The sequence below is a fragment of the Microbispora sp. H13382 genome, assembly GCF_014161445.1.
GTDB lineage: Bacteria > Actinomycetota > Actinomycetes > Streptosporangiales > Streptosporangiaceae > Microbispora.
The window spans coordinates 1-57,397 of record NZ_JABBXA010000002.1; the positions used below are offsets into that span (position 1 = coordinate 1).

At 71.7% G+C, this 57,397-nt stretch carries 47 protein-coding genes and 3 pseudogenes; 20 read left to right on the plus strand and 30 right to left on the minus strand.

From position 1 onward, the window contains the following. Positions 1–280: 280 nt before the first annotated feature. Positions 281–646 carry a VOC family protein gene (locus HHX41_RS03785; RefSeq protein WP_182904831.1) on the minus strand — a complete coding sequence of 122 codons (366 nt, stop codon included), beginning with the start codon at positions 644–646 and terminating at the stop codon, positions 281–283. A gap of 52 nt (positions 647–698) precedes the next feature. On the opposite strand from HHX41_RS03785, the gene HHX41_RS03790 reads away from it, so the two are divergent. The 4 genes from HHX41_RS03790 (at position 699) to HHX41_RS03805 (ending at position 2,969) form a co-directional block, all read left to right on the plus strand. Then, complete coding sequence (locus HHX41_RS03790) at positions 699–1,175, plus strand: MarR family winged helix-turn-helix transcriptional regulator (protein WP_169983749.1); 477 nt, start codon at positions 699–701, stop codon at positions 1,173–1,175. 225 nt (positions 1,176–1,400) lie between these two features. Next, positions 1,401–1,628: a hypothetical protein gene (locus HHX41_RS03795; protein ID WP_182904832.1), complete on the plus strand. Its 228-nt coding sequence runs from the start codon at positions 1,401–1,403 to the stop codon at positions 1,626–1,628. A gap of 318 nt (positions 1,629–1,946) precedes the next feature. Continuing rightward, positions 1,947–2,357, plus strand: coding sequence for a MerR family transcriptional regulator (locus tag HHX41_RS03800; RefSeq protein ID WP_182904833.1), 411 nt, complete (start codon positions 1,947–1,949; stop codon positions 2,355–2,357). A gap of 147 nt (positions 2,358–2,504) precedes the next feature. Then, positions 2,505–2,969, plus strand: coding sequence for an ATP-binding protein (locus HHX41_RS03805; protein WP_220503724.1), 465 nt, complete (start codon positions 2,505–2,507; stop codon positions 2,967–2,969). A gap of 15 nt (positions 2,970–2,984) precedes the next feature. Here the strand turns inward: HHX41_RS03805 and HHX41_RS03810 are convergent, their stop codons facing one another. The 3 genes from HHX41_RS03810 to HHX41_RS03820 all read right to left on the minus strand — a co-directional run bounded on the left by HHX41_RS03810 (position 2,985) and on the right by HHX41_RS03820 (position 7,539). Continuing rightward, positions 2,985–3,926, minus strand: a complete 942-nt coding sequence (locus HHX41_RS03810) for an AraC family transcriptional regulator (RefSeq protein ID WP_220503725.1) — start codon at positions 3,924–3,926, stop codon at positions 2,985–2,987. Positions 3,927–4,094: 168 nt separating this feature from the next. Beyond that, positions 4,095–5,120 (minus strand): LacI family DNA-binding transcriptional regulator, encoded by a 1,026-nt coding sequence (locus tag HHX41_RS03815; RefSeq protein ID WP_182904835.1) that lies wholly within the window; start codon positions 5,118–5,120, stop codon positions 4,095–4,097. Next, the gene (locus tag HHX41_RS03820) at positions 5,104–7,539 is read right to left on the minus strand and encodes a glycoside hydrolase family 3 N-terminal domain-containing protein (RefSeq protein ID WP_182904836.1); all 2,436 of its coding nucleotides are present in this window, start codon (positions 7,537–7,539) and stop codon (positions 5,104–5,106) included. The genes HHX41_RS03815 and HHX41_RS03820 overlap by 17 nt, the downstream gene beginning before the upstream one ends. Positions 7,540–7,882: 343 nt before the next feature. Between HHX41_RS03820 and HHX41_RS03825 the strand changes: the two genes are divergently transcribed. From HHX41_RS03825 to HHX41_RS03840, 4 genes are all read left to right on the plus strand, one after another. Continuing rightward, a complete protein-coding gene (locus HHX41_RS03825) occupies positions 7,883–9,247 on the plus strand; it encodes an extracellular solute-binding protein (RefSeq protein ID WP_310741759.1) in 1,365 nt (454 codons plus the stop codon). Positions 9,248–9,249: 2 nt separating this feature from the next. Further along, positions 9,250–10,164, plus strand: a complete 915-nt coding sequence (locus tag HHX41_RS03830; protein ID WP_169983743.1) for a carbohydrate ABC transporter permease — start codon at positions 9,250–9,252, stop codon at positions 10,162–10,164. A gap of 2 nt (positions 10,165–10,166) precedes the next feature. Further along, positions 10,167–11,069 (plus strand): carbohydrate ABC transporter permease, encoded by a 903-nt coding sequence (locus HHX41_RS03835; protein WP_182904837.1) that lies wholly within the window; start codon positions 10,167–10,169, stop codon positions 11,067–11,069. A 283-nt stretch (positions 11,070–11,352) separates the two neighbouring features. Further along, complete coding sequence (locus HHX41_RS03840) at positions 11,353–13,065, plus strand: fibronectin type III domain-containing protein (protein ID WP_182904838.1); 1,713 nt, start codon at positions 11,353–11,355, stop codon at positions 13,063–13,065. A gap of 59 nt (positions 13,066–13,124) precedes the next feature. Here HHX41_RS03840 and HHX41_RS03845 read toward each other — a convergent pair whose 3' ends face one another. Then, positions 13,125–13,343: a hypothetical protein gene (locus tag HHX41_RS03845; RefSeq protein ID WP_182904839.1), complete on the minus strand. Its 219-nt coding sequence runs from the start codon at positions 13,341–13,343 to the stop codon at positions 13,125–13,127. A 296-nt stretch (positions 13,344–13,639) separates the two neighbouring features. Here HHX41_RS03845 and HHX41_RS03850 point away from each other — a divergent pair, with 296 nt between their 5' ends. Then, a complete protein-coding gene (locus HHX41_RS03850; protein WP_182904840.1) occupies positions 13,640–15,196 on the plus strand; it encodes an SMI1/KNR4 family protein in 1,557 nt (518 codons plus the stop codon). A gap of 33 nt (positions 15,197–15,229) precedes the next feature. Here the strand turns inward: HHX41_RS03850 and HHX41_RS03855 are convergent, their stop codons facing one another. From HHX41_RS03855 to HHX41_RS03885, 7 genes are read right to left on the minus strand one after another with little or no spacing between them, the layout of a single operon-like run. Further along, positions 15,230–16,159 carry a formylglycine-generating enzyme family protein gene (locus tag HHX41_RS03855; protein ID WP_182904841.1) on the minus strand — a complete coding sequence of 310 codons (930 nt, stop codon included), beginning with the start codon at positions 16,157–16,159 and terminating at the stop codon, positions 15,230–15,232. Between the two features lie 2 nt (positions 16,160–16,161). After that, complete coding sequence (locus tag HHX41_RS03860) at positions 16,162–17,580, minus strand: sulfatase (RefSeq protein WP_182904842.1); 1,419 nt, start codon at positions 17,578–17,580, stop codon at positions 16,162–16,164. Next, a complete protein-coding gene (locus HHX41_RS03865; RefSeq protein WP_310741760.1) occupies positions 17,577–19,046 on the minus strand; it encodes a sulfatase-like hydrolase/transferase in 1,470 nt (489 codons plus the stop codon). The genes HHX41_RS03860 and HHX41_RS03865 overlap by 4 nt, the downstream gene beginning before the upstream one ends. Then, complete coding sequence (locus HHX41_RS03870; RefSeq protein WP_169983733.1) at positions 19,043–20,041, minus strand: aliphatic sulfonate ABC transporter substrate-binding protein; 999 nt, start codon at positions 20,039–20,041, stop codon at positions 19,043–19,045. The genes HHX41_RS03865 and HHX41_RS03870 overlap by 4 nt, the downstream gene beginning before the upstream one ends. Next, a complete protein-coding gene (locus HHX41_RS03875) occupies positions 20,038–20,823 on the minus strand; it encodes an ABC transporter ATP-binding protein (protein WP_220503726.1) in 786 nt (261 codons plus the stop codon). Before HHX41_RS03875 ends, HHX41_RS03870 begins: the two co-directional genes overlap by 4 nt. Further along, positions 20,820–21,620 carry an ABC transporter permease gene (locus tag HHX41_RS03880; RefSeq protein WP_169983731.1) on the minus strand — a complete coding sequence of 267 codons (801 nt, stop codon included), beginning with the start codon at positions 21,618–21,620 and terminating at the stop codon, positions 20,820–20,822. Before HHX41_RS03880 ends, HHX41_RS03875 begins: the two co-directional genes overlap by 4 nt. Beyond that, positions 21,620–22,795: an ROK family transcriptional regulator gene (locus HHX41_RS03885; protein ID WP_211592303.1), complete on the minus strand. Its 1,176-nt coding sequence runs from the start codon at positions 22,793–22,795 to the stop codon at positions 21,620–21,622. Before HHX41_RS03885 ends, HHX41_RS03880 begins: the two co-directional genes overlap by 1 nt. Before the next feature lie 219 nt (positions 22,796–23,014). Between HHX41_RS03885 and HHX41_RS03890 the strand changes: the two genes are divergently transcribed. The 4 genes from HHX41_RS03890 (at position 23,015) to HHX41_RS03905 (ending at position 27,176) form a co-directional block, all read left to right on the plus strand. Beyond that, positions 23,015–25,324, plus strand: a complete 2,310-nt coding sequence (locus tag HHX41_RS03890) for a family 43 glycosylhydrolase (protein ID WP_220503727.1) — start codon at positions 23,015–23,017, stop codon at positions 25,322–25,324. A 116-nt stretch (positions 25,325–25,440) separates the two neighbouring features. Further along, positions 25,441–25,824, plus strand: a complete 384-nt coding sequence (locus tag HHX41_RS03895) for a hypothetical protein (protein WP_182904845.1) — start codon at positions 25,441–25,443, stop codon at positions 25,822–25,824. 492 nt (positions 25,825–26,316) lie between these two features. Then, positions 26,317–26,715 (plus strand): hypothetical protein, encoded by a 399-nt coding sequence (locus HHX41_RS03900; RefSeq protein ID WP_182904846.1) that lies wholly within the window; start codon positions 26,317–26,319, stop codon positions 26,713–26,715. A 125-nt stretch (positions 26,716–26,840) separates the two neighbouring features. Further along, a complete protein-coding gene (locus HHX41_RS03905) occupies positions 26,841–27,176 on the plus strand; it encodes a hypothetical protein (RefSeq protein WP_169983727.1) in 336 nt (111 codons plus the stop codon). 3 nt (positions 27,177–27,179) lie between these two features. Here HHX41_RS03905 and HHX41_RS03910 read toward each other — a convergent pair whose 3' ends face one another. The 5 genes from HHX41_RS03910 to HHX41_RS03930 all read right to left on the minus strand — a co-directional run bounded on the left by HHX41_RS03910 (position 27,180) and on the right by HHX41_RS03930 (position 36,088). After that, positions 27,180–27,539, minus strand: coding sequence for an STAS domain-containing protein (locus tag HHX41_RS03910; protein WP_310741761.1), 360 nt, complete (start codon positions 27,537–27,539; stop codon positions 27,180–27,182). Next, positions 27,529–28,833, minus strand: a complete 1,305-nt coding sequence (locus tag HHX41_RS03915) for a PP2C family protein-serine/threonine phosphatase (RefSeq protein WP_182904847.1) — start codon at positions 28,831–28,833, stop codon at positions 27,529–27,531. Before HHX41_RS03915 ends, HHX41_RS03910 begins: the two co-directional genes overlap by 11 nt. 149 nt (positions 28,834–28,982) lie before the next feature. Continuing rightward, the gene (locus HHX41_RS03920; protein ID WP_182904848.1) at positions 28,983–32,540 is read right to left on the minus strand and encodes a hypothetical protein; all 3,558 of its coding nucleotides are present in this window, start codon (positions 32,538–32,540) and stop codon (positions 28,983–28,985) included. Between the two features lie 207 nt (positions 32,541–32,747). After that, complete coding sequence (locus HHX41_RS03925; protein WP_220503728.1) at positions 32,748–33,731, minus strand: small ribosomal subunit Rsm22 family protein; 984 nt, start codon at positions 33,729–33,731, stop codon at positions 32,748–32,750. A gap of 38 nt (positions 33,732–33,769) precedes the next feature. Then, the gene (locus HHX41_RS03930) at positions 33,770–36,088 is read right to left on the minus strand and encodes a polysaccharide lyase 8 family protein (protein WP_310741762.1); all 2,319 of its coding nucleotides are present in this window, start codon (positions 36,086–36,088) and stop codon (positions 33,770–33,772) included. 115 nt (positions 36,089–36,203) lie between these two features. Here HHX41_RS03930 and HHX41_RS03935 point away from each other — a divergent pair, with 115 nt between their 5' ends. Beyond that, on the plus strand, positions 36,204–36,998 hold the full coding sequence (locus HHX41_RS03935) for a hypothetical protein (protein WP_182904851.1): 795 nt from the start codon (positions 36,204–36,206) through the stop codon (positions 36,996–36,998). Positions 36,999–37,002: 4 nt separating this feature from the next. Here HHX41_RS03935 and HHX41_RS03940 read toward each other — a convergent pair whose 3' ends face one another. The 9 genes from HHX41_RS03940 to HHX41_RS03980 all read right to left on the minus strand — a co-directional run bounded on the left by HHX41_RS03940 (position 37,003) and on the right by HHX41_RS03980 (position 45,279). After that, positions 37,003–38,007, minus strand: a complete 1,005-nt coding sequence (locus tag HHX41_RS03940) for a glycosyltransferase family 2 protein (protein WP_169983722.1) — start codon at positions 38,005–38,007, stop codon at positions 37,003–37,005. Then, entirely contained in the window at positions 38,004–39,266 is a 1,263-nt protein-coding gene (locus tag HHX41_RS03945; RefSeq protein WP_182904852.1) for a glycosyltransferase family 4 protein, read from the minus strand. The genes HHX41_RS03940 and HHX41_RS03945 overlap by 4 nt, the downstream gene beginning before the upstream one ends. After that, positions 39,263–40,561, minus strand: coding sequence for an oligosaccharide flippase family protein (locus HHX41_RS40175; protein ID WP_182904853.1), 1,299 nt, complete (start codon positions 40,559–40,561; stop codon positions 39,263–39,265). The genes HHX41_RS03945 and HHX41_RS40175 overlap by 4 nt, the downstream gene beginning before the upstream one ends. Positions 40,562–40,565: 4 nt before the next feature. Further along, on the minus strand, positions 40,566–41,318 hold the full coding sequence (locus HHX41_RS03955) for an NTP transferase domain-containing protein (protein WP_310741763.1): 753 nt from the start codon (positions 41,316–41,318) through the stop codon (positions 40,566–40,568). Continuing rightward, entirely contained in the window at positions 41,308–41,970 is a 663-nt protein-coding gene (locus HHX41_RS03960; RefSeq protein ID WP_169983719.1) for an HAD family phosphatase, read from the minus strand. The genes HHX41_RS03955 and HHX41_RS03960 overlap by 11 nt, the downstream gene beginning before the upstream one ends. After that, a complete protein-coding gene (locus tag HHX41_RS03965) occupies positions 41,967–43,175 on the minus strand; it encodes a 2-phospho-L-lactate transferase CofD family protein (RefSeq protein WP_182904854.1) in 1,209 nt (402 codons plus the stop codon). Before HHX41_RS03965 ends, HHX41_RS03960 begins: the two co-directional genes overlap by 4 nt. After that, the gene (locus HHX41_RS03970; protein WP_182904855.1) at positions 43,172–43,975 is read right to left on the minus strand and encodes a glycosyltransferase family 2 protein; all 804 of its coding nucleotides are present in this window, start codon (positions 43,973–43,975) and stop codon (positions 43,172–43,174) included. Before HHX41_RS03970 ends, HHX41_RS03965 begins: the two co-directional genes overlap by 4 nt. Next, entirely contained in the window at positions 43,972–44,682 is a 711-nt protein-coding gene (locus HHX41_RS03975) for a hypothetical protein (RefSeq protein ID WP_259400637.1), read from the minus strand. Before HHX41_RS03975 ends, HHX41_RS03970 begins: the two co-directional genes overlap by 4 nt. Positions 44,683–45,084: 402 nt before the next feature. Beyond that, a complete protein-coding gene (locus HHX41_RS03980) occupies positions 45,085–45,279 on the minus strand; it encodes a hypothetical protein (RefSeq protein ID WP_182904856.1) in 195 nt (64 codons plus the stop codon). Between the two features lie 40 nt (positions 45,280–45,319). Here HHX41_RS03980 and HHX41_RS03985 point away from each other — a divergent pair, with 40 nt between their 5' ends. From HHX41_RS03985 to HHX41_RS03995, 3 genes are read left to right on the plus strand one after another with little or no spacing between them, the layout of a single operon-like run. After that, a complete protein-coding gene (locus HHX41_RS03985) occupies positions 45,320–46,984 on the plus strand; it encodes an extracellular solute-binding protein (protein ID WP_182904857.1) in 1,665 nt (554 codons plus the stop codon). Next, the gene (locus HHX41_RS03990) at positions 46,981–47,973 is read left to right on the plus strand and encodes an ABC transporter permease subunit (protein ID WP_310741764.1); all 993 of its coding nucleotides are present in this window, start codon (positions 46,981–46,983) and stop codon (positions 47,971–47,973) included. Before HHX41_RS03985 ends, HHX41_RS03990 begins: the two co-directional genes overlap by 4 nt. Beyond that, positions 47,970–48,881 (plus strand): carbohydrate ABC transporter permease, encoded by a 912-nt coding sequence (locus tag HHX41_RS03995; protein WP_182904858.1) that lies wholly within the window; start codon positions 47,970–47,972, stop codon positions 48,879–48,881. The genes HHX41_RS03990 and HHX41_RS03995 overlap by 4 nt, the downstream gene beginning before the upstream one ends. Before the next feature lie 62 nt (positions 48,882–48,943). Here HHX41_RS03995 and HHX41_RS04000 read toward each other — a convergent pair whose 3' ends face one another. Next, positions 48,944–49,924 carry a LacI family DNA-binding transcriptional regulator gene (locus tag HHX41_RS04000; protein WP_169983713.1) on the minus strand — a complete coding sequence of 327 codons (981 nt, stop codon included), beginning with the start codon at positions 49,922–49,924 and terminating at the stop codon, positions 48,944–48,946. A gap of 562 nt (positions 49,925–50,486) precedes the next feature. Here HHX41_RS04000 and HHX41_RS42190 point away from each other — a divergent pair. Beyond that, positions 50,487–50,768, plus strand: a pseudogene (locus HHX41_RS42190) (cellulose binding domain-containing protein); the annotation flags it as partial. 89 nt (positions 50,769–50,857) lie between these two features. Here the strand turns inward: HHX41_RS42190 and HHX41_RS42195 are convergent. Beyond that, positions 50,858–51,058, minus strand: a pseudogene (locus HHX41_RS42195) (hypothetical protein); the annotation flags it as partial. Here HHX41_RS42195 and HHX41_RS04005 point away from each other — a divergent pair. Beyond that, positions 51,033–52,535: pseudogene (locus tag HHX41_RS04005) on the plus strand (cellulase family glycosylhydrolase); the annotation flags it as partial. The pseudogenes HHX41_RS42195 and HHX41_RS04005 sit on opposite strands and share 26 nt — an antisense overlap. Positions 52,536–52,585: 50 nt before the next feature. Here the strand turns inward: HHX41_RS04005 and HHX41_RS04010 are convergent. Then, positions 52,586–54,727 carry a glycosyl hydrolase family 95 catalytic domain-containing protein gene (locus HHX41_RS04010; RefSeq protein ID WP_310741765.1) on the minus strand — a complete coding sequence of 714 codons (2,142 nt, stop codon included), beginning with the start codon at positions 54,725–54,727 and terminating at the stop codon, positions 52,586–52,588. Positions 54,728–54,783: 56 nt separating this feature from the next. Here HHX41_RS04010 and HHX41_RS04015 point away from each other — a divergent pair, with 56 nt between their 5' ends. Then, positions 54,784–56,691 carry a beta-galactosidase gene (locus HHX41_RS04015; protein ID WP_182904859.1) on the plus strand — a complete coding sequence of 636 codons (1,908 nt, stop codon included), beginning with the start codon at positions 54,784–54,786 and terminating at the stop codon, positions 56,689–56,691. A 9-nt stretch (positions 56,692–56,700) separates the two neighbouring features. On the opposite strand, the gene HHX41_RS04020 is transcribed toward HHX41_RS04015, so the two are convergent. After that, positions 56,701–57,033, minus strand: a complete 333-nt coding sequence (locus tag HHX41_RS04020) for a hypothetical protein (RefSeq protein WP_182904860.1) — start codon at positions 57,031–57,033, stop codon at positions 56,701–56,703. Positions 57,034–57,397: the final 364 nt, after the last annotated feature.

Genomic DNA, 57,397 nt, shown 5'->3' on the forward strand with positions numbered 1-57,397 from the left:
TACGCCATCGTCCTGATCGGCCTGACCCTGGCCGGCGCCGGCACCACCCTCGGACTCGGCAGGGTCTGGGCCGCCACCCCGCTGGTCCGCCGCCTCCCGATCCTCAAGTAACCCCCATCGACTCCGGTGCCCACCCCCAGCCCCCTGGGGGTGGGCACCGGCATGTCCGGCCGTGCATGGGATCGGATTCCCGGGGTAGGCGAGAGCGGGAGAGTGCGCTACGGGGGCCACGCGGGGCGGCGGCGGGCTGAACGCCCGTCACGTCCCGCGTGGCCCCCGTTCACCTGTCGTGGACGGTGACCGCGTACCCGTCGGGGTCGCTGAAGGAGAACGTCCGGCCGAACGGCCCGTCGACCGGCGCGGACACGATCGGCACCCCGGCCGCGGCGAGCTCGTCGTGGAGCCGCTGGGCGTCGTCCGCTTTTAACCACAGCGCCACCCCGAGGCCGGGACGCGGGGCCGCCTCCAGGTCGACGCCGGGCAGCGGCTCGCGCACCGCGAACGGGATGGGCGTGGTGGCGAACACCACGGCGTGCGGCGGGCCGGCGGGGTCGCGCCGCAGCCCGAGGCGCTTCTCGTAGAACGCGGCCGCGGCCTCCAGGTCGCGCACCTGCAACGCCACGAAGTCCACTCCGGTGACGGTCATGATTCCTCCAATGTCAGGGATTTGACATAAGACTGTATGTCAGAATGCTGACATGGAGCAAGAGAGCGACGGCACGGACCTCGGCCGCCTGGTGGGCTACCAGCTGAAGAGGGTTCAGGCGGCGCTGCGCTCGGCCATGGACGCCGCGCTGCGCCGCCACGACCTGACCACTCCGCAGTACGCCTGCCTGGAACTGCTCGACCAGCGGCCCGGACTGTCCAACGCCGAGCTGGCCAGGGGCGCCTTCGTCACCCGGCAGTCGATGAACGTGCTGCTCCGCAACCTGGAGGACGCCGGACTGGTCGAACGGCCGGCGTCCGCGCCGCAGGGCAGAGCCCTGCCCACCACACTCACGGCGGAAGGCAGAGCCCGGCTCGGCGCCGCGCGCGGCGACGTGCTCGAGATCGAACGGCGGATGACCGCCCACCTCGACGCGGAGCAGGCCGAGCTCCTGCTGGGCCACCTGGAGCGGATGACCGACGCCTTGAACGGCCGGGCGGCCGCCGACGCGGAACGCCGGAAGCGCTAGCGCGGCCACCTTCCCCGGGGCCTGGCTCTCGGGATTCGCCTACTCTGACGTCAGAGTAGGGTGATGCTGGTCACGTGGTTCTCCCGGCCGACGCGCCGCCGTGCCGCGGCACCCCACGCCCCGCGTCGTGGCCACCGGGAGGCCGGGGATCCAGGGCGGCCCGCACGGGAGCTTCCTCCGCGGCGGTCCGCCGGTACCGGAGACCGCACGCGAAGAGGGAGGACGATGTCCGTCTACCGCGTCAGGATGTACAGCGGGTTTCAGCGCACCCTCACGGCCGACCGCGTCGTCGTCAACGGCGACAACGTCTGTTTCGAGAGGAGCAGGAACGGGTCCTGGGTGGCGGCGCTCCAAGTGCCGACCCAACTGGTCACCCGGGTCCGCCGACGGTGCGTCCAGGCGGACGGCACGGTGACCTGGAACGTCGAGAGACCGCGGCCCAGCGCCTACTGACCGGGACGCTCATCCCCGGTCACGGCCGTCATTGCTCTCTAACCTTCCGTGAGAGTAGAGTCTGCCCCGCTTGCGGTGGGACTCCGCTTCGCCGCGTGCCGCCCATCGCAGGCGTCAACGCCACCGCACGGCCCGCCCGGCCCTTCCCCCTCGCCGGGCGCGCCGTCGCGGTGGGATGCGGCACGCGAACTCCCGGCGAGAGGTATGGTCACCGAGGCGTTCAGCGGGCTGTGCAGCGGAACAGATCCCTCACGCGAGGGGAGACGGCGGCACCGCGCACGCGCGGCGACCGCGGGGGCAGGAAGGGTGAGCGGAGCGATGCCTGAAGGTCTGGTGCGGATCGGCGAGGTCGCCGAACGGCTCGGACTGTCCCTGCGCACCATCCGCCACTACGAGGAGGTCGGCCTGATCGTGCCCGCCCGCACGCAGGGGGGCTTCCGCCTCTACAGCGAGGAGGACGTGCAGCGCCTGGCGCTGATCAAGCGGATGAAGCCGCTGGGGTTCACGCTGGAGGAGATGCGCGACCTGCTGGAGATCACCGACCGGCTCACCCGTGGCGACGACGACGCCGGTCTGCTCGCCCGGTTGCGGCTGTTCGAGAAGGCGGTGGCCGAACGCGCCGACAGGCTGCGCGAGCAGCTCGCGATGGCCAGGGAGTTCGCCGAGCAGCTCCGCCGCCAGCGGGCCGACGCCCCTAAGGCCGCGGCCGTCCGCGCGGCGCCCGGGTAATGGTGCGTTATACGGATACCCGCCCTCGCCTTGGGGATAGCGGGCCCTCGGCCGGCCCGCATAGCCTGCGATAAGTGACGCTCTTTCCGACCGTATGGCGTGCCGCGTGCGGAGCGTAGGAGCGCTTCTCCACGTGAGTTCCGCCCGATGGTGACCAAGGAGCACTACACGATGAACGCGCAGACCATGGACCGTATGGACGCCTCCGCAGCCGAGGCGGTCACTTCCGTGTACACGTGTCCGGTGCCGCACTCTCCTCAGGCGGTCAGCGGCGTGCGGCGACGTGCGCTCGGCGTGCTGGCGGCCTGGGGAACGCCTGAGCCCGCCGCGCAGGAGGCCATTCTGGTGATCTCCGAGATGGTCACCAACGCCGTCCTCCACGCCATGCCGCCGGCCGAGCTCCGGCTCTTCGTCTACGCCGACGGCGACCGCCCGGTCATCCGGGTCGAGGTCACCGACGCCGGGTCGGCGCCGGTGTGGCCGGGGACCGAGCCGTCTCCGGACGAGAGCGGGCGCGGCGGCGTCGTCGTCGACGCCCTCGCCATCCGGCACGGCTCCCTGACCCGTTCCTCCGGCGCCACCACGTGGTGGGCGGACCTGCCGGCCCGCTGAGCCGTACGTCCGCCTTCAGCGACGCAGGGTCTCCGAGGGAGACTCCCCGAAACGCCGGCGATAGGCGAGGGCGAACCGTCCCAGGTGGGCGAACCCCCAGCGATAGGCGACGTCGGTGACCATGGTGGTGCCCGGGTCTCGCACCGTGAGTTCGGCATGGACCCGCTCGAGGCGCACCTCCCGCAGGTATCTCATGGGCGTCGTCTCCAGATGGCGCCGGAAGCCCTCCTGAAGCGCCCGCGCGCCGACGCCCACGGCCTCGGCGATCTCCTCCACGGTGAGCGGCTCCGCGGCGTGCGCCTCGATCAGGTCCACGGCCCGCCGCACGGCCGTCGGCGCGACACGGGACTGACCCTCCGTCAACGCCTCGCTGTAGTTGCTGGGCTGGGCCAGCAGCAACTGCGTCATCAGCAGCCCCTCCAGCTGCCTGACCGCGACGGGCTGCTCCAGCATGGCGCCGCCGGTCTCCGCCTCCCGCCTCAGCAGGTCGACGACCGACAGCCAGGACCGTGCGGGAGGCCGGGTCAGGTCCATGCCGAGGGAGAAGGTGAGCGGCCTGCGCGGCGTCCGCCCCATGAGCTTGCCGAGGTGGGCCTCGATCGTGGCCCGGTCGAATCGGGCGACCAGCTGAGCATGCCCGGAGGCCCAGCGCATGGACACGGGCCGCGTCAGCGACAGTACGGAGGCGAACTCGGGCGTCGACACGATCCGTTCGCGGCCGTGGCACACCTCGGCGGCGCCGACCAGAGGGATCTCGACGAGCAGGTGTTCGTCCAGCGGCTGCGGCGTGATCAGCACCTCCGTGCCGTAGCCGAGCGAGTAGAGCGCGACCCCGTCGAAGGTCAGTCCGTTGAGGCAGGCGTCGAGCCGGATGCCCGGGTCCACCGGGCGCAGCCCGTGGACGCCGAGTTCGGCACCGACCCGCGTACGGGCCTCGTCGACGTCGTGCGTGCGCATTCGCCGGTGCGTGGCGAGTGGTAGTGCCTGTTCGGCCATATCGCCTCCCCGAGTTGGGCAGGCCCCCCGTTCCCGCAGGTGGCGGGCGCGATACAAGCCTATTCGCGCGGCCACGCGGGCGGAACGCGGCCGCGGTGAGAACCGGGCCGGGTGATCGCCTCGCCGGGCCTACCGGCCCATGGGAGCGGCGGGGGCGGTCGAGCCGCGCACCACGAGCTCCGTGGCGAGCTCGACGTGGTGGGACTCGATCCGTTCCCCGGCCGCCAGGCGCAGCGCCGTACGCACCGCGACGGCCCCCATCTCCCGCAGCGGCTGCCGCACGGTGGTCAGGGGCGGTGAGGCCATCCGGGCGATCTGGGTGTCGTCGAAACCGACGATGCTCAGGTCCTCCGGCACACGCAGCCCCCGCTCCCTGGCCGCCTCCAGCACGCCGAGCGCGATGTCGTCACAACCCGCGAAGACCGCCGTGGGCGCCTCGGGCAGGTCCAGCAGCGCGGCCCCGCCCGTCAGGCCGTCGTGGTAGTGGAAGTGTCCCGTCCGTACGTACCCGGGCAGGACGGGCGCGTCCCCGGCCTCCATGGCGGCCCGGTAGCCGTGCAACCGCGCCTGGTTGCAGGTCGCGGTGGTCGGGCCGCCCAGGTAGGCGACACGCCGGTGCCCCAGCGCGAGCAGGTGCTGCGTCGCGGCCAGGCCACCGGCGAAGTTCGTCGAGCCGACGCTGATCACCCGGGTCCGCGGCAGGTTCAGCGGGTCGATCACGACCAGGGGCAGCCGCGCCCGGGCCAGCGCGGCGAGCTGCCCGGAGGTCAGTTCGCCGGTGACGGCGACCAGCGCCCGCCGTCCGGCCGCGACCAGGTCGCGCGCCCACCCCGCGGTGCGGTCGGCGTTGCGCCGGATGCTCACCACGACCGCCACGTCGAGATCGGCCCCGGCCTGCACCGCACCCTGGACGATCTCGGTGGAGTACGCGTTGAGGTCCGCGTCGAACTCCACCTCGATCGTGTCGGGCGCGGGCTCGCCCCGGCGCTGCGGCGGCGCGACGTAGTCGTGCTGCTCCAGCAGCGACAGCACCAGGGAACGGGTCTCCGGCGCGACGTCGCTGCGGCCGTTCAGCACCTTCGACACGGTCGCGACCGACACCCCCGCGGAGGCCGCGACCGTGGCGAGAGTGGCCCGCCTACGACTGGGCGGCATCTGTTCCTCCCTGCTCGGGACCCGCCGCCGGGCGTACCTCCGCGGGGGTGACCAGCCGCCGGCCGCGGCCGACGTGGCGCAGCGGGCCGGTCAGCCGTACACGGCCCCGGCACGGCAGGTCCGACGCGGAGGTGCCGACGAACACCTCGACGTCTCCGGGCTCGACGATGCGGCGCAGGTCGCGGCCGGTGAAGGCGGTCCTGTCCGCGTGCACCGTGAAGGTAGCCCGCGCGCTCTCGCCGGGCTCCAGGCGCACCCGGGCGAACCCGGCGAGCTGCCGCACCGGCCGGGTCACCTGGGCGAGCACGTCGTGCAGGTAGAGCTGGACGACCTCCTCGCCCGCCCGGCCGCCGGTGTTGCGCACGCGCACCGACACGGTGAACTCCCCGTCGGTGGGCACCTCGTCGCCGCTGATCTCCAGGTCGTCGACCTCGAACGTCGTGTAGGACGTGCCGTGGCCGAACGGGAACAGCGGCGTCGGGTCGAGGTTGCTGATGCCGTGGCTGTCGGAGCCGAGCGGCGGCTGCAGGTAGGTGCCCGGCTGTCCGCCCGGGGTCCGCGGGATCTGCACCGGCAGCTTCCCGCTGGGCTGCACCCGGCCGGACAGGACGCCGGCGACGGCCGCCCCGCCCTCCTCTCCCGGCATGAACGCCTGGACGAGCGCGGCGGCCCGGTCGCGCACCCGCCCCAGCGCGTACGGCCGGCCCGACACGACGACCACCACGACGGGCGTCCCGGTGGCGGCCAGCTCGATCAGCAGGTCCTCCTGCGCCCCGGGCAGCCGCAGGTCCTCGACGTCGCAGCCCTCGCCGGAGGTGCCGTTGCCGAACAGCCCGGCCAGGTCGCCGACGACGGCCACGCACAGGTCGGACTCGCGAGCCGCCCGGATCGCGGCGTCGAAGCCGGAGCGGTCCTCGTCCCGCCAGTCGCAGCCCCGCTCGTGGACGATCTCGGCGTCCGGCAGCTCGGCCCGCAGCGCGTCGAGCAGGCTGGGGGCCTCCAGGCCCAGCCCGAGCCCGGGGTAGCGGGGCAGCACATGGTTGGGGAAGGCGTAGCAGCCCATGAACGTGCGGGGGTCGTCGGCGCAGGGCCCGACCACCGCCAGCCGCCGCGGTCCGGTCCGCCCCTCGTCCAGCAGCGGCAGCGCGGTTCCGGCGTCGAGCAGCACGATCGACCGCTCGGCCAGCTCCCGGGCCAGCGCCCGGTTGCCCGGCGAGTCGAGGTCCACGGCGTCCGCGCCGGCCACCGACTTCTCCGGCGTCCAGTCCGGGTCGAGCAGCCCGAGCTCCACCTTCTGCGTGAGCAGGCGGCGCGCGGCCCGGTCGATCAGCGACTCCGGCAGCTCACCCCGCCGCACCCGCTCGGCCAGGTGCTGGCCGAAGCCGAGCGTGTCGGGCAGTTCGACGTCGAGGCCCGCGGTCAGCGCGAGCACCCCGGCCTCCTCGTGGTCCGCGGCGACCTGGTGCATCTTCGCGAGGAACGCGATCGCCCAGTAGTCCGACACGACCGTCCCGGTGAACCCCCACTCGTCGCGCAGCACCTCGGTCAGCAGCCACGGGTCGGCGGCGGCGGGGACGCCGTCCACGTCGGAGTAGGAGTTCATGACCGAACGGGCGCCGCCCTCGGCGATGGCGGTCTCGAACGTCGGCAGGATCATGTCCATCAGCTCGCGCCTGCCCATGGGCACCGGGCCGTGGTTGCGGGCCGCGCGGGAGGCGGAGTAGCCGGCGAAGTGCTTGAGCGTGGCGATGACCCCGGCGCGCTCCAGGCCGCGCACGTAGGCGGCGCCGAGCGTCGCGACGAGGTACGGATCCTCGCCGATCGTCTCCTCGACCCGGCCCCAGCGGTAGTCGCGCACCACGTCCAGCACCGGCGACAGTCCCTGGTGGACGCCCACGCCGCGCATGTCCCGCCCGATGGCGGAGGCCATCCGCTCCACCAGTTCGGGGTCGAACGTCGCACCCCAGGCGATGGCAGCCGGGTAGACGGTCGCTCCATAAGTGGTGAAACCGGTCAGGCACTCCTCGTGAACCAGCGCCGGGATGCCGAGGCGGGAGTGCTTCACCACCTCCTGCTGCAGCCGCACGACCTCCGCCGCGCCCTGCGCCGCGGTCACCGGAGTGCTGCCGAAAACCCGCGTCAGATGCCCGAGACCGTGACGTGCCGCCTCCTCGATCGGCACCGTTCCGGAGGCGGCGAAAACGTCCTGCATCGGGGCGACGTTGTGCGCGCCGTCAGGCTCCACCTCCTGCTCGGGCTGCATGTCATTCCCGATCCACCGGCTGCCGAGCTGGCCGATTTTCTCCTCAAGGGTCATTTCCGCGAGGAGGGCCTCGACCCGGTCGGCCACGGGAAGTGCCGGGTCCTGCCACGCCCGGAGCGTCCCGTCCGCCGTGTGCGTCCGATCTGGGGCCGTCATCTGCTCTCCTCAAGAAGTTTCGAAACATTTCGGCGTCTGCGGCGATTTCGGTCTCGTTGTTTCAGTCTGATCAAGATCACACCGGTAGACGCCTGTTCGCCGGTACTTTACACACGCCTCACGCTGAGCTGGAGGGGTCGTGAGAGCGCTCTTGACACTGAGGTACCGCAAATCTAGATTGGCGTGCCACGCGGCTTGTGTCGAAATGTTTCGAAACGAGCTGAATTCAAGAAGGAGTGGACAGTGGCACCGGGGTGCCGATCCACATCGCCCCCCCTCGCCGCGTCCGAGTCGTTTTCAATGAGCCGCGGCCAGCCTCGGCATTCGACGTACGGAGATCAGCGTGGAGTCCAGGACACCATCCCGCCGCAACTTCCTCAGCCTTTCGATGGGCCTCCCCCTCGGTGCCGCGTTAGCGGCCTGCGGCACGTCCGGCCCGGCTCCGTCCGGCGGAGGTGCCTCGGGCGGCGCCGCCGGCGGCAACGGCGGCGGCGGGGGCAAGGCCAGCTACTGGTTCCTCCAGGGCCCGCCCGGTGAGGCTCCCCGCACCGCGGCCGTCGAGCGGTTCAACAAGGCCAACCCCAACGGCCAGATCGCGATCACCACGATCCAGAACGACGCGTACAAGACGAAGATCAAGACCGCGATCGGCGCGAACCAGGCGCCCACCATCATCTGGGGCTGGGGCGGCGGCGGTCTGCGCAGCTACGTGCAGGCCGGCCAGGTCGAGGACCTCACCTCGTGGTTCGGCGAGAACGCCGCCGTGAAGGACCGGCTGTTCCCCGGCGCCTTCGGCGCCGCGACGATCGACGGCAAGATCTACGCGATGCCCTGCGAGACCGTGCAGCCGATCGTGCTGTTCTACAACAAGAGGGTCTTCGAGAAGGTCGGCGTCCAGCCGCCGCAGTCGTACGGCGACATCCTGGAGCTGGTGAAGAAGTTCAACGCCGCGGGGATCGCGCCCTTCTCGCTGGCCGGCCAGTCGCGCTGGACGAACATGATGTGGCTGGAGTTCCTCTTCGACCGCATCGGCGGTCCCGAGGTGTTCCAGGCCGTCTTCGACGGCGAGAAGGACGCCTGGAACAACCCCGCCTCCATCGAGGCCCTGACCAAGATGCAGGAGCTCATCAAGGCCAACGGCTTCATCAAGGGCTTCTCCTCCGTCACCGCCGACTCCAACGCCGACCAGGCGCTGCTGTACACCGGCAAGGCCGCGATGATGCTGCACGGCAGCTGGTCGTACGGCATCCAGCAGGAGCAGGGCGGCGACATCGTCTCCAGCGGCGGCCTCGGCTGGATGAACTTCCCGGGTGTCGACGGCGGCAAGGGCGACCCGAGCAACACCGTCGGCAACCCCGGCCAGTACCTGTCGATCTCCTCCAAGGCGACGCCCGAGGAGAAGGAGATCGCCAAGAAGTTCTTCGCCAGCGGCGTGCTCGACGACGAAGAGCAGAAGCAGTGGGTCGAGACCGGCGGCGTGCCGATCGTCAAGGGCTCCGACAAGCTGTTCGCCGGCTCCAAGGACGCCGAGTTCCTGAACTTCGTCTACGGCGTCGCCAGCAACGCGAAGGTGTTCGCCCAGTCGTGGGACCAGGCGCTCAGCCCGACCGCGGCCGAGGTGCTGCTCGACAACATCGCCAAGCTGTTCCAGCTGTCGATCACGCCGCAGCAGTTCGCCTCGAACATGAACGCGGTCATCGGTAAGTAAACATGTCGGCTATCTCCGCTCGAAGGACGTCGTCCGCCGCCGCCACGCGCGGCGGCGGCGTCCTGCCATGGCTGGCCCTGCCGGCCCTGGTGGCCTTCGCCGTTTTCGCGCTGATTCCGCTCATCGGGGTCCTGCTGCTCAGCTTCACGTCCTGGGACACGCTGGGCGAGATCCAGCTGACCGGGCTCGAGAGCTGGAAGTCCGTACTCACCGACCCCGGCCTGCCCCACGCGCTATGGGTGACGTTCCTGATCATGCTGCTCTCCTGGGCCTTCCAGACCCCGGCCAGCATCCTGATCGGGGTGTTCCTGGCGGGCCGCCAGCGCTACCGCGAGCTGCTCGCGGTGCTGTACTTCATCCCGCTGCTGCTCAGCTCCGCGGCCATCGCGATCACCTTCAAGGCGCTGCTCGACCCGAACTTCGGGCTCGGCGCCGGGCTGGGCCTCGACTTCCTCACCCAGGACTGGCTCGGCGAGCCCGGCCTCGCCTTCGGCGTCGTGATCTTCGTGGTGTCGTGGCAGTACATCCCGTTCCACTCGCTCCTCTACCAGGGCGGCGTTCGGCAGATTCCGCGTTCGCTCTACGAGGCCGCGGAGCTGGACGGGGCGGGGCGCGTCCGCATGTTCTTCAGCATCACGCTGCCGCAGCTCAAGTACACGATCATCACGTCCTCGACGCTGATGCTCGTCGGCTCCCTGACCTTCTTCGACCTGATCTTCGTGCTGACCGAGGGCGGTCCCGGCGACGCAACCCGCGCGCTCGCCCTGGACATGTACAAGCGCGGCTTCCAGGCCAACCTCATGGGAGCGGCCTGTGTGATCGGTGTCATCCTCGTCCTCGTGGGCCTCGCTCTGGCGCTGCTGCTACGCCGTATCGGCGGCCGCGACCCCTACGCCAGTCAGTTGGAAGGGGTCTGACCGTGACCACGACCCACACCTCGAGGGCGGCCAAGCGCCCCGCCACGTCCGGGGCGCACGGACGCCATCCGGCGAAGAGCCGGCAGCGCCCGAACTGGCTGGGTGGGCTGGTGAGCTGGCTGTGGCTGGCCGTGGTGATCATCCCGATCTACTGGATCGTGGTCACCAGTCTGAAGACGCAGTCCAACTACTACTTGACCAACCCGTTCGCGCCGCCCGCCGATCCGACGCTGGACAACTACCGGCTCGTGATCGAGATGGACTTCCCGCTGTACTTCCTGAACAGCATCGTCGTCGCCATCGGCACGGTGATCCCGTCGGTGCTGTTCTCGTTCATGGCGGCGTACGCGATCGTCCGGAGCAGTGGCGCCAGCCGCTTCCTGCGCGGGGTCAACTCGCTGTTCCTCATGGGCCTGGCCATCCCCCTGCAGGCGACGGTGATCCCCGTCTACCTGCTGATCATCAAGATGCAGCTCTACGACTCGCTGACGGCGCTGATCCTGCCGTCGATCGCCTTCGCGATCCCGCTGTCGGTGCTGGTGCTGTCCAACTTCATCAGGGACGTGCCGAAGGAGCTGTTCGAGTCGATGCGGCTCGACGGCGCGACCGAGTGGAAGACGCTGTGGGGCCTGGCCTTCCCGCTCACGCGGCCGGCCGTGGTGACGGTGTCGATCTACAACGCGCTGCAGGTCTGGAACGGGTTCCTGCTGCCGCTGATCCTCACCCAGAGCCCCGACAAGCGCACGCTGCCGCTGGCGCTGGCGGCGTTCCAGGGGGGACCGTACGGCGTCAACGTGCCCGCCGTGCTCGCCTCCGTCGTGCTGACCATCCTGCCGATGCTGATCCTCTACACGGTCGGCCGTCGTCAGCTGCTCAGCGGTCTGACCGCCGGTTTCGGCAAGTAGGCCGGGCAACGGTCTCACTCTCCGCCGTACAGACGGCCCAGGTCGGCGAGTTCGACGTCGGGCCGTCTGTCGGCGAAGCGGACGAGGCAGGGGATCTCGTCGACTGTCAGCGGCTTGTTCCCTCGTCCCTCACAGGGTCTTGAACGGGCGTCTTTCCGGGGCTACGCTCACGCCAAAACTATTAGGAAACTTTCCTAAGCGAAGGGAAGGCCACGCGACCGGCCGTCGTGTCACCCGACGCCTCCTCGCGGACGCCGATCGGCACCCCGGAAGGACGGCATTGATGAAGAAACGGCTGCTCAGCGCGTTGTTGCTCGCGCTGGGTCTCTGTCTGGCAGGGGTCGGGACCGGCCCCGTCCCCGCGTCGGCGCGGTCCGGCGCCGTCCTCGCGTACGCGGCCTGGGCGCCGAACACCTGGTACGCCGTGGGCACACGGGTGACCTACAACGGCACCGACTACGAGTGCATCCAGGCGCACACGTCGCTGACGGGGTGGGAGCCGCCCATCGTCCCCGCGCTGTGGAAGCCGCTCGCGGGCGGGGGCGGCGACACCACGGCTCCGAGCGTCCCGGCCGGCCTGCGGGTGACCGGCACCACCTCCGGCAGCGTGTCGCTCGCGTGGAACGCCTCGACCGACGACGTCGGCGTGACCGGCTACCAGGTCTACCGTGGCTCGCAGCTCGTCACGACCGTGGCGGGGACGACGTACACCGACGGCGGCCTGGCCTCGGGCACCACGTACACGTACACGGTCAGGGCACGGGACGCGGCGGGCAACGTGTCGGCGGCGAGCGCCGCCGTCTCGGCCACGACCGGCGCGGGCACCGGCACCCCCGGGCAGCCCGGCGCCCCCAGCGTGACCGGCAGCACCGACACGTCGATCTCACTGTCGTGGACCGCCTCCGGCGGGACCGTGACGGGCTACCGCGTCTACGAGGGCACGACCCAGCGGGCCCAGGTCACCGGCACCACCGCGACGATCGGCTCGCTCGGCGTCTGCACCACGCACACCTACACCGTCAGGGCGTACAACTCTGCGGGCGAGTCCGCGGCTAGCGCCGCCGTCACCGGCACCACCACCGGGTGCTCCTCGGGCGGGGCGCTGCCCAGGCACATCCTCACCGGCTACTGGCACAACTTCGTCAACCCGGCGGTCGAGCTCAAGCTGTCGCAGGTGCCGCGGGACTACGACGTGGTCGCGATCGCGTTCGGCGAGGCGACCACCACGCCGGGCCAGGTGAGGTTCGCCCTCGACCCCGGCCTGTCCACCGCCGTCGGCGGCTACACCGAGGCCCAGTTCAAGACCGACGTGCAGGCGCTGCGGCAGCGCGGCCAGAAGGTCATCCTCAGCGTCGGCGGGGAGGCGGGCCACGTGCAGGTGGCCGGTTCGGCGGCGGCCACGGCGTTCGCGAACTCGGTCTACTCGATCATGCAGACCTACGGGTTCGACGGCGTCGACATCGACCTGGAGAACGGCCTCAACGCCACCTACATGGCCCAGGCGCTGCGCGAACTGCGGGCGAAGGCGGGCTCCGGGCTGATCATCATGATGGCTCCGCAGACCATCGACATGCAGTCGACCGGCATGGAGTATTTCAAGCTCGCGCTGAGCGTCAAGGACATCCTCACCGTCGTCAACATGCAGTACTACAACTCCGGCGCGATGCTCGGATGCGACCAGAGGGTCTACAGCCAGGGGTCGGTGGACTTCATGACCGCGCTGGCGTGCATCCAGCTGGAGAACGGCCTGCGCCCCGACCAGGTCGGCCTCGGCCTGCCCGCGGGCCCCGGCGCGGCGGGCGGCGGCGTCGTCTCGCCGGCCACGGTCACCAACGCGCTGAACTGCCTGGCTCGGCGCACAAACTGCGGCTCGTTCGTCCCGTCGCGGACCTACCCGGACATCCGCGGCGCGATGACCTGGTCGATCAACTGGGACGCCTCGAACAACTGGAACTTCTCCAGGACCGTCAAGCCGTTCCTCGCCACCCTGCCCTGACGCCCTTCCGGACACGTGGACGCCCCGTACGCGAGTACGGGGCGTCCTTTTTCGCGGTGTCAGGCGTAGAGGAACCAGAAGTTGCCCCCGCCGGTTCCCCATTCGCAGCGGAACGAGGTCCACCAGCCCCACTGGATGCCGAGGTTGCCACCGTTGTAGCAGTCCGCCTGGTAGTAGTAGGCGTACCGGATGCTCTCGGCGTGCGCGGGCGCCGTGCCGACGGAGACCAGGCCGACGGCCAGGGCCGCGGAGACGAGTAGAGCCCGTACTGTACGCATGCGATCCTCCCGGGATAGACGCCCACAGGGCGAGCGGCACCCGCACTATCGCATCGGCGATCAGGGGCGGCCAGGGGCGCCGGGAGAGCGCCGTCCCCGACCTGCCCGCCCAGCGGGACACCGCTGAAAGCTTCACGACCCCCGCTTCCGTCGCGTCCGGCGGAGGGTCCTCGTACGACTATCCCACCGGTCTTCGCCCATCCCACCGGTCTTCGCGCAGCACTCCAGGTCGAGCTGCGCATTCTGTCGTCGCCTGGTGCGATGATCGGCGGCAGTGCACGGGACGGGAGCGAGACATGGTGGAGCAGGCCGCGCAGCGGATCGCCGAGGAGATCGTCGCGAGTGCGCCGGCGGGCTGGACGCGGGTGGTGGTGGCAGGCGGTGCGGGCAGTGGCGGCACCTCCCTGTCCGGCGGCTACACCGTCCCCGGCACGTCCCTCCCGCACCCGCTGCCCCGCCTCTTCGCGGAGCTGAGCGGCCTCGGCGAGGCGGTGCGGAAGGTCCGGGACTGGGATCCCACGACGGTTGAGATCGTGTGCCGGCCGTCCGGGGAGTACGAACTGGTCGCGTTCGCGGACGCGATCACCAACCTGCGTGGACTGGGTGGCGGCTTTCAGGCCGTCCTGGACCCGAGCTACCGGCTGCCTCCGTCCGGTTGGGAACAGGAGGAGAGCCCGGCCGCCCCGGCGGGTGATCCGGACCTGGCGGTGACACGGTTCCGCGCGTACATGGAGCGGCGAGCCGCGATCTTGGGACGGGCCGAACCCCTGCCGCCGCCCGCGTCGGCCGCCGCACTCGACCGGGCGGAGCGCCGCATCGGCCGGCCGCTGCCCGCCGACCTGCGTGCGCTGTATCTGATCGCGGACGGCGACGCCGTCGACGACGAGCACCGCTACCTGTTCCAAGACAACGGCTGGCTGGCGCTGGAGGACCTGGTCGCCGTCCACACCGCCCTGCGCGAACCGGTCTGGTTCGGCTGGGACCTGGGGTGGAACTCGGTCGTCTTCGACGCCGATCCGCCCGGCACCGTCCGCCGGGCCGGCGGACACCCGGCCTGGGTGCCCTTCGCCAGCGGTGAGGACGGCAACTACCTGGCGGTGGACCTGGCCCCGGCCGGGAACGGCCGCCCGGGCCAGGTCATCCGCGTCGGCCGCGACTACGACGAGTGTCCGTCGTACGTCGCCGACTCCGTGACCTCGCTGCTCGGCCGCCAACTGGAACTGCTGGAACAGGGCGCCTACGAGAAGCACGACGACGACATCGAACTGCTGGAGCCCGAGCCGAGGCGGCACCCCGAGAGGATCGTCGGCGAGATCCCCGGCGAGGTCCCGGCCGGCCTCCAGGCCATCCATGTCAACGACGCGGCGAGCCCGGTCGATCTGGCCCCGCTCACCGGCGCCGCGAACCTGCGGCTGCTGCACCTCAACCGCTCCGTCACCACGGATCTGGCGCCGGTTCGCCGGCTGCCCGTCGAGTCTCTGCGCGTCACCCTGGACGGCGGCGACCTGACCCCGCTCGAAGGCCACCGCCACCTGACCTCCCTGGAGCTGGGGACCACCACCCCGATCGAGATCGGCCCGTTGCGCACCGTCCCGAACCTGCGCGGCCTCGACCTCTCCCGGGCCGTCGTCCGCGACCTGGCCGTCGTGGCCGACCTGCCCGACCTGCGCTACCTGGCCCTCACCGCGCGGCAGTGGACCGCCCTGCTCGACGAGGGCAAGGCGCCGCCCACTCTCGCGGCCGCCCGCCTGACGGACGACGACGCCTCCCTCGCCGAGGCGCTGACCTGGGCGGCCCGCCTCGGCCTCGACACCGGGGGCGCGCTCCGCACCGCCGGCAGCCTCCCCATGTGACGCAGGCCGTTTCTTCAGAGAGCGACGGTTTCTTCAGAGAGCGACGGTGCGGAAGCCGGCGTTGGCCATGGAGGAGTCGGGGGTGTTCGACGAGCGCGCCGAGTTGCGGTAGCGGTTGCAGTAGGAGTCGTGGCACAGGAACGAGCCGCCGCGCAGCACCCGCGTACCGCCGCGCGACGGGCCGCGCGGGTCTGCCGAGGGCGAGTAGACGTAGTAGTCGGGGGCGTACCAGTCCGCGCACCACTCCCAGACGTTGCCGACCGTCTGCCACAGCCCGTACGCGTTGGGCTCGTACGTCCGGACCGGGGCGGTCGTGAGATACCCGTCGTCCAGGGTGTTGTCCGTGGGGAACACGCCCTGCCAGATGTTGACCCGCCAATCGTCCCCGGGAAGGTCACCGTGCAGGTCGTCTCCCCAGGGGTAGCGGGCGCCGTCGAGGCCGCCCCGGGAGGCGAACTCCCACTCGGCCTCGGTCGGCAGCCGCCTGCCCGCCCAGGAGCAGTACGCCATCGCGTCGTTCCAGCTCACGTGGACCACCGGGTGGTCGGGCTCGGCCTGCGACAGCCGCCCGGCGGGGTGCCGCCAGTCGGCGCCGCGCACGCCGGCCCACCAGGGCGTGCCGGGCGCCGGGCCCATCACGTCGTCCGGGTGAGCGCGCATCGCCAGGTGGAAGACGGCGGAGAAGCCGTACTCCTCCGCCTCGGTGCGGTAGCCGGTCGCCTCGGCGAAGGCCGCGAAGTCCGCGACCGTCACGGTCGTGGCGTCGATCGAGAACGGCGCCACGGTGACCGCGTGCACGGGCCCCTCGCCGTCGCCGGGGTTGCCGTCGCCGGTCGCGTCCCCCATGCGGAACTCACCGCCGGGCAGGCGCACCTGCTCGATCCCGTGGAGCCCGTGCGCCGTGAAGCGGACCGGCTCCAGCGGCTGCCCGGGCGTGGCGGGCGTGCAGCAGCTTCCCGACATGGTCAGATTCCCTCCGGCACCGGCTGGCTCGGGTGCGGCTCGTCGCCGAGGGCCGCCTGGGCGTGCCACATGCGGACCTTCATCTCCTCGCGGATCTCGCGGTAGGCCGGGTCGTCGTAGACGTTGCGCAGCTCCTCCGGGTCGGCCTCCAGGTCGTACAGCTCCCATTCGCCCGGATAGGTGAACGCGCCCGTGCCGGGGATGCCCATGCCGTCGTTGTAGAAGTAGATGATCTTGTAGCGATCGGTCCGGTAGCCGTAGTGGGCCGGCGCCTTGTGGAAGACGTCGTCGTGCTCCCAGTAGCGGTAGTACATGCCCTCCGCCGGCGGCGGGCCCGGCTCGCCGGTCAGGTCGGCGAGGAAGCTGCGGCCCTGCATCCGGGGGTGGTGCGGCACCCCGGCCGCGTCCAGCACGGTCTGCGCGAAGTCGACGTTGGTGACGATCCCGGTGTGCGCCTGGCCGGCCGGGACGCGCCGCGGATAGCTCAGCACGAGCGGCATCCGCAGCGACTCCTCGTACATGAACCGCTTGTCGAACCACCCGTGGTCGCCGAGGAAGAAGCCCTGGTCGGAGCAGTACATCAGCAGCGTGTCGTCGAAGTCGCCGCGCTCGCGCAGCCAGTCGACCACCCGGCCGACGTTGTCGTCGACCGACGCGACGACGGCCAGGTAGTCCTCCATGTAGCGCTGGTACTTCCACAGCGCCAGTTCCTCGTACGACAGCCCCTCGGGCGGGTCCTGCTTGAGGTCCTCGGCGTTCAGATGCTCGGCGATCCGCATGGCCGCCCGCCGGGCCGACGACGAGCGCGTCGCGTAGTCGTCGCCGAACGTCGCGGGCACCGGGATGGGGTCGGTGTACATCCCGGCGTGCTTGTCGTCGGGCTCCCACGGGCGGTGCGGCGCCTTATGGTAGATCAGCAGGCAGTACGGATCGTCGCCGTCGAGTGAATCCGCCCAGCTCAGCGCCATGTCCGTGATGAGGTCCGTGGCGTAGCCGGGGACGGTCCGCAGGCCCTCCTCCGACAGGAACGAGGGGTCGAAGTACTCCCCCTGCTCGATCAGCACGTCCCAGTAGTCGAACCCCTGGGGGTTGTGCCCCGGGCCGTCCCCCATGTGCCACTTGCCGACGATCGCCGTCCGATACCCCGCGGCCTTCAACTGGCTCACGAACGTCGGCTGCGCCGCGTCGATCGGCGTGACCAGCGTCGACACGCCGTTGACGTGCGAATACGTGCCGGTCAGGATGCTGGCCCGGCTCGGCGAGCACAGCGCGTTCGTCGCGAAGCAGTTGTCGAACCGGACGCCGAGGTCCGCGATCTCGTCGATCCGCGGCGTCCGGTTGACGACCGAGCCGTACGCGCTGACCGCGTGCGACGCGTGGTCGTCGGTGAGGATCATGACGATGTTCGGGCGCCCGCTCATCGGTAGGTCGCCTCGTCCAGCCCGCTCAGAGTGGGGTCGTACGACACCTCGCCGACGTCGTACATCGAGGTCATCCAGTGGTAGAAGTTGTCGCCCCGGTCGCGCAGCACCTCGTAGAGCCGCCGCAGGAGCCGCCCGCGCACCTCCGCCATCTCGGGATGGTTGTAGACGTTGAGCAGTTCGTCCGGGTCGGTGAACAGGTCGTACAGCTCGTTGGTCGAGTCGGGGTTGACGACCAGCTTGTAGCGGTCGGTCCGGATCATCCGCTGCGGGTACGGGAAGTGGTGCCCGTGGAACTCGCAGACGATGTCCTGCTCCCACGGCACCTCGTGGGTGGAGGCGAGGGGCACGAGGCTGCGCGAGTCGACCGCCGGGGCGGTGTCGATCCCGGCCAGTTCCAGGATCGTCGCCGTGCAGTCCAGCAGGCTGACGAACTCGGTACGGACGACCCCGGGCTCCTGGCCCGGGATCCGCAGCAGGCCGGGCGTGCGGTAAATGTCCTCGTACATCGCCGGGCCCTTGTCGTGCAGCCGGTGGGCGCCGGTGAACTCGCCGTGGTCGCAGGTGAAGAACACCGCCGTGTCGTCGTTCAGGCCGAGGCGCCGCATGGCGTCCATGACCCGCCCGATCTCCATGTCGATGAGCGCGACGTAGCCCCAGTAGACCGCGATGAGCTTGCGCGTCACCTCCAGCGGCATGGTGTCGAACGTCCAGTGCGCGCTGTAGTTGGCCTGCACCGGCGGCTTGCCGGCGAAGGTCTCGGCGATCGACTTGGGCAGCTCGACCAGTTCGGGGTCGAACATGTCGAAGTACTCGTCCGGCACGATGTACGGCAGGTGCGGGCCGAAGAAGTTGAGCTGCAGGAAGAACGGCTTCGGGTCGGCGGCGTACCGCTCCAGCATCTCGATCGCCCGGGTGGCGAGGTAGTGCTCGAACGTCGCCTCGACCGGCTGGCGCAGCCGCGCGGCGAGCAGGTTGCCCGGCCCGCCGTTCGGCAGCGTCCCGCGGATGCGGTCGTGGATCTCGTAGGGCGGCAGGTCGTTCGCCTTGAGATAGTCCAGGTAGTCGGGGTGGTCCACGGGGTTGTGCCACCCCGGCAGGTCCGGCCCTTCGAACCCGAAGTCGGCCGCCCGCCGGTGGTGGCCGACGTGCCACTTGCCGATGAGCCCGCAGTTGTACCCGGCGTCGCGCAGGGCCTCCGAGAAGGCCCACTGGCCGTCGGGCAGGTCCTCGATGTAGCCGACGTTCCTCTCGTGGTTGGCGAGCAGCTTGTGCCGGAACGGCGCCTGCCCGGTGAGCAGGCTCGCCCGGGCCGGCGTGCAGATCGCGGTGGGGGTGTACCAGCGGTCGAACCTGGTCCCGGTCCGGGCCAGCTCGTCCAGCACCGGGGTGGCCGCGAGGCGGTTGCCGTACGCGCCCAGGGTGTCGGCCCGGTGCTGGTCGGTCATCAGGAACAGAATGTTCACTTCGCCGCGCCCGTGAACAGGTCGCCGGTGTAGTACGTCTTCGGGTCCACGGCCGAGGGCAGCTTGCCGGCGCCGACGAAGTAGTCGCCCATCCCGCTCAGCCACTTCTCGATCGTGCCGTCCTTGCTGTAGCCGTCCAGGTCGGCGAGCGACAGCACCTTGGAGTTGGCGGCGTCGGCCTTGACCTGGTCGGCCGGGAGCTTCAGCATCTCGGCGGTCGCGGCCACGGTCTCGTCGAGGTGCTCGCTGCGGTACTGGATGGCGTCGCGCAGCACCCCGATGACCTTCTCGGTCTTGTCCTTCTCGCCCGCGACGACGTCGTTGCCGCCGACGAACGCGGTCGGGAACGACACGGTGTCGGCGAAGTCCTCGTTCTTGGCCAGCTCGACCAGGTCGGGGACGGTCTTCTTGATCGTCGAGATGGCCGGGTACCAGAAGCCGGCCGCGTCGATCTGCTTGGAGGTGAACGCCGACACGATCGTGGACGCGTCCATCGGGACGATCTTCACGTCGTCCTTGGTCAGCCCGGCCTTCTTCAGCGCGAGCGTGAGGATCATGTCGCCGGAGGTGCCCTCGGGCACGCCGATCGTCTTGCCCTTCAGGCCCTCCAGCGAGGTGATGCCGGCCTGGGCGATGACCCGGTCGGCGTTGCCGAGCGTGTTCAGCGCGACGACCTTGGCCTTGCCGGAGGCGGGCAGCCACATGGCGCCGGGGCCGATGTAGCCGAAGTCGAGGTCGCCGGTGCCCAGCGCCTGGATCTGCAGCGGGCCGTTGGTGAACACGCTGACCTTGGCGTCGAGGCCGTGCTTCTTCCACAGGCCCTGCTTGTCGGCGACGGCGAGCAGGCTCGCGCCGTTGAAGTCGGCGATGTAGCCGAAGTCCACGTGCGTCGTGCCGCCGCCCGAGGCGCTCGAGTCGCCGGAGTCGTCCGACCCGCAGGCGGCCGCCGACAGCGCCACGACGACCGCCGCGGCGGCCAGGAATGTCTTCTTCATTGCGCGGGCTCCTTGATCTGCCGCTGGTGGTACACCGCATGCCAGACGCGGTTGCGCAGCGCCCCGAACTCGGGGCTCAGCCGCATGTCCTCGTCCCGCGGATAGGGGAGGTCGACCTCGATGACCTCGGCGATCCGGCCCGGCCGGGCGGCCATGACGACCACCCGGTTGGCGAGGAACACCGCCTCGTCGACGTCGTGGGTGATGAACATGACCGTCCGCCGCTCCTCGCTCCACGTCTCCAGGAGCTGCTCCTGCAGCCGCACCCGGGTCAGCGCGTCCAGGGCGCCGAAGGGCTCGTCCATGAGCAGGATCGACGGGTTCACCGCGTACGCCCGGGCGATCGCGCAGCGCTGCTTCATGCCGCCCGACAGCGTCTTGGGCAGCGCGTCGGCGAACTGCTCCAGCCCGACCAGGCGGATGAAGTGCTCGGCGCGCTCCCGCCGGTCCTGCTTGGGGACCTTCGCGGTGCGCATGCCGAACTCGACGTTCTCCCGGACGGTCAGCCACGGGAACAACGCGTACTGCTGGAAGATGACGCCGCGCTCGGGGCCGGGGCCGGTGACCGGCCTGCCGTCCACCAGCGCGGTGCCGCCGGTGGGCTGCTCCAGCCCGGCGAGGATGTTGAGCAGCGTGCTCTTGCCGCAGCCGGAGGGGCCGACGACGGTCACGAACTCGTTGTCGGCGATGTCCAGCGAGACGCCGCCGAGCGCGACGAACGGCTCCCTCCCGACGGGGAAGACCTTCTCGACACCACGTACGGAGATCTTGGGAGTGCTCATCGGTTCTCCTGCCATGCCGTCAGCTTGTTGCCGGCGATCATGAGCAGCCGGTCCATGATCAGGCCGAGGACACCGATCGCGATGATGCCGACGAAGATCGTCGGAAGGTCGTAGTAGAGCTGCGCGCTCTGCATCCGGTGGCCGAGCCCGGCCTGCGCGGCCAGGAGCTCCGCGGCCACCAGCGTGCCCCAGGCCGAGCCGAGCCCGACCCGCATGCCCACGAGGATGAACGGCGTGGAGGCCGGCACCACGACGCGGCCGAAGATGGTCCCGTCGCCCGCGCCGAGCACCCGCGCGGCGTTGATCAGCGTCTTGTCCACGTTCACCACGCCCTGGTAGGTGGAGATGACGCAGGACAGGAACGCCGCCAGGAAGATGACGAAGATCTTGGGGCTTTCACCGATGCCCATCAGGACGAGCACCAGGGGCAGCATCGCCAGCGGCGGGATCGTGCGGAAGAACTGGATCCACGGCTCGAACAGGCCGCGGGCCACGGTGTACCACCCCATGACGAAGCCGACGATCACCGCCGCGACCGAGCCGAGGGCGAACCCGGCCAGCACGCGCCCGAGCGAGGCGCCCACGTCGGTGGCGAGCGTGCCGTCCTTGATCATCTTCCAGGCGGCCGCGACGACCTCGCCCGGCGTGGGGAACTGGAGTCCCGCCAGGGACAGCCCCCACCAGATCGCGATTCCGGCCACGATCGAGATGATGTTGAGGACCAGGAAGGTCCTGTTCTTGCGCGGCCGGGCGGGGGCGTTGCCGTCCCTCGTGGCGCCCGCGGTGGTCACGGCCACTAAAGGCCTCCGTCCGTCGTGACGTTCGCTTCGTATCCGGCGAGCAGGGGGGACTCGTGGAACAGGGCCGCGATGGCCCCGCGCGCGCCGCCGTCGTCCGACAGCAGGGCGGGGCGGATCACGGGCGCCGCGTCGGTCCACCACGACAGCTCGTAGGTGACCGTGTCCGCGACCTGCCGCAGCAGGGCCGGAGCGATCTGGATGATCTCGCCGCCGAGCACGATCTCGTCCGGGTTGAGGGTCATGACCGCCGTGCCGAGCACCCGGCCGACCGTCGTGCCGGCCTCGCGGAGCACCTGGTCGACGACCGGGTGGGCGATCTCCACCGCGGCCTTCAGGTCCTCCAGCGTGTCCACGGGCACGCCGAGCTCCCGGCACCGCGCGAGGATCGCCGGCGCCGACGCGACGGTCTCGACGCAGCCACGCTTGCCGCAGCGGCACTGCGCGCCGCCGGCCACGGCGGTCACGTGGCCGAGCTCGCCCGCGAAGCCCCGCGAGCCGCGCACCAGCTGGCCGCCCACCACCAGCCCGCCGCCGACCCCGTCGGACAGGCGCAGGTAGATGAGATCGCGCACGGAGTCCGACTGGGCGTGCAGCGCCTCGGCCAGCCCGGCGAAGCGCACGTTGTTGTCGACGGTCACCGCGGCGTGGAAGCGCTGGGCGAACACCTCCGCGACGCCGTCGGCCCGCGAGCGGTCGCCCCATCCCGGGACGCCGATCCCGATCGCCTGCAGCGCGCCGTAGTGGACGCCGGTCTCCGCGCTCAGCCGGTCGATCAGGGCGAGCCCGGCGTCGAGACGCTCGGGCCACTGCGCCGACTCCTCGTAGCGCGCGGTCCCGGACGCGATGATCTCGTGCGCGGCGTCGGCCACCAGGACGTTCACCCGGCGATGGCCGAAGTCGACGCCCATGTACTGCCCGGAGGCCGGGTCGAGCGCGAGCCGCTCGGCCGGCCGGCCGCTGCCCACGCGCTCCACGGCGTCGGTGTCGACGACGCGGATGGCACCCCGGCCGAGCAGATCGCTGGTGATCTCGGAGACCGTGGTGCGTGACAGGCCGACCCGGGCCGCGATCTCGTTGCGGCTCTGCGCGCCGTTCTGGCGGAGCACGCGCAGCACCCGCTCCTCATGAGAGCGGCGCACGAGGGCGTGCACGCCGTTGGGGGTCGTTGACACGCTGGCAACCTAAGGTTCGCCTGTTTTTTACGTCAACCATCCGACAAAAAGAATCGGCAAATTCGTCCGGGATCCTGACGAAACCTCTGACCAGCATGGACACCCCCCGGCAAGCTCGCAGGCATCCTGCCGCATCCGCCGGTGCCTTCTGTGACAGGTGGGACACGGGATTTCGACGGCGTCTCGACGGAAGAATTTGGCCTGTCTACGGTGCTCGCCGTGAGACAACTGGTGATCGGAGCCTTACTCCTCGCGTCCACCGTGGTCGCGTCGCCGCCCGCACAGGCAGCAGCAGTGCCGGCGACCGGGCCCACCTCCTCCACCCCCGCCACCTACTCCAACCCGGTCAGCGGCGACGCCGTGCAGACCTTCCCCGACCCCGCGATGATCCGGGGCAAGGACGGCCTCTGGTACGCCTACGGCACCACGAACCCGATCGACGGGAAGAACGAGCACATCCTGCCGATGCTCAAGTCCCCCGACATGGTCCACTGGACGTACGCGGGGGACGTCTACACCGGGGAGAACCACCCATCGTGGTGGCCGAACGGCACCCGGCCCTGGGCGCCCGACATCCGGTACGTCAACGGGACCTACCACCTGACGTACTCGCTCTCCACGAGCGGTGTCGGGCTCGCGACCAGCCCGCACCCGACCGGGCCGTGGACCGACCGCGGCCGGATCGTCCCGGCGGGCGGCAGCGGCTGCCCGACCAACAACATCGACCAGGCCGTCTACACCGACGTGAACGGCGACAACTACCTCTACTGGGGTAGCTACGACACGATCTGCGTCGCGAAGATGAACGCGGACGCGACCGAGGTCACCGGCGAGGTCAAGCAGATCGGCCGCGGGCGCCGCATGGAGGGCGGCTTCGTCGTCCGGCGCGACGACTGGTACTACCTCTTCTACTCCGACGCCGGATGCTGCGACGGCGCGTTCAGCGGCTACACGGTCAAGGTCGGCCGCTCCGACAACCCGCTCGGGCCGTTCACCACCCCGACCGGCGTCGACCTCATGGACCTGACCAGCAAGGACGGCATCGTCCTCGCGGCCGGCGGCAACGGCTGGGTCGGCCCGGGCCACAACGCCATCCAGACCGACCTCAGCGGCCAGGACTGGCTCGTCTACCACGCGATCCCGTCGTCGGCCCCCGAGTTCGGACCGGTCACGACGACCTGGGGCACGACGATCGGCAACCTGGCCCGCCGCCCGCTGATGATCGACCGGCTCGACTGGATCGACGGCTGGCCGGTCGTACGGGCCGGGGCCGGGCCGTCCACGGGCGAGCAGCCGGCGCCGGTCACCACGTGGAGCGTGGGCAGCACGTTCAACTCCGGCACGGACGGGTGGAAGGGGCCGTGGAAGGCCGCCACCGACCCCGACTCGCTCGGCTACCTGACCACCAAGGGCTCCAACCGCGAGCTCAGCGACGACACCGTCCAGGGCGACGTGCGGGTGGAGGCCGACCTGCGGCTGGGCACGGGCGGCGAGGCCGCCGGGCTCGTCGTCACCCGCGCGAACGGCGCCGACGACGTGACCGCGTGGCTCGACCGCGAGCAGGGCGCGCTGGTCGTGACGGCCAAGGTGCGCGGGAAGACGACGACGGCGAGCAGCCCGCTGCCGGCCTCGTTCGACTACGGCTCCTGGCAGAACGTGGCCGCCGAGCGGCGCGGGAACGCGCTGGTCGTGTCGGTGTCGGCCGACCGGCTCGGGGACCCGGCGGCGACGGTCGCCATGACCCTGCCGGACGGCGCGCCCACCTCGGGCTCCATCGGCGTGGCCGCGCGCGGCGCCGAGGACTCCGGCGGCGTGGTCGCCGACGCCGACAACGTGGGGGCCGCTCCGCTGTACCAGCCGGTGACCGAGCGGGTGCCCGGCCCCGTCCTGGGCGAGCGGCTGCCGGCGTACTCCGACGAGTTCGACGGCACGGGCACGCCCACTGGCTGGACGCGGGTCCGCAACCCCTCGGCCACCCTGTCGAACGGCTCCCTGGTCTGGCCGACCCAGAACGCCGAGCTGTTCCAGGGCACCAACACCGCGTCGATCCTGCTGCGGGACGCGCCCGCGGGCGACTTCGCCGTCGAGACGAAGCTCACCTTCGACGGCACGCGCGGCAACCAGCAGGCCGGCCTGCTGCTGTACGAGAACGACGACCGGTGGCTCAAGCTGACGCACACGGTCCTGCCCCTCAACCAGGGCAACGGCGCGGTGCTGCACCAGACCGAGTTCGGCAAGGAGGGCCCGCGCCCGGGCACCACCCCGCCCACCGCGGTCGCCAACGGGCCGATGTTCGGCGGCCCGGCCGCGCAGACCACCTGGCTGCGGCTGCTCTACCACTACGACGAGGAGAACGGCGAGCACGACGTCCGGATGGCGTCGAGCACCGACGGCACCCACTGGATCTGGGGCGGCAGCTGGTCGCTCCCGCGCACCGGGCCGGTGCGGATCGGCCTGATCTCGATGAACACGGCGGGCGCCACGGCCACGTTCGACTACCTGCGGACGTACGAGGTGACCAGCCGATGACCGGCGACCGGCCGCCCCTTCGCGCGAGGGGCGGCCGGTCAAGGGGCGGGCCATGATCCGGCCCGGTTTCCGCCGGAGCCGGGACGCGGGCCCACGAGCGGGGTAGAGGCACGTCGATGCCGATCACCCACGCCCTCACGCGATCCCCTGAGCGACGGCCGCGACGGCCCGTGCCGGTCGCGGTCACGCTCGCCGCCGTGCCGGCTCTCGCGCTGTCCGTCGCCCTGGCCGCGCCGGTGAACGCGTATGCGGCGGTGGCCGGAGACGGCAACGGGAACGGCTCGGCCGTACGCGTGGGCAACGGCTCGGCCAACCGGACCATGGTGGCGATCGGCAGCACCCGGCTGCGCGGCGTCCTCCACCAGCTCTCGACGGGAGTGGGCGGGCTGAGCAGCGTACAGGGCGGCCTGTGCAGGCCGCGCGCCCGGCTCTGCGCGCTGTCACAGAACATCCGCGCCCGAAGCGACGGCCCCGGGGGCCGCCGGGCGGCGAGACACTGATGCGCGCCGGTCTCGCCCTGGCAGCGGTCACGATCGCGGCGGCGGGCCTCCTCGCGTCGCAGCCTCCCTCCGCCGGTCTCGCGGCGGTCACCCGTACGGCCGGCGACCGCAACGGCAACAGCACCACCGTCCGTGTGGGCAACGGAATGCGCAACGTCAGTCAGCTGACGGTGGGCAGTGCGAGGAACGGGACGGGCAGCCAGCAGAGGACGGTCGGCGTCAGCGGTGTCGCGAACGCGCAGAGCACGATCTGCGGGCGAAGGTCCCGCTTCTGCGACATGACGCAGCGGATACGGGCGTCGGACCGGCAGACCGAGCTGCTGAACCCTCAGGACGCGCGAATCCGGCGTGCCGCGAGAAGGGCCGCCATATCCCCACAGGGGGGTTAATCCTCGTTCAGCGACCGTGACGGGCGTGACCGTCCGGGGTACATGCCCGGCAGATCCGTACGGACGGATCTCCATGACGGACACCGGGGGAAGGCGCACAACCATGGCTCGTCACAGTGCTCGCCAAAGGGGGCGGCACGCGCTCACCGGCCCGGCGGCGCGACTGCTGGCGCTGACCGCGCTGGCCTTCACGGGCGCCGGCCTCGCGCTCGCCCCCACGACCGCGGACGCGGCGTCCGGCCGGGGCCACGGCGGCGGTGACGGGAACGGCGCCAACTCGAGATACGTGATCAACAACGGCCTGAACAACCTGAACTCCCTGCTCGTCGGCAGCCAGCGGAACATAACGGGCACCCAGCAGGTCATCACCGGGGTGGACGCGTCGGTGAACACCCAGGCCGGCAACTGCGTGCACCGGCCCGGCTGCAGGGGCTCGCAGAACCTCCGGGGCCGCAACCAGAGCTCCCCCAGGACGAGCGGCACCGTGATCACGGGGCGGTGACGCGCACGCGGACGAGCGAGAACGTCACCGGACACGCACGCCGGTGACCGCCCGCGGGCCACCGCGGCGGCTACGGTGTGACCACGCGCGCCGACGGGCGGCGCATGGGCGAAAGGCGGGGGCGGATGCTCATCTCACGTGGCGCGTCCCGGCTTGCCCCGTTGTCCGCCGCCGTCATCGCCACCGTCCTGTCCACGGCGGCCGCCGCGCAGGTCGTCCTGTCCGCCCCCGCGAGCGCGCGGCCCGCGCGGGAGGCCGGGGACGGCCCGGCCGCCATCGGGAACGGCACCCGCAACCGGAACATCGTCCAGCTGGACAGCCCCACGAGGAACCGGGGTCACCAGCACACCGCGGCCAGCACCGCGGGCGGTGCCACCAGCGTGGCGGACGGTTTCTGCCGCCGGGTCAGGAACTGCGACATCAGGCAGAACATCGCGGTCGCCGTCGCCGCACCGCTGTAGGGCTTACCTGCTCAGGGCGCGTACGGCCTCTTCCGGGCTGTCGTAGAAGGCGAGCAGCCGGTCCAGGCCCATGATCTGGAAGACGCGGGTGATGTCCGAATCCAGACCGGCGAGGAGCAGGGCGGCGCCCGCGTCGTGGGCGCGCTGGTGGGCGGCGACCAGTGTGGCGATGCCGGTGGAGTCGCAGAAGGTCAGCCCGGACAGGTCGATCACCAGGTCGGCGCCCGGGCCGAACTCGATCTCCTCCAGGGCCGCCCGCAGGCGTGGAGTGGTGTGGTGGTCCAGGTCCCCGGCCACGACCAGCAGGTGCGGACCGGAGGCGTGCGGCTGAAGGGTGACGGTCAGACCGTTGTCATGCGGCACCGAGACTCCCGGAGAACGGCGTTCGAGTGGCGGGCGGAACGGACAGGGCGAGGACCGCGGTGTCGTCTGACACCCCCGTGCCCAAGGCCGTGATCAGGTCGTGCACGGTGGTCAGGAGGGAATCGGCACTCGTGGGTCCCGCGGCGGCGAGGTGCGCGGTCAGGCCGTCCTCGTCGAGCATCGAGCCGGTCGGCGTCCGCGCCTCGGTGAGGCCGTCGGTGTACAGCAGCAGCGCGTCACCGGCGTTCAGCCGCGCGCTCACCTGGGCGAACTGAGGATCGCGCAGGATGCCGATCAGCTGTCCCCCGGCCGGGTGGATGGGCTCGACGGTGCCGTCCGCCCGCACCGCCAGCGCCGGGGGATGCCCTCCGGTGGCGAGCGTGACGCCGAACCCGTCGCCGTCGGGCTGCAGGACGCCGAAGACCGCCGTGCAGTACGGCACGGGGGTCTCGCCGCCCGCGTGCTCCTGTTGCAGGACCGCGTCGAGGTTGGCCAGCACCGCGTGCGGGTCGGCGTCGTAGACGGCCGCGGCGCGCAGGGTGTAACGGACCAGGGACGTCAGTGCGGCGGCGTCGGCGCCCTTGCCGCAGACGTCGCCGAGGAAGAACGCCCACCGGTCGCCGTCGAGCGTGAAGAGGTCGTAGAAGTCGCCGCCGACCTCGTCGGCGGAGACCGGGTGGTAGGCGGCGGCCGCGCACAGTCCGGGCACCCGGGGCAGCGCCGGCGGAAGCAGGGTGCGCTGCAGGGTGCGGGCCAGCCGCTCGGCTCCCGCGCGCAGTTCCCTTTCCACCTCGACCGTACGGTGCGTGGTCAGCCGCACCTCCAGCTCGTCCATGACCAGCGCGGCCAGGTCCCGCAGGCAGGCCAGTTCCTCCTCGCCGGCCTGCCGGGGACGGGTGTCCATGACGTTGACGCTGCCCAGGGCCTCGCCGTCGGCCGTCGTGATCGCCGCTGCGGCGTAGAAGCGGATGCCGGGCTCGCCGCGCACCGCCGGGTCGCCGGCCGCCCGCGGGTCGAGTAGCACGTCGTCGACGACGTACGGCCCACTGTGCCGCACCGCCGCGGCGCACAGGCGCTTGAGGATCGCCCTGCGCGGTGGCGGCCCGTGCTCGGCGATGACGCGGACCGTGTCGTCGCCGACGATCGTCACGGTGGCGAAGGGAGCGTGGAAGATCCGCGCCGCCAGGGCGGCCACCCGGTCGAACGCGGCGCCGGAGGCGGTGTCCAGGGCCGCGTAGCGGCGCACGGCCGCGAGGCGGCGCGCCTCCGCGGCGGAGGCGAGCGGCATCGGCATGCCCGGCGCTTCGTCGACGGTGCTGACCTCTGGCTCCTTCCCGTCCCTCGGCCGCGGCCCGGGGCCCCGTGGCCGGTCGATGATTTGCCCTATCCTACGAAACCGTTGAACTGTTCCTTGGCTTGGGCGGCTGAAGAGCCGGGCATGCCTCACAGCCGCAGCGGCAGCACCCCCGACCGCGTGGGCGCGTGCCGGTAGGTGCTGAAGTAGAACACTTCGAAGACCCAGGGTTCCCTGCGCGCGTGCTCGAACAGCTCGCCCGGAACGCCGACCCCGAACCGGCCCTCGTCCACTCCGCCGTCGAGCCAGATCACCTCGTCGGGGCGGTCCTCCGGGTGCGCGACGACGCGCACCTCGCCGAACGCGACCCGGTCGCGCGTGCCGTCGTGCTCGTACACCACCAACCCGTGGACGAGCTCGCCGTCGACGCCCACGTCCTCGAACCTGGTGCGCCAGCCCGCGCGCAGCCACAGGCCCGCACCGAAGCCGGGCAGGCCCGAGTCGTGGCGTCCCTCCGGCTGCACGAAGGTCCGCACCGAGACGTCCGAGCTGATCGCCTCGCCCTGCGACCGCTCGAACCGCTCCGCATAGCGCCGGCCGCGTCGCGGGTCGCCGGCGAACGACTCGTACGCGAGCCGCGTCGTGCCGGTCGCGCCGGCGTCGACCATCCGCCACCCTTCGTCCAGGAAGAGACGGAACTGGTCACCTGTCTGCTCGACGACGTGCCGGTGCAGCGCCCGTGTCGGGAACGGGTTCGCGGCGATGATCGCGGTGGTCTCGCGCGACGACGGCGAGGACTGCGCGGTCGTCGAGGTGTTGAAGTTCGACTGCGCCCAGTTGTTGTGGACGACGATCTCGCTGCCCGCCGGATCCACCGGGTCGACGTACCGGTCGATGTCGACCCGCACGCAGAAGTGCTCGGCTTCGATCGCCGGACCCGACGCGGCGGGTACGGTGACGGACGCCGGCACCATCCAGTCGACCTCGAACACCGCGCTCGACTTGGCTCCGATGGTCAGCGGCGTCGGCGACGCGAGCGCCTGCCAGGCGCCGGGCGTCGTCGTGAACGGCAGCCACCCGACCCGGAGTGTCACCTGGTCCGCCGCCTTCGTCCCGGCGTTGCGCACCCGGATGCGGATCCGGTGCTTCTGCCCCTTCACCACGATGTTCGGCCCCGACGGGCCGTCGATGTCGATGTCGGGGCTCTTCCAGTGGCCGTTGCCGCGCGCGGGGGTGATCTGCAGCTCGGCACGGTGCGCGCCGACGTATTCGACGCGCACCCGCACGTCGTCGGCCGGATCGGTCAGGCCGGGCAGGAGCCGCGTCAGGCGGAAGTCGTTCATCCTGTCGGGGTTCGTGACGTCGCTCTCCTCGTAGTCCCTGCCGGCGGCCGCGAGGACGGGCCCGTCGCCGTCGACGTCGTTCGGCAGGAGCAGGATGAGCGGGCGCGCCATGTCGTCGGCGGTCGCCTGGAACACGTCGGTGCCCAGCACGGCGTTCTTCGGCAGCTGCTGGTCGCCGATCTGCCCCGACTGCTCGCGCCGGTGCTCGAAGTAGTAGTTCCACCCGTCGCGCAGGCGGATCTCGATCCCGGCCTTCCTGCCGGCGCCGGGCCCGGTCCGCGACAGCGTTTCGAGCGCCTGCAGCGTGATCTCGCGGGTCGCGGGATTCTTCGAGAAGTCGCACACCTCGACCCAGGACGGGTCGATCCAGCCGAGCCGCATGCGGTGCGGCAGCGACAGGTGCGGCATCGGGACGTCGGAGTGCATCATGTCCCAGTCGCCCATGTAGCGCTCCCCGATCTCGGCCGGATACCCCGGTCCCTGGTACAGGTCCGGCATGCCGAGGGTGTGCCCGAGTTCGTGGACGATCGTCGTGACGAACTCCTTCTCGGACCACGGCGCCGGATGACCGGCCGAGATCGCCGCCGGCATGACCACCGCCGGCTTGCGGGTGAACGTGGTCGACCCGTCCGCGGGCTTCCAGTAGACCTGCGCGTCGCCGGCGTACGCCCACGTCCACTGCGCGCCCACCGTGGTCGCGCCGACCGTGACCGGATCGTCGGTTCCCGGCAGGACCGTGAAGACCACGGCGTCCGCGAACTCCATGACCGGCCGCGTCACTCCCCCTCCCAAGATCAGCGGCGTGTCGCGGACGAAGGATGAGAACGTGCCGCCGAGCACGTCCCACGTCCCGGGCTTCGGGGCCCAGGACCCGAAGGAGTCAGTGGGATCGCCCGGCTCGAAGAGCTCGGTGAAGGTGTACGGCACGTCGATCGGCCCGACCACGGCGCCGGTCAGAAGACGGATGCGGGTGCCCTTCGGTCCGGACGCGCCCGCCGGTGTGTCGGCGTACGACACCTCACGAAACCACCGGTCGGCCGAGTCGCCGGAGGTCGAGACGACGTCTTCGGTCAGCTCGTCACGGCGCCGGTCCGCCGCGCCGGCGGCGTTGACCGCCGCGGTCGAGCCCTTGCACCGGAGCACCGCGACGGCGATGCGGTATTCCTCGGGGGCCGGGTGAACGCGGATGTTCTGCGGCGACCCCGGTCCGCCGCCCCAGCCCGGCTTCGCGTACACCTCACGCCTGCCGCTGATGACCTGCGGCGGGCCGACCTCGTCGTCGGGCCACCGGTTCAGGACGCGAAGACGCCGCGTCGCGAGAACCTCCCCGGACGAGCGGCCGGTCGCGACGAGCGTCCGCTCGCCTGGCACGGGCCCGGCGAGCACGCGGTGCTCGTACCGCTCGGCGTCCTCGGCGCCGGAGCGGGCGACCGAGACGCACTCCTCCTCCTCGTCGTCCGCGTCGTTCCAGAACCAGTCCACGTCGTCGGCGGTGATCCCGAGGGAGGCGTAGTCGACGGTCATCGGCGCCCATCCCCCTGCCGCGAGGGGTTGCAGCGAGACCTCCAGCGCGAGGGTCTCGACGTCCGATCCCCAGTCCACGACGGTGACGCCGGCGCCGGATGCCGCGAACACGAGCGAGTGCCACCGCGCGACGGGCCCCGTGACCGGCCCGGGAAGCGCGACCTCCGCGGGGTCCTCCCCGCTCGCCCACGAAAGGTGGCGGACCACCCCCGCGTCGTCGACCGTCAGCGCCCCGCCGCCGGACGCCACGATCGAGACGACCGGGTGCGGCAGGGCGACGGTGGCGAGAAGCGCGCCGTCCGCGAGCGAGCGGCGCTCCAGGTTCACGCCGCCGCCGGCGGGCGTCACGAGCAGGAGCTCGTTCGCGGCCCCGTCGGCGCACATCGCGACCGCCGCGGCGGCGGCCGGTGCGGCGGCCGGTGCGGCGGCCGGTGCGGCGGCCGGTGCGGCGACGAGGATCTCGAACGCTCCGAGGCCGAGGCGGACGACCGCTCCGTGGTCGTCGAGAAGCAGGAGCGTCCCGTCTTCGAGCCCGGCGGCGGCGCGCAGACCGGTCGAATGCGTCGCCGCCAACACGGCGTCGGCGCGATCGGCCCGGTCCCGCGCGGCGACGTGGACCTCGCCCCCGGCCGTCACGATCCGGACGGAGACGCCGTCGACGCCGGGAAGAACGGCGACGGCGTCGGGCCATCCGGCACCGAGGTCGGTGTGGACCTCCCCTAGGAGGCGCCAGGTGCCGAGGCGCCCGTCGCCGGTGGCGAACCAGACCGAGTTGCCGGGTTCGTCGAAGACGAGTCCCGTGACGACGGAGGAAGGGAGTGACGACGTCTTCGAGATCACGATGGCTCCCGCACGAGAGGGGCTGCGCTGACCGAGCACCGGAGCCGGCCCCCTGAGAGGCCCTCCAGATGAGACTCCTGGTGACGTCTCCGGCGGCGGTGGGCGATCGGGCCCTCTGGTCGTGTACGTTCCCCCCGAGCACCGCCGCCTTTTCCTGACATAGGTTTTGCGAGCGGCAGCGTTACGAAGCCCCGATACGGGACCCGTTCAGGCGGGCGGCGGCCAGGCGTCGCCCCAGACGACGTCGCGCGCCTCGCGGTAGGTCTCGCCCTGCCGCTTGGAGACCGCGCGGTCGGCCAGCCCGTCCTCGGCCGTGCACAGGCGCAGCGTGACGAGCCCCTTGCGCTTGAGCGGATGGCGCAGGATCCGGCTCTCCGCGCGCGGCCACGGCCGGGACGACGCCGCGACGTAGGAGAACTTCTCGTCCTCGAAGCTCAGCGTGCCGTCCTTGACCCGCCGGTGCAGCGCGGTGCGGTTGAGGCGGACCGCGAAGTGACACCAGTCCCGGTCCGGGACGATCGGGCACTCGCCGTCGTGCGGGCAGGGCGCGACCACGTGCAGGCCCAGCCCGGCCAGCAGCCGCCGGGCCGCCGCGATCCGGGCGTACCCGCCGGGCGTGCCGGGCTCGACGATCACCAGCATGCCGGCGTCGCGGGCCGCCGACCCGACCACGTCCTCCTGGACGGCGGGCGACAGCTCGCCGAGCACGTAGGACATCGTGACCAGGTCGGCCGCGGGCGCGGGCACGCTCCGGTCGACGACCGCCTGCTGCCAGCGCGCGTCGCGTACGGCCGCCGCGGCCGAGCGACCGGCCAGCCGCCGCCCGAAGGCGATGGCGGAGGGGGACTGCTCCAGGACGGTCACGGTGCGCAGCGTCGGCCAGACCGCGCTCGCGGCCCACAGCGCGCTGCCCGTGCCGCCGCCCACGTCCACCTGGGTCTCCGGCGCGAAACCGGGTGCCAGCTGGGCGACTTGGCGCAGCGCGGCGCTCACGGCGCTGTAGGTCGCGGGCATGCGATACCCGGCGTACGCGGCGACCGCGACCTCCGAGCTCAGCGCGGGCACGCTCCGGTCGAAGCCCTCCCGGTACTGCCGGATGAGCGTCTGCACGCTCCGCGTCAGCTCGGCCGTCGGGAATCGTCCGAGCGACTCCTCCAGCGCGCCGTCCAGGTCATCGGGCAGGGTGGACACGGCGTTCATGATGACACGGCGTTCATGATGACTCGCGCTCACGCTGCCGGAGCGGCCAGCCGTACAGTCACCGTGCAGGATGCGCCCTCGCGACCGGCCAGTGCGCCGAACGCGAGCGTGAGCCGGGCGCCGGTCTCCGCTCGGTCCAGGAGCGGGTGCTCGCGCGTGACCGCGGCCACCGGACGGTCCCACGTCACGGTCAGCCCGTCGAGGGCGCGCCGGGGGTCGGCCACCGTCACCGTGGCCGTGCCGTCGCCGAGGTCGCGCACGAGGAGCGCGCACGGATCGGAGGCCGTCAGCGCGCCCGCCCGTCCCCCGACCCGTCCACCCGCCCAGAAGTTCACCGCGGTGACGCCCAGCGACGGGACCTCGACCCCCTGCTGCGCGGAGGTGTTGGCGAGCACCCGGGCCCAGCCGGGATCGGCGGCGCGGGCGGCGGTCCCGGCCCGGCTCGCCCCGGGCAGGAGGTGGTAGACGTAACCGGCCGCGTCCGGGTCGACGCCGTGGTCCAGCCACAGCGTGACGTAGGCCCGGGTGACCCCCGCGCCCGTGCGATCCTCGCGCAGCGTGCGCAGGGACTGCCCGGCGGGCACGACGTAACCGCCGTGGCCCTCCAGGTGCGCCCATCCCGTACCCGGGGTGAACCGGGCGCCGGTCCTGCGGTTGTCCACGACGGTCTCGACCGGCACGCCGTCCCGGCAGGTGATGCCCGCGCCGAGGCAGACCACGGCGTCGTCGAGGAAGAACCACGACTTGAACGCCTCCAGCGTGCTCTCCAGGCCGTACAGGTGCTGGCCCACGGCGGCGTACACGCCGTCGGTCGCGCCGCCCACCCACTCGGCCGGCGGGCGGGTGTCGCCCCACTCGCCGCCGGCGCCGCCGGGGAGGCGCCGCGTGGAGACCGTCGTGCCCGGCAGCCGGTACGGGTCCACGGTGGGCCAGAAGGCGTCGGAGTAGTGGTCGCCGTGTCCGCGCGCCCACCAGTAGAGCATTCCGGAGCCGGTGTGCCAGCCGCGCAGGTTCTCGCCGTTGCCGTACTCGTAGTGCGCGACGCGGGAGGAGGCCATGCTGAGCGCCGCGCACCAGCCGGCGGCGCGGTGGACGGCGCGGGCGCTCATGGGGAACAGGCGGTGCCCGGCGGGCTCGGCGGCGGCCGGGACCGTCGCGTCGCGCAGCACCGCCGCGAGCCGCGCGTGGAACGCGAGGTCGCCGCCCTGTGCCGTCCCCTGTGCCGCCCCCTGTGCCGCCCCCTCGGCCGCCCGGAGCATGGGCTTGGCGGTGTCGCGCACGGCCCAGCCCTTGACCATGGCCCGCCATCGGGCCCGCTCGGCCTCCGGGGCGGTCTCAGCCAGCAGCAGGACCGCCGCGGCGATCTCCCTGCCCCTCCTGTGGTCGCCGAACGGCCGCCTGTCGACGCCGCGTCCGCGTACGAGGTCCATGCACGCGCCGTCGTGGACGAAGGGGGCGAACGCCCGGTCCACGGCGTCGAGGACGGTGCGCGCCGCCGGATCGGTGATCTCCCACGGCGTGCCGCGCAGCACCGCGAACAACGTCGCGAGGCCGGTCAGCAGCACCGGGCCGTACCCGCCCTGGTAGGGGACCGACCCGTGCTGGACGAACGAGCCGTCCCGATAGAAACCGTCGCCCTCGGTGACGTACCGGAAGACCGGGGAGAGCGCGGAGGCCGCGAGCGCGGCACGGCGGGGGTCCGCGCCGGCGATCGCCCGCAGCAGCGTCACCGTGCACAGGTCGACCCGGTTCGCCCCGGTGCTGTTGCCCTCGTAGTCGTCCAGGCGGCTCTCCGGGACGAACGTGTCCACCGCCTCGCACAGCGCCGCGCCCTGCGCGTCCGTGAGGTGCGGGGCGGCGAGCACGGCGGCGTCGAGCAGCGCCCTCGGCGTCCCGATCTGCCAGTCCCACCAGTTGCCGGTCTGCTCGGCGTCCACGGCGTACACGTGCCGCACGTAGTGCCCGATCCCGGTGGCGACCGCCGTGCCGAGGCCCGGCTCCGCGGTCAGCCCGGTGCCCGGCAGCGCGTACGCGCGGGCCATGGCCCGCAGTCGCGCCGGGGTGGCGCCAAGGGAGGGGAAGGGAAGGTCCGGCCAGAGGGATCTCGCGGTGGGCGCCATGGTGTCGCGGTGCCGGCGCGCCTCCGCTCCCAGCCGCGCCAGCCGGGTCCGGTACGGCTCCCGCTCCGCATCGAACGTGCCCGGGTGGCCGAGCGTGATCTCCACCCAGCGGCGGCGCAGCACGGCGAAGGCGTCGTCGTGGGCCTTCCCGTCACGGGGAGCACACGCCGCCACCAGCGCGGCGAGCCCGCTGAACTGGAGAAATAATCGCCGGGAAGGTCCTTTCACGCGTAGATTATCCGCGCGATCCGGCCCTTTCATCGATCTTCGGCACACCTCTTATGGGAGCGCTCCCAGTTGCCGTACCTTACGAGTGCCCTGTCACCGGGAAAAGGAGCGCGTCGTGCGACGACTGTTACCCGCGGCCTGCCTGGCCCTGCTGCTGCCGCTGACGGCGGCACCGGCCGCCTCCGCGTCCCCAGAGCCGGGTCACGGGCCGGGTCACGGGCCGGGGACCTGCGCGAAGGGCGGCACGCTGTTCTGCGAGGACTTCCAGTCGCTGCCGGTCGGCGGTGCGGCCAGTCTCGGGTGGGGCGTCGACACCAAGCACGGCACGCTCACCGTGGAGCGCGCCGAACGCGGGCAGAAGGTGCTGCACGTCCACACCGAGGGCAACGGGCGCGCGTTCCTCAAGGTGGACGACTTCGCCCCGCCCGGCAACGGCTTCTACGGCCGCGTCCGGCTGCGCGTCAAGGCGTTCCCCACCGCGCCCGACTGGGCCCACTACACGCTGATCGAGGCCACCGGCGCGGGTCCGGAGATCGTCCGGCCGCTCGGCGGCCAGTACGTCCCCACGCTGCGCACGGACCTGTGGGGGGTCGGCGCGGACGGCGGCCCCACGGGCGACTGGACCAACTGGCGCGAGTCGGCCCCCTCCCGGGCCGGCGTGTGGCAGTGCGTCGAGTGGCGGATGGACCCCGCCGACAACAAGATCTCGGTCTGGTTCGACGGCGTGGCCCAGCCCGACCTCACCGTCTCCACCCGCGCCCACGGCGGCAACGACGTCGACTTCGTCTTCCCCCGCTTCGACACCGTCAAGATCGGCTGGCAGCTCTACCAGCCGAACCCCTCCCCGGCGGCGTACGACCTGTGGCTCGACGACATCGCCCTGAGCACCGGCCGCGTGGGCTGCGCCTGACGTCTCACGCGGTCTCGGCGCGGCTCTCCCGGGGGCCGGTCAGCAGGCGCAGCGAGCCGGCCACCAGACCGGTCACGAGCACCACGTGGACGACCAGGTGGACGGCCATGAAGTACGCCGCGAAGACCGGCCCCCGCTGCCGCCGTACGAACCCGACCAGCTCCGGATCGGCGAGGACGAACCCGGCGACGAACGCGCCGGGGACGGCCGGCAGAAGGGGGTGGAACAGCCCGAACGGCAGGCTCAGCAGCACCAGCCCCAGGCTCGCCAGGGCCAGGGCGCAGGAGAGGATGCCCCCCGGGCTGTTGGCGTGCTCCGGCTTGGCCGCGCCGCGCCGGGTGGTGGTCAGCGCGAGCGGGATCAGCGGCAGGGCCCGCCGCCACTGCTCGGTCAGGATCGGCAGCAGGCGGCTGCCGTCGTCGTGGCGGCCGACGACCGTGTCGGTCAGCACGATCCGGCTGCGTACGGCGAGCCTGCTGCTGTATTCGACGTCCTCGCAGTCGCGCAGCCGCTCGTCGAGCCTGCCGACGGCGAGCACCACGTCGCGGCGGATGGCGGCGAGGGCGAACACGACGCTGTTGACCTCGCCGAGGTGGCGGCGGCGCCAGTGCACGGCGTGCAGGATGCGATACCACTCGACCGGCCCGTCGTCGATGAGCGGCACGGTGTCGTAGACCCCGTGGACGCAGCCGACCTCGGGGTCGTGCTCCAGCATCTCCGCCGCGTTCGCGACGGCGTCGGGCCGCAGCGCGACGTCGGAGTCGAGAAAGAAGATCACATCACCCGTGGTGGCGTCGATCCCGGCGTTCCTGGCGGCCGACACGCCCCGGTTCTCCGGCAGGCGGACGACCCGGCAGCCCAGTTCCTCGGCGATCTCCGCCGAGCCGTCGGTGCTCGCGTCGTCGACCACGACGATCTCGTCGGGCACGCGCGTCTGCGCCAGCACCGACTCCAGGCACAACCGCAGGGTCCTGGCCGCGTTGTAGCAGGGCACGACGAGCGAGATCATCGCGCCGTCCCCGAGAGCACCTTCGCGTAGACGGCGAGCGTCTCCTCCGCGGCGCGGCTCCAGCTCAGCGTCTCCCGCACCAGCCGCTCACCCCGCGCGGCGAGCGCCCGGCGCAGGTCCGCGTCCGTCATGACCTCGATCACCCCGCCGGCGATGTCGCCGGGGTCGGCCGCCCGCACGAACCGTACGGCGGGCTCCGCGGGGTCGCCGAGGAAGATCCGGGAGAAGCCGTCGCCCAGGATCACCGGCCGGGCCAGGGCCATCGCCTCGGTCGCCACCAGCCCGAACGGCTCGAAGAGCGAGGGGAAGACGCAGGCGTCGGCCATGGCGTAGTACTCCAGCAGCGCCTGCCCCGACACGAAACCGCCGGAGGTCAGCACCCGGTCGCCGAGCCCGGTCTCAGCGGTTATGCGTGCGACGCCGGCCTCGTCGCCTTCGCCCACGATCACCAGGCGCAGGTCCGGCACCGCGGCGCGGATGCGGGGCATGGCCTCGAGCAGCTGGTAGATCCCCTTCTGCCGTTCGATCCGCCCGACGAACAGCAGCACCCGGTCCCCCTCGGCGATGCCGAGCCGGGCGCGCAGGTCCGCCGCGCCGAGGCGCAGCTTGTCCCGGTCGAACGCGGGGTCGGCGACCACCTGCTCGTACGTGCCGCCCAGGCGGACGACGTCGATCGGCGAGCGGTCCCAGCCCGCCGCCAGCAGTTGCTCGCGCACTTCCGGCGTGGCGACCACGACCCGCCGGGAGATCCGCGCGAGCCACCGCTCCAGCGCGGCGAACAGGTTGAGCGGGTCGGCGATGCTGCGCTGCGGGGCGACGCCGTACTCGGTGGTGTGGACGTGGAACACGACCGGAAGGCGCAGCAGGTAGTGGCACAGCAGGCCGCACAGGAAGTTCGTCGAGTCGTGCACGGCGACGAGATCGGGCCGCCGGTCGGGGCGCAGCCGCCGCAGGAGCAGGAAGTAGCGCCAGTTGCTCACCACGACGGTCAGCGCGAGCAGGAGGAACTCCACGCCTCGGGTGCGGTTGAGCCGCCGGCGGCGGGCGATCGCGCCGAGCAGCCACCCGAGCAGCCGCCCGCGCGGGCGGTACACCGTGATGCCGCCGGTCCGTTCCCACACCGGGAGGCGGCCGTCGTTCACGGTGAGGACCGCCATCTCGTGGCGCCGGGACAGCTGCGGAGCGATCAGCTCGGCGTACCGGCCGAGCCCCGCCGTGATGTTGGGCGGGAACTGGTTGATGACGTGGGCGATCCTCACCCGCGTACCTCCGATGCGCCGGCCGGCCGGTAGAGCCGGGTGGAGACGGCCGTCACGACGGCCACGAGGACGAGATTGCTCAGAGCGAAGGCCACCAGGCCGCCGACCAGCCCCTGCCAGGCGATCAGCGCCGCCTGGCAGGCGAGCGCGAGCGGGGTCCCGGCCAGCAGGCAGCCGATGAGCACCCGGGCGCCCCGCACGCCGTCCATGGTCAGCGCGACCTGCTGGAGGTTGAAGACCGTGTGCGCGCCGATCCCGATCGCCGACAGCGCCATCAGGCCGAGCGAGTACGGATACTCGCCCCCCACGAGCAGGAAGAACACCGTGCTCGCCGCGAACGCGAACACCGCGGTCGCCGTGAACACGGCCGGGGCGAGCCGGGCGATGCGCCGCATCACGGCCGGCTTGTCGGACGTCGCCAGCGTGGGCAGCAGCACCAGGCCGACGCCGTCGGTGAACACCACGCCGAGCAGCCGTTTGGGGAAGCCGTTGTACACGGAGTAGACGCCGACGTCGGCCCGGGGCGCCCAGTGGTTGAGGAAGATGACGTCGACCCCGAACACCACCGCCGTCAGCGCGCCGATGACGGTGACGTACGCGCCGTGCCGGTAGATCGAGCGGGCCAGCGCCCGCGACCAGGTCCGCGGCGCGACCTCGAACCCGGCGAAGGAGACCAGGGCGAAGACCAGGTTGGTGCCGATCAGCGCGACCAGGTACGGCTCGGCGTCCCGCAGGCCGAGGACCAGCAGGAAGAACGCGGCCCCGCCCAGATAGGCGACGGCCACGGCGAGCTTGAGCCCGGCGACGAGGCGGAACCTCTTCAGCCCGCGCAGGAAGCTCTCGGTGAGCTGGTTGAGCGTCATCGACAGCGCCAGCGCCAGCGCGAAGGCCAGCGTGCGGGTGTCCACACCGAGCGCGCCGGTCAGCAGCGGAGCGGCCAGCATCCCGGCGGCGAACACCACCGCGCCGAGCACGAGCGTGCACAGCAGCGCCGTCGTCACCAGTTCCGTCTTCAACAGTTCCGCCTTCAACCGGGCCGACCGCGCGGCGGACTCGGCCCGCGGCAGCTCCTGGAACATGACGGAGTTGAGGCTCATCAGCATGCCGACCGTGACGATCAGCGCGATCGACAGGACGACGGTGAAGTGGCCGAACGCCGCTGCGCCGACGCCCCTGGCGATGACGAGCGTGGTGGCGGCGGCCGTGCCGCTGGCCACGGTGCTCACCAGAGTGGGCCCCGCGGCCCAGCGGTGGGCGGCCAGGAGCCCGGCCGCCCGCTCGGTCAGCGCGCCCACCCCGTCACGTCCACCGCAGGTATGCCCGCCGGGCGAACGCGAGGTCCTCAGCCGTGTTGACGCCGCGCGCCTCGTCGGGGTCGGTCACCGGCACCACCGTCAGCGGCCAGTTCCGCTCCCGCGACAGACAGGGCAGGAACGGCAGGAAGTTGACCTCTCCGGTGCGGGCGCCCGGGGCCGCCTCGTCGAGGTAACGCGTCCAGGCCTCGTGGAGCCCTTCGGTGCTCAGGCAGAACACGCCCACGTCGCTGAGCCCGCCGGGGCGGCACTCGTCGCCCTCCCGCGACTGGCGCACCCGCAGCAGCGTCCCGTCGTCGCCCAGTTCGTACTCCACGTACGGATCGGGCATCGGCACCAGCGGGATCGTGAGCCCCTTCTCGTGCGCCTCGACGACACGGCCGGCCGTCATCGGGGACAGGCCCGCCTGGTCGCCCCAGACCACGAGGATCGCGCCGTAGGCGTCCCAGTGCGGGGCGGCGCCGAAGATCGCGCCGCCCATGCCGGTGGGCTTCTCCTGGACGCTCACCGAGACCACGCCGCTCGCGATCTGCTCGGCCGCCAGCGCGCGGAACGGCCCCTCCCCCTCGGGCGACATCACGACGTGGATGTGCTCCACCAGCGGCCGCAGCCGCTGGTGGAGCACGTGCCACACGGTGACGCCGTCGGCGATCTCCACCATGATCTTGGGGATGCCGAGGCCCAGGCGGGTCCCCCGCCCGGCCGCCGGGATCACCGCGCACACGCGTTCAGCAGGCACCGCACACCTCCGGGTCCAGGAGAGACACGAGCTGTTCCAGGTCGCGCACCGCGACCGCCCCCGGAGCGGGCTCGGCGACGTGGACGTGCAGGGTCGGCAGGCCCGCGCCGACCGCCGACGCCACTCCGTGCGAGGAGTCCTCCAGGACCACCGCCGCGCCGGGGTCGAGGCCCCAGTGGTCGCACGCATACGCGTAGAACGCCGGGTCGGGCTTGCTCGCCGGGACGTCGTCGCTGGTGAGCACGCCCCGGAAGTACGCGTCCAGCGCGCACGCCGCGAGCACCCGCTCGACCGACGCCCGGCTGCCGCTGGTGACGAGATAGGCGTCGCGCCCGCCCGCGGCCAGGCGGCCGAGCAGTCGCCGCGCGCCGGGGAACACGGCCACCGCGCCGGCCCGCTCGCGGTACAGCCGCTGTTTCAGGCCGGCCAGCCGGGCCGCCTCCCCGGTGTCGCCCAGCAGGCGCACCGCCACCTCGCGGGTGCTCGCACCCGCGTGGTCGGCGTACCGGAACGAGGCGAGGAGATCGGGCGCGACCTCGGCGATGGCCTGCCGGAAGGCCGCCTCGTGGGCGGGACAGGAGTCCACGAGCGTGCCGTCGAGGTCGAACAGCCAGACGCGCCGGGCGCACGCGTCCGCCAGGAGAGCCGTCATCGGGCCCGCGCCAGGGCCGCCTCGTCCCTGATGGCGAGCAGGGCCTCGGCCGTGCGCTCCGCGTGGTGCACACCGGGACGCCCCGGGTGTTCCATCACGGCGGTGACCCAGCGGGCTCCCGCCCACTCGCCCCGGTCGAGGATCTCCTCCGGCACCGCGGGGGCGTCCGGGCCCGGCGTGCGATGGCTGAGCACGTGGGTAACCAGCCGCCTTCGGTTGCGGGGGTCGCCGAGGTAGGCCAGCGTGCGGTCCACGAGGTCGGGCGCGGTCAGCCCCCGGATGTCGTGGTCCTCTCGGGTGTTGACGACGAACACCTTGGCCGCCGCCCGGCTCCGCGCGACGGCGTCCGCCACGCCCGGCGTGAGATAGCTCGGCAGGAGCGAGGAGTGCGGGGTGCCCGGGCCGTAGACGACGAGGTCGGCGTCGCGGATCGCCTCGAGCGCCCGCGGGTTCGGCGTCACCTCGGCGCGCTCGCGGCCCAGGATCTCCCTGGTCCACTCGGGCGGCAGCGCCTCCAGCTCGGCCCGCCGCCGCGCCCCGACCGGCTCGCGCAGCAGGAACAGGTCGGTGATCGTGCCCGGGTCCTGCGGCGCGACGATGTCGGCCTCGTCGGCCAGCAGACTGCCGTCCCTCCTGAGCGCGGCCAGGAAGGCGTTCTCCCCGTCGGTCACGTTGAGCAGCCGTACGGGCGAGCCGAACGTGCGGACGCAGGCGTCGACGGCGGCGTTGAAGTCCCGGCCGAGCCGCAGGTAGGCCCCGGCGAACACGAGGTTGCCGAGTGCGCAGTCGGCGAGGTCGAGCCCGTGCGGGTGGGCCGCGAGCCGCCGGGCGAACACGCGCAGGTCCGCCGTGAGGGCCTCGCGGGCCGCCTCGGGCAACGCGGCGAACGGGCCGCGCCGCAGGGCGATCGACTCGATGACGGCGGTGAGCCCCGCGGGCGTCGTCCCGGCCGGCAGGCGGTGTTCGACGACGGCCGCCAGCGCGGCCTGCGCCGGGTCGGCGGGATCGAGGTGGAGCAGAAGGTTCTTGCGGAAGTCAGACGGCCCGAGCATCCCCGGCAGATAGCGGCGCAGCGCGCCGGTGGACAGGCCGTTGTCGTAGCCGTTGACGACCAGCGACAGGCCGACGCCCGGGGTGCCCAGCATGCCCCTCGCGATGCTGGCCGCCCCGCGGCCGCCGCTGAACATCGTCACCGCGACGTTCATCGGGCCTCCTCGGCGACCGCCGCGACCGCCTCCGGCACGTCCGGCGCCGCCGGCACCTCGGGCGCGGTCCGGCGCAGGACGCCCCGGCGCAGCAGCCAGTGGCGCAGGCCGAGATAGGCGACGAACAGGGCCCGGTCGCGGGCGCCGCGCCAGTAGCGCCAGCCGCGGCTGCCGCCGCCGCGCTCCCGGTGCTCGATGGGCACCTCCACCCACTCGTGCCCGAGCTCGGCGACCCGCGCGGTGATCTCGGTCGAGCAGTTCATCCCGCCCGACTCCAGCGGCAGCGCGCGGAAGAGCGGGCCGTAGACCACCTTGAAGATCGAGTTGAAGTCGCGGTAGCGCGTCCCGTGGAGCAGGTTGCTGACCGCGCCGCTGGCCGCCGATCCCCAGCGGTACGCCAGGCCGTCGGCCTTCCTGATCCGGGCTCCGGAGAACGCGAGCGCCTCCCCGGCCCGTGCGCGCGGCAGGACGCGGTCGAGGTTGGCGATCGGGAACTGGCCGTCGGAGTCCAGCAGCACGACCCAGTCGAGCCGGGTGTGGGCGATCGCGGCGGCGATGGCCGCGCCCGCACCGCGGTTGCGCTCGAACGTGACCACGACGAGCCGCGGGCACCGCGCCCGCAGCGCGGCCAGGATCTCGCCGGTCCCGTCACCGCTCCCGTCGTCGCAGACGACGATCTCCCAGTCGCCCACGGCCGGGTTGCCGTCCAGGTAGTCCTGCCACTCGCCCACCACCGCCGCGATGGTTTCCGCCTCGTTGTACGCGGGCGCGGCCACGGAGATGTTCACGGCAGTGCTCACGGGTCACCTGCCCCCAGCAGGCGGCCGATCCAGCGGTCCAGGGGAAGCAGGTTGAACCCGACGATGATCGGGACGTGCGCGAGCGCGAACACGATCGTCGCGCCGAACGAGATCGGCCCCCCGGTGAACAGGTTGATGTGCGGCGCGTCGATGACCTCGGGGATCTCGACCGGGTTGACGACGAACCACATGAGGTCGAGGAAGCCCGAGAACACGATGAGAACCCCGCTCACCATGATTTTCAGGCACCGGCCCGGGGTGCCCCCGCCGATGCGGTAGGCGGCGGCGACCGTGAGCACGATGCCCGGATAGAGCAGCAGGTAGAGGTGCGTGTAGAAGCTGTCGCCCTGGGCCCGCGCGCCGTCTCCGTAGTAGAACCAGCTGACGCGCGGGATCAGGTATCCGGTGAAGAAGACGAACGGGACGTAGAGCAGCCAGTTCAGCCGGGGCGACACCCAGGGGAAGACCGCGATCGCCACGCACAGGCAGGCGAAGGCGACCAGCTTGGCCACCAGTTCCCAGGGCGAGCCGATCTCCCTGGCGTGCGGCGTGGCCAGCCACACGAAGGCGAAGCCGGCCGCCCCGACCGCCAGGGCCATCCACCACAGGTGGGGCGCCCAGGGGCGGGAGCCGGCGCGGACCATGTCCGCCGAAACATTTCCGTCGATCTGCGGCCCGGACGGAGGACTTTTTCCGAATGCCGTCATGAAGACGCGGCACCTTCCTTCCAACGTGCCCCTTGGGCAGGCGTGCCGGATGGCGCTGCGGAGATAGCAGCCGATGGCGCGGGAGCGCTCCCACGCATTATGTCATCTACATCCGGAATTGCGTCCGGAATATCAGAGATTGAGTCCCAGGCACCGACATTTACGCCATAAGCGCTGGTCAGTGATGGTCCGAGGCGGAGAGGTAGTACTCACAGGTAATTGAATATCGCGCTATTCCCGGCGTTACGGTCACTGTCAATCCCGTTTGCGGCCCCGTGTCAATTTTGGACCGATCCTTTTTCGGTCCGACCTGGATCGGCCCGGACATTCAACCGGAAAGGGCATCCCGGGCGAACGTGAGGTCCTCGGCCCGCAGCCCGGACTCCGCCGCCATCGCGCCGCTCACGCCCACTCCTCACGTCCGGGAGACGCCTCGCTCACAAGCCCTCGGGAGGCGAAGGCGGCCAGTCCTACGATCAGCAGCATGGCCGAGTCGCCCGTGGCGGTCGAGCCCTTGAACGTTTCATGAAACCTTGTCGCCATCCAGGCGGACGGGATAATTTGTTTGGCCAATTGACGAACTAACTGGACGTCCATGAGACTCCGATGAAAAACTCTTCCCGGAAGGATCCCATCGATGAGCCAACCCCCCGGCGGCCCCCTGACCAGCCGCCGCGGATTCCTCGGGATCGTCGGCGCGGGCGCGCTCGCCGCCGCCGGCCTCACCGGCTGCGCGGCCAAGAAGGAGCTGCCCAAGGGCACCGCCGTCGCCGCCGACAAGCTCAAGGGCCTCGTGCCCACCCGTGTGCCGTTCCAGGTGCCGGGCCTGTCGCCCGACCTGCCCGCCGCCGAATTCGTCGAACCCGGCTTCCTGTCCAGGCCGGGCACGATGGTCCAGGCCGTCACCGCCAAGCCGATCACCAGCGGCGCGGAGGTGAAGGCGATGACCCCGCTGTGGGGCACCGTCCCCCCGGGCGTCGGCGAGAACTCCTACTTCGACGCCGTCAACGAGCGGCTCGGCGGCGTCGTCCGGTTCAACATCTCGGACGGCAACACCTACGTCGACAAGCTGAACACCCTGCTCGCCAGCGGTGACGTGCCCGAGATCATTCAGATCCCGGGCTGGAACATCGACTCCATCGCCCACTTCACCGAGGCGGCCAACAAGCTCTTCGCCGACCTGTCTCCCTACCTGGCGGGCGACAAGTCCAAGGAGTTCCCGCTGCTCGCCAACTACGACACCGCCGCGTGGACGTACGGCGTGTTCGGCGGCGTCCTGCAGGGCATCCCGTGGCAGAACGCGCCCTACCCGTTCGCCACGATCGTCCGTCAGGACATTCTCGACGAGTTCGGCCTGCCCGCGCCCAAGAGCGCCGACGACCTGCTCACGCTGGGCAAGGAGCTGACCGACCCGAAGAAGAAGCGCTGGGCGTTCGGCGGCATGGACCAGGAGATCCAGCGGGCGTTCGGCGCCCCGCGCGAGTGGCGCAAGCAGCCCGACGGCACGCTGATCTACAAGTACGAGACGCCGGAGTGGCTGCAGTCGATCGAGTTCGTGACGAAGCTGTTCGAGGCCGGATACGTCCATCCGGACGTCGTGGCCAACCAGTTCGCCGACCACAAGGAGCCCTTCGGCAGCGGGCAGCTTCTCATGTACAAGGACGGGCTCGGCGCGATCCACGAAATCCTCGGCCGCTACCTGCCCAGCAACCCGAAGATCAACGTGCGGGCGGCGAACCCCTACCCGGCCCAGCCTGGCGGCAAAATCATCGTCTGGCGCAACGAGCCCGCCGGCATGTTCTGCTTCATCAGGAAGGGCCTCGGCGACGCCCGCACCCGCGAACTGCTGGGCCTCGCCAACTGGTGCTCCGCGCCGTACGGCACCCAGGAGTACGACCTCATCAACAACGGCGTCGAGGGCAAGCACTTCACGCTGAAGGACGGGCAGGTCCAGCAGACCGCGCTCGGCCGCAAGGAGGTCGCCCCGACGTACATGTTCCTGTCCGGGCGGCCCGGCGCGATCACCGAGAACCAGTACCCCGGCTACGTCGAGGCGTACCACGGCTGGGAGCAGACGGCCTCGCAATACCTGGAGAACGACCCGTTCGTGGGTCTCCGGGTCGAGAGGCCGTCCAAGATGGCCGGCCTGGTCAAGCCGACCGAGGACAAGATGAACGAGATCTTCCGCGGCAAGCGGCCGGTCTCCGAGTGGGCCCAGATCGTCAAGGACTGGCAGGAGCAGGGCGGCAACGAGGCCCGCGAGTTCTACATGAAGGTCGCCAGGGAGAACGGGCGGCTGTGAGCGCCGACGCGGACACGAGGAGTGTGACGGAGGTCCGGCCCGGGGCGACCCAGGACGGACCGGCCGTCGCACGACGGGGCGCCTTCAGGGACCGGCTGCGCCGGGACTGGCCGCTGCTGGTCATGGCCACGCCGATGCTGGTGCTGGTCACCGGCTTCTGGTGGATCCCGGCGCTGGGGAACGTCATCGCCTTCCAGGACTACAACCCGTTCACCGGCGGCATCCTGGGCAGCCCGATCATCGGTTTCACCAACTTCGCCCAGCTGTTCGGCGACCCGCAGTTCATCCGTGCGGTGGTGAACACGCTGGGCATCACCGCGTTCCAGCTCGTCTTCTACTTCCCGGTGCCGATCGCGCTCGCGCTGCTGCTCAACAGCGTGGTCTCCGGGCGGCTGCGGGCTCTCGTCCAGGGCATCGTCTACCTGCCCCATTTCTTCTCGTGGGTGCTGGTGGTCGCGATCTTCCAGCAGATGTTCGGCGGCGCCGGGCTGCTCGCGCAGATCCTGCGCGACCACGGGCACTCCGGGATCGACTGGATGACGAACTCCGACACGTTCATCCTGCTGGTCACGGCCGAGACGGTCTGGAAGGACGCCGGCTGGGGCACGATCGTGTTCCTCGCCGCGCTCAGCACGATCGACCCCAACCTGTACGAGGCCGCCGCGGTCGACGGGGCCCGCCGGTGGCGCCGGATGTGGCACATCACGCTGCCGGGGCTGCGGCCGGTCATCGTGCTGCTGCTGATCCTGCGGCTCGGCGACGCGCTCAACGTCGGCTTCGAGCAGTTCATGCTGCAGCGCAGCGCGGTCGGCAGCAAGGTGTCCGAGGTCTTCGACACCTTCGTCTACTGGTCGGGCCTGCGCACGGGAGACCTGGGGTACGGCGCGGCGGCCGGCCTGTTCAAGGGGCTGGTCGGGCTGGTGCTCATCCTGGCGGCCAACCGGGTGGCGCACGCCCTGGGCGAGCGGGGGGTGTATTCGCGATCATGAGCAGGAAGAAGGTGTCCGGGCTCGCGCCCTGGGAGGAGCCGGGCTCGGTCGCGGGCCGGATCGGCAAGGGCGGCGCGCTGGCGCTCATCGTGCTCGCCGTGCTGCTGCCGCTCTACACGATCGTGCTGACCAGCCTGTCGTCGGCCGAGACGGTGAACCGGGTGGGCGGCCTGGTGCTGGTGCCGGACGGCATCACGCTCGACGCGTACCGCCAGATCTTCTCCGACAGCGTGGTCAGCCGCGCGGTGCTGGTCAGCACCGGCGTCACCGTCGTGGGCACGGCGGTCAGCCTCGGCGTCAGCGTCCTCGGGGCGTACGCGCTGTCCCGGCCGGGGACGCTGTTCCACCGGCCGATACTGTTCTGCGTCCTGCTGATGTTCGTGTTCTTCCCCGGGCTGATCCCGACCTACCTGATGGTCGCCTCGCTCGGGCTGAAGGACTCGTACTGGTCGCTGATCCTGCCGTCGGCGGTGTCGGCGTTCAACATCGTCGTGCTGCGCGCGTTCTTCATGAACATCCCGCACGAGCTGCTCGACAGCGCCCGCATCGACGGCGCCGGGGAGTTCCGCATCCTGTGGCGGATCGTGCTGCCGCTGTCGAAGGCGGTCACGGCGGTCATCGGCCTGTTCTACGCGGTCGGCTACTGGAACGCGTGGTTCAACGCGACGCTGTTCATCGACGACACCCGCAAGTGGCCGCTCGCGCTGATCCTGCGGCAGTACGTCGTGGACTCCAACCCCCTGCCGACGGCCACCGTGGGCGTCAGCGGCTTCGGCCAGGTCGCGCCCCCCACGCTGGCCATCAAGATGGCCATCGTCGCCATCGCCGTGCTGCCCGCCCTCCTCATCTACCCGTTCGTGCAGCGCCACTTCACCAAGGGCGTCATCATCGGCGCCATCAAGGGCTGAGCCCCTTCCCCAGACCGACGCCCCGCCGCGCCTCCCACCGGCGGGGCGTCGCCACGCTGCGGTCAGTGATCCGCCGGCCGGGCGGTGCTCTGCCGGACGGTGAGAGTGGTGGCCAGTTCTAGACCGACCTGCGGCGTCCGCTCGCCGCGCCCCAGGGCGAGCGCCAGTTCGGTGGCGGCCGCCGCCATCTCGGCGAGCGGCTGGTGGACGGTGGTCAGCGGCGGGTCGACCAGGGCGGCCACGGGCAGGTCGTCGAAGCCGACCACGCTCAGGTCCGCCGGAATCCGCAGTCCCAGCTCCCGCGCGGCCTCGTAGACGCCGAGCGCCTGCAGGTCGTTGCAGGCGAAGACCGCCGTGGGAGGGTCCGCGCGGTCCAGCAGGGCGAGCGCGGCCGTCCGGCCGTCCTGCCTGGTCAGGTCGGCACGCACCACGAGGCCCGGGTCCACCGCCAGGCCGGCGGCCTCCAGGGCGGAGCGGTAGCCGTCCAGCCTGGCCCGGCAGCACAGGACCCCGTCCGGGCCGGAGATCATCGCGATGCGGCGGTGGCCCAGCCCGATCAGGTGGCGGGTGGCGGACCGGCCGCCCGCCCAGTTCGTCGCGCCGACGAAGGGGACGCCGTCCGGCAGCTCGGTCGTGGGGTCGAAGACCACGAAGGGGATGTCGTTGGCGCGCAGCCGGTCGCGCTGCTCCTCCGACAACTGGGCCACGGTCACGACGCAGGCGGGGCGGCGGGCCAGCGTGTCGTCGATCGGGTGGTCCCCCGTGTCAGGCCGCGGCCCGAACTCTGTCAGCACGACCCCTACGCGGTGCTCGCGAGCCACCCGCTCGACCCCGCGGATGATCTCGATCCCCCACAGGTCCTCCAACTCGCCGAAGACGAGTTCCAGCAGGTTCCTGCGGTTGGTCTTGCGGTACCCGTACTCGTGGATGAGCGCCTCGACGCGGGCGCGGGTGTCCGGCGACACGCCGGAACGGCCGTTGACGACCTTGGACACCGTGGGGATCGACACCCCGGCGGTCTCGGCGATGTAGGAGATGGTCACGGGCCGCGCGGGATCGCCTTTCGGACGCTCCCGGTCGGCAACGGGCCCGTCCGGCCCGGCATACGACAACTCGGCCCCCCTCCTCGCCGACCCGGCGCCGCGTCCTGCCGTGCCGTTCCCGCCCCGTCGAACGTCGCGGGCCCGCTCACGGCGAAAGGATAACCCGTCGGGCCGTGCCGGACGCCCGCGTGTGCGCGCGGCCGTGACAGGTGAAAGTTTCAGCCCATTATCCAGTGATTACTCGCGAAATTATCGTCGCCATCGGGCACGTACGCCGCCCGCCGGTTCGGCACCAGCGAGGGAACAGTGGCCGTCGATAAACCCTCCTGTTATGTTTCCGGCGAATTGCCGGAAACTTTTCCGGCAAAGGAGCCGACTTGTTTCGCAGTCGAGATCGGCCGGCGCAGTCGACGGCTGACGCCCACAAGGGAGAGCAACGGTGAATCTGCACAGGTTACGAAGAGCCCGGCTGCGGGCCGGCGCGGTCGCCGGCGCCGTGGTCGCGCTGCTGGTGGCAGGGCTTCTGACGGCCGTGGGCGCCCAGGCGGCGGCCGGCTGCCGCGTGGCGTACACGGTCTCGGCCCAATGGCCGGGCGGCTTCACCGCCGACGTGAACGTGACCAACCTCGGCGACCCGGTCAACGGCTGGCGCCTGGCCTGGACGTTCCCGTCCGGGCAGCGGGTGACCCAGGCGTGGAGCAGCACGATCACCTCGTCGGGCGCGCAGGTCACCGCCGTGAACGAAAGCTGGAACGCGGCCATCGCGACCAACGCGACGGTCTCCTTCGGCTTCAACGGGTCGTGGTCGAGCGCCAACACCGCGCCGGACACCTTCACCCTCAACGGCGTCACGTGCACCGGGAACGTCGGCTCGCCGTCGCCGTCGCCTTCGGCAAGCCCATCGCGATCCCCCAGCCCGTCGCCGTCGGCCAGTCCGTCGCGGTCCCCCTCGCCGTCGCCGTCGCCTTCGCCGTCACCGTCCCCCAGCCCATCCCCCTCGCCGTCGGCGTCTCCGCAGCCGGGCGACGCGATGGCCAGGGTGGCCGCCATGCAGCCCGGCTGGAACCTGGGCAACACCTTCGACGCGATTCCCGACGAGACGTCATGGGGCAACCCGCCGACGACCCAGGCCATGCTGCACTACGTGCGGTCCCAGGGATACAACAGCATCCGGATCCCGGTGACCTGGAGCAACCACCACGGCCCGGCGCCGGACTACACCCTCGACGCCGCCTGGCTGAGCCGCGTCCGCCAGGTGGTCGACTGGTCCCTGGCCGAGGGCTTCTCCGTGATGATCAACCTGCATCACGACTCCTGGCAGTGGATCAACGGATACCCCGGTGACCGCACGACCGTGATGAACCGGTACAACGCGCTGTGGCGGCAACTCGCCGGCACGTTCCGCGACTACTCGCAGAAGCTGGTGTTCGAGAGCATCAACGAGCCGCAGTTCACCGGCACCTCGGGAGACAGCGAGAGCGACCAGGTGCTGAACGAGCTCAACACCGCGTTCGTCCGCCTCGTGCGCGCGTCCGGCGGCGGCAACGCCACCCGGCTGCTCGTGCTGCCCACCCTGTACACCAGCTCCGAGCAGGCCCGGCTGGACGCGTTGACGGGCACCTTCAACCAACTGCACGACCCCAACCTCGCCGCGACGGTGCACTTCTACGGGTGGTGGCCGTTCAGCGCCAACATCGCCGGCGGCACTCGCTATGACAGCAACGTCGAAAGCGACCTGGTCAGCGGCTTCGACCGGGTGTACAACACGTTCGTGTCCCGCGGGATCCCCGTGATCGTCGGAGAGTGGGCGCTGCTCGCCTACGACTACACCCGGCCCGGCATCATCGAACGCGGCGAGTTCCTCAAGTTCATCGAGGCCGTCGGCTACAACGCCCGCATCCGCAAGCTCACCACCATGCTCTGGGACGCGGGCTCGTTCCTGGAGCGCAACGCGCTGCGATGGCGGGACCAGGGCATCTACGAGATGATGAAGGCCAGCTGGACCATGCGATCCGGCACGGCCTCCTCCGACCAGGTGTATCTCCCGCGCAGCGGCACGATCACCGCCAGGACGCTCACGCTCAACCTCAACGGCACCTCGTTCCAGGGCCTGCGACAGGGCGGCACCAACCTCGCCAACGGCGCGGACTACACCGTGTCCGGCAACACGCTGACCCTCACCGCGGCGGCCCTCACCCGGCTGGCCGGGAACCGGGCCTACGGCGTGAACGCCACCATCGAGGCCCGCTTCTCCCAGGGCGCGCCCTGGCAGATCAGCGTCATCACCTCCGACCCGCCGACCCAGGCAGCCGCCACCGGCACGACCTCCTCGTTCTCCATCCCCACCCAGTTCCGCGGCGACCAGCTCGCCACGATGGAGGCCAAGTACGCCGACGGCAGCCCCGCGGGACCGGCCAACTGGACCTCGTACAAGGAGTTCTGGGCGAGCTTCCAGCCCGACTACACCGCGAACACCATCATCCTGAAACCCGAGTTCTTCGCCGAGGTCAACGACGGCCGCGTCACCCTCACCTTCCACTTCTGGAGCGGAACGAAGATCACCTACTACATCACCAAGTCCGGCGCCACGGTGACCGGAAGCACCACCTGACGAACCACGTACGGGTGCCGCGGCCACACCGGCCGCGGCACCCGTCGCCGTCAGCGGCGGGTCCGAGGGGTGGTGACGGTGAGGCGGCGGGAGGCGGCGCCGGCCAGGACGGCTTCGACGCCCTCGGGGGACCAGGTGAGGCGCTCGACGACGACTCCGTGCCGGGCGCGCAGGCCGCGCACCTCGCCGGACGGCCAGGGGCAGGCCGGGAGCAGGTCGAGGCGGTCGCCCTCCGACCGGACGAGCATCGCGGCGACCAGCGCGGGGACCCCGCCGCACACGTCCACGTTGAAGATGGCGTCGCGGTTGTGGGTGGAAACCATGTTGGCCCGCCAGTAACGGGTGACCAACAGGTCGAGGGCCTGCGACGCCTCCGCCGCCATGCCGAGGTTCGCGGCGGCCAGGCCCAGCTGGACCAGCCCGAAGGCCATCTCGTCCGACTCCGCTCCGCGCCACCACTCCAGCCGCCGGCGTACGGCCTCGGCGCCCGCGGCGCGCAGGGCCGGGTCGGCGGCCTCGCCGGTGTCGTACCAGAACGGGTAGAGGTGCGAGGCGTGCCGGTGGGCGTGGTCGTCCTCCAGCGTGAGACCGGGTGGCGGCGCCCACTCCGACAGCTCGCCCGTGGGCGCGATCCGGTACGCCGACAGCCGGTCGCGCAGGGCCTGCCACCGGCGCGCGTCGAGCGACGACTCCCCATGTGCCCGGACGAGGTTGCGCAGCAGGTCGCGTACGGCGGCGATGTCCATCGTGGCGTTGACGCACGCCTGGGCGTCGCCGCCGGAAGGGGCGTTCTCCGGCGAGTACGAGGGCGCGAAGTTCCCGTGCTCGTCCAGGAAGTCCTCGTAGAACTCGGCCGCCTCGGTCATGAACGGCAGCGCCCGCTCCCGGAGGAAGCCGAGGTCGCCCGTGTGATCGTAGTAGTCGTAGTAGAGCCGCGACAGCCAGGCCGCCCCCGCCGTCCAGAAGGTCAGGCACCACGTGGGGTGGAAGTGGTTGTGCCTGCCGTGGGTCGAGACGTGGGCCGGCACGAGGATCCCCCGGCAGCCGTACAGCCTGCGGGCGTTGTCCCGGAAGTCGGGCAGGAGGCGTTCGAGCAGGTCGAAGACCGGGAGCAGGAGCTCGGGCGTGCCGGTGACGAGCAGCCCGGCGACCGCCGCCTGCAGGTTGCCGTCGAGGGTGTAGCCGGACTGCCACGGCGGCCGGAACGTCCCGCTCCACACGCCCTGCAGGGTCGGCGGCAGCTCCCCCACGCTGGAGACGATCGCGTACCTCGCCGCCGCGAAGACGGCCTCGACCAGCTCGGGCCCGCCGCGCGCGAGCAGGTCCTCGCTCCTGGGGCGCGCGTCGCGTCCGCCGAGGCGGAGCCGTACGCGGCCGGACAGGTCGCCGTGGATCGCGGCGTGGTCCCGCAGGAGCCGGGCGGCGTCGGGGACGATCCGGTCCAGCGGACACGGCTCGGCCGGGGCGGGGTGGACGACGGTCCGGGCGAGGATCGTGACCTCCCGCGCGCCGCGCACCTCCAGCACGCCGCCACCCGCGCGCAGCCGGCCGTCCTCGGTGTGGACCCGGCACTCCACGGTGTATCCCGTGACACCTCCCTGCCGGGAGAACTCGGCGCGCAACTCCAGCCGGTCGGGGGCGACCTGTGTCGCGTACGCGACCGGCGCCGGGGGCTCCCCGCCGACCGGCGCGAGCGCGAGGGTCCCCGAGACGTCGCCCAGGAGGCGGATCACCACGACGTCGCGGGCGCGGGAGACGAACACCTCCTGCCTGAGGACCCCGGGCCATTCCTGGGTCACCAGCCCGGTCGTGAAGTCGCAGCTCCGCTCGTAGCCCTCCGGCGCCGTCCCGTGCGTGTAGGTCAGGGTCCCCGCGCCGATCAGCGGGTCGACCCAGCGCAGGTCCGCGTAGCCGGGATCCTGCTCGACGGCCACCTCCATCACCCGCTCGGCCGCCCGCCGGAACTCCCCCTCGTGGAGCAGCGCGCGCAGCTCCGGCAGGATCCTGGCGGTCTCCGGCGGGTCGATCGGCGGCAGCGTGGGCAGGAACAGCCGCTCGTGCGACAGCGTGACCCGCATCTCGGGGCCCGTCCCGTAGACCAGGGCGCCCTGCCGGCCGTTCCCGCTGATCAGCGCGTGCTCCCAGTCGCCCGTACGGGTGCGCGAGACGAAGCCGTTGACTCCTTGATCCACCCGAATTAGTTTGACATCCGGCCTAAAGAAGGGCCAGCCTGAAGAAGGGCACGTGCATGCCGCTCTGGTACGGCGGGGACTACAACCCGGAGCAGTGGCCCGAAGAGGTCTGGGCCGAGGACGTGACGCTCATGCGCCGGGCCGGGGTCACCCTCGTGACCATGGGCGTCTTCTCCTGGGCGCGACTTGAGCCGTCCGAGGGCCGCCACACCTTCGACTGGCTCGACCGGGTGCTCGGCCTGCTCGCCGACGGCGGGATCCGGGTGGACCTCGCCGTCCCGACCGCCTCTCCCCCGCCGTGGTTCTCCCTGGCGCACCCCGACGCCCTGACCGTCACCCGGGACGGCGTACGGCTCACGCACGGCAGCCGCGACACCTACTGCGTGAGCGCCCCGGCCTACCGGGAGGCGTCGCTGCGGATCACCCGCGCCCTCGCCGAGCGCTACCGCGACCACCCCGCGCTGGCGATGTGGCACGTGCACAACGAGTACGGCACGCCCTGCCACTGCGACCACGCCGCGACGGCGTTCCGGGCCTGGCTGCGGAAGCGGTACGGCGGCCTCGACGCGCTCAACGACGCGTGGACGACGGCGTTCTGGGGCCAGCACTACTCGGACTGGGCGCAGATCACCCCGCCCAGGGCGACGCAGTATCTCCAGAACCCCGCGCAGGCGCTCGACTTCCGCCGGTTCGTCTCCGACGAGATGCTCGCCCACTTCCGCGAGCAGCGCGACCTGCTGCGCGGCCTGACCCCCGGCGTGCCCGTCACCACCAACTACGTGCTGGCCGGCTGGGCCTCGGTCGACCACTGGAAGTGGTCGACCGAGGTCGACCTCGTCGCCGTCGACCACTATCCCGCGGGGCAGGGCATGGCGGCGGCCGAGCAGAGCGCGTTCGCCGCCGATCTGGCCAGGTCGTGGGCGCGCGGGCGGCCCTGGCTGCTCATGGAGCAGGCCACGGGGTATGTGACGGGCCCCCGCCTGGCGGCCAAGGAGCCCGGGGAGATCGCCAGGCACAGCCTGCAACACGTCGCCCGCGGCGCGGAGGGCGTGCTGTTCTTCCAGTGGCGCGCCTCCCGCGGCGGCGCCGAGCAGTGGCACCCCGGCATGGTCCCGCACGCGGGCCCGGACTCACGCGTCTTCCGTGAGGTCTGCGCCCTGGGCGAGGCGCTGAAGCGGATCCCCGCGCCACCCGGCGGGCCCCCCGTCGAGGCGGAGGCCGCGATCCTGTGGGACGAGGAGGCGTGGTGGGCCGTCCAGCGGCCCGGCCTGCCGTCCACCGAGATCGACTACCTCGCGGCCGTCGAGCAGGCCCACCGGGTGCTGTGGCGGCAGGGCGTGACCGCCTGCTTCGCCCATCCGTCGCACGACCTGTCGGCGCACCGGGCCGTCCTCGTGCCGAGCCTCTACCTCATCTCCGACGAGGCCGCCGGCAACCTCGCGGCGCACGTCGAGGGCGGCGGCACGCTCGTCGTGTCGTACTTCAGCGGGATCGCCGACGAGCACACCCGGGTGCGGACGGGCGGCTACCCGGGGGCGTTGCGCGAGGTCCTCGGCATCCGCGTGGAGGAGTTCCGCCCGCTCGCCGGCCCGGTGGAGCTGCCGGAACTCGGCCGCGCGACCGCCTGGAGCGAGGTCGTCCACCTGGCCGGGGCCGAGGCGGTCGCCCGCTACCCCGGCGGCGGGCCCGCGGTCACCCGTCACCGCTTCGGCGAGGGCACCGCCTGGTACGTCTCGACGCGGCTCGACGACCCCGGGTACGCCCGGCTGCTGGCCGCCGCCGGCCTGGCCGGGAACGGCGTCCCCGGCGTCGAGATCGTGCGGCGGCGCGACCAGGTCGTCGCCCTCAACCACACGGCGGACGAGCAGCCCGTGCCGGTCCACGGCACCGACCTGATCACCGGCAGGCCCGTCACCGGCGCCCTGCGCCCCGGACAGTGCGTCGTGGTGCGGAGCGCGCGGTAGGACGAACCGTCAGTGGGTCACCGGAATCCGGGGCTCCGGGGCCTCGGCGGCCGGCCGGCGGTGCCGGGCGGCCTCCGCCGTCTCCTGCCGCGTCCCCTCCGGCCGCCCGGGCCGCGGCTCGTCCCGCGCCTGTTCCCGGGCGGGGCGGCCCTCGGCCTGCCCGATCTCCTTCTCCAGGTCGTCCGCCGTCGGCGCCTCCAGCATGCGCGGCACCAGCACCGTCGTCACCCGGGGGACGGCCCAGTAGCTTCCGGTGCGCTCGCCGTACCAGACCATCCAGCCGGGCGTCCTCGCCGCCAGCGCCCGCGCGGCGTTCCTGCCCTCGGCGATCTCGTCTGCCATGCCGATCCTCCCGTTCGCCGTACTTCCGGGAACGCGCCCTCTACCCGCGTACGGACGCCCCAAGCACCGGCGGTCCAAGGGGTGGACGGAGGGATCGGCACGGCCGGTAATGGGTTCGCCAAGAGGGACCAGGAAAGGTGAGCATTATCGGAGAAATTCTGGATAGGTGTCATTTGACTGGCCGACTGGTATGTTTGAAGCAGTCCAGTCTCCACCCCCGAGAGACCGGGCGGCCCGCACCGGCATCGCGCCCGGATGCCCGCCTCCGGCGATCACCCACAGGCCGGAAACCCCTGAAGGACAGTGGTTTCCCGCGACCCCGGGACGATCGGGACACCTCGCCAGAGATCATCACGTAGCCCTA

What these genes read in the sequence shown, in the direction of transcription:
- HHX41_RS03975 (WP_259400637.1), bottom strand. Translation starts at nt 44,682, where the DNA reads ATGACGGCATTCGGAAAAAGTCCTCCGTCCGGGCCGCAGATCGACGGA.
- HHX41_RS03805 (WP_220503724.1), top strand. Translation starts at nt 2,505, where the DNA reads ATGGTGACCAAGGAGCACTACACGATGAACGCGCAGACCATGGACCGT.
- HHX41_RS03860 (WP_182904842.1), bottom strand. Translation starts at nt 17,580, where the DNA reads ATGAGCGGGCGCCCGAACATCGTCATGATCCTCACCGACGACCACGCG.
- HHX41_RS03795 (WP_182904832.1), top strand. Translation starts at nt 1,401, where the DNA reads ATGTCCGTCTACCGCGTCAGGATGTACAGCGGGTTTCAGCGCACCCTC.
- HHX41_RS03875 (WP_220503726.1), bottom strand. Translation starts at nt 20,823, where the DNA reads ATGAGCACTCCCAAGATCTCCGTACGTGGTGTCGAGAAGGTCTTCCCC.
- HHX41_RS03820 (WP_182904836.1), bottom strand. Translation starts at nt 7,539, where the DNA reads ATGACGGCCCCAGATCGGACGCACACGGCGGACGGGACGCTCCGGGCG.
- HHX41_RS03995 (WP_182904858.1), top strand. Translation starts at nt 47,970, where the DNA reads ATGAGCAGGAAGAAGGTGTCCGGGCTCGCGCCCTGGGAGGAGCCGGGC.
- HHX41_RS03960 (WP_169983719.1), bottom strand. Translation starts at nt 41,970, where the DNA reads ATGACGGCTCTCCTGGCGGACGCGTGCGCCCGGCGCGTCTGGCTGTTC.
- HHX41_RS03980 (WP_182904856.1), bottom strand. Translation starts at nt 45,279, where the DNA reads ATGGACGTCCAGTTAGTTCGTCAATTGGCCAAACAAATTATCCCGTCC.
- HHX41_RS03855 (WP_182904841.1), bottom strand. Translation starts at nt 16,159, where the DNA reads ATGTCGGGAAGCTGCTGCACGCCCGCCACGCCCGGGCAGCCGCTGGAG.
- HHX41_RS04020 (WP_182904860.1), bottom strand. Translation starts at nt 57,033, where the DNA reads ATGGCAGACGAGATCGCCGAGGGCAGGAACGCCGCGCGGGCGCTGGCG.
- HHX41_RS03815 (WP_182904835.1), bottom strand. Translation starts at nt 5,120, where the DNA reads ATGCCGCCCAGTCGTAGGCGGGCCACTCTCGCCACGGTCGCGGCCTCC.
- HHX41_RS03845 (WP_182904839.1), bottom strand. Translation starts at nt 13,343, where the DNA reads ATGCGTACAGTACGGGCTCTACTCGTCTCCGCGGCCCTGGCCGTCGGC.
- HHX41_RS03790 (WP_169983749.1), top strand. Translation starts at nt 699, where the DNA reads ATGGAGCAAGAGAGCGACGGCACGGACCTCGGCCGCCTGGTGGGCTAC.
- HHX41_RS03850 (WP_182904840.1), top strand. Translation starts at nt 13,640, where the DNA reads ATGGTGGAGCAGGCCGCGCAGCGGATCGCCGAGGAGATCGTCGCGAGT.
- HHX41_RS03905 (WP_169983727.1), top strand. Translation starts at nt 26,841, where the DNA reads ATGCTCATCTCACGTGGCGCGTCCCGGCTTGCCCCGTTGTCCGCCGCC.
- HHX41_RS03830 (WP_169983743.1), top strand. Translation starts at nt 9,250, where the DNA reads ATGTCGGCTATCTCCGCTCGAAGGACGTCGTCCGCCGCCGCCACGCGC.
- HHX41_RS03840 (WP_182904838.1), top strand. Translation starts at nt 11,353, where the DNA reads ATGAAGAAACGGCTGCTCAGCGCGTTGTTGCTCGCGCTGGGTCTCTGT.
- HHX41_RS03810 (WP_220503725.1), bottom strand. Translation starts at nt 3,926, where the DNA reads ATGCGCACGCACGACGTCGACGAGGCCCGTACGCGGGTCGGTGCCGAA.
- HHX41_RS04015 (WP_182904859.1), top strand. Translation starts at nt 54,784, where the DNA reads ATGCCGCTCTGGTACGGCGGGGACTACAACCCGGAGCAGTGGCCCGAA.
- HHX41_RS03965 (WP_182904854.1), bottom strand. Translation starts at nt 43,175, where the DNA reads ATGAACGTCGCGGTGACGATGTTCAGCGGCGGCCGCGGGGCGGCCAGC.
- HHX41_RS03940 (WP_169983722.1), bottom strand. Translation starts at nt 38,007, where the DNA reads ATGATCTCGCTCGTCGTGCCCTGCTACAACGCGGCCAGGACCCTGCGG.
- HHX41_RS03900 (WP_182904846.1), top strand. Translation starts at nt 26,317, where the DNA reads ATGGCTCGTCACAGTGCTCGCCAAAGGGGGCGGCACGCGCTCACCGGC.
- HHX41_RS03985 (WP_182904857.1), top strand. Translation starts at nt 45,320, where the DNA reads ATGAGCCAACCCCCCGGCGGCCCCCTGACCAGCCGCCGCGGATTCCTC.
- HHX41_RS03915 (WP_182904847.1), bottom strand. Translation starts at nt 28,833, where the DNA reads ATGCCGATGCCGCTCGCCTCCGCCGCGGAGGCGCGCCGCCTCGCGGCC.
- HHX41_RS03785 (WP_182904831.1), bottom strand. Translation starts at nt 646, where the DNA reads ATGACCGTCACCGGAGTGGACTTCGTGGCGTTGCAGGTGCGCGACCTG.
- HHX41_RS03870 (WP_169983733.1), bottom strand. Translation starts at nt 20,041, where the DNA reads ATGAAGAAGACATTCCTGGCCGCCGCGGCGGTCGTCGTGGCGCTGTCG.
- HHX41_RS03800 (WP_182904833.1), top strand. Translation starts at nt 1,947, where the DNA reads ATGCCTGAAGGTCTGGTGCGGATCGGCGAGGTCGCCGAACGGCTCGGA.
- HHX41_RS03895 (WP_182904845.1), top strand. Translation starts at nt 25,441, where the DNA reads ATGCCGATCACCCACGCCCTCACGCGATCCCCTGAGCGACGGCCGCGA.